A 56475-nucleotide genomic window follows, 5' to 3' on the forward strand; every position below is an offset into this window, starting at 1 on the left:
ACTCCGCGTACGAGAAGGCGGCCGCCGCGCTCGCGATGCCCGCGATGAGGAACGACAGCAGGACGGCGGGGCCGGCCTTCTCGTTCGCGACGGTGCCGGCCAGCGTGAAGATGCCGGCGCCGATGATGCCGCCGACACCGATGGCCGTCAGCTGCCAGAGGCCGAGCGTGCGGGTGAGCTGTTCGCCCTTGCCGCCCTCGGTCTCCTGGATCATTTCGATCGGTTTGCGGCGTAGTACGCCCTGTCCCGCGCGCAGGCCCATGTGATGTCCTCTCGTCGGTCCGACGGCGGATCATCATCGTCCTTATCGGACGCTTACGGAAGGCGACTCCCCATACTGCGGGCGGCGACCCGGAATCGGGCGCTGGGATCAGTCGGAGTCCTCCAGCCGGAAGCCGACCTTCAGGCCGACCTGGTAGTGCTCGATCTCGCCGTTCACGATGTGGCCGCGCACCTGCGTGACTTCGAACCAGTCCAGGTTGCGCAGCGTCTGGGACGCGCGCCGCACACCGTTGCGGATGGCGGCGTCCACGTTTTCGTGGGACGTTCCCACGATCTCGGTCACACGGTAGGTCCGGTCGGTCACGGCAGACTCCCTCGTCGGCGTGTCGGTTCGGCGTGTCGCTTTGGCGCGGCGGGCCCTCTCACACAGTGCACCGGACCGCCGCGCCCCGCCTCCCGAGCGCGGTTACGGGACGACCGTCACCGGCCAGCGGCCCGCCTTGACCAGCCGTACCGCGACCGAGCCCATGATCCGGTGTCCGGCGGACTCCGACGCGCCGACCACCACCGCGTCGGCCTTCAGTTCGTCCGCCATCTGGAGCATCGCGCTGTACGGATCACCGCGCACCGTGTGGAACTCCCACCGCAGGTCGTAGATCCCCTGATGGCGCTCCGTCGCGGAGCGGATCTCGGCCATCAGCTCTTCCGCTATCTCGTCCGTGGTGTACGTGACGGGGGCGCCCAGCGCGGCGCCGGCGGGCAGCACCGGCTGGACGTACACCAGGACCAGCTTGGAGCCCTGGCGGCGGGCCAGACCGGCGGCGTACGAGGCGGCCCGCCACGACGACTGCGTGCCGTCGATACCGACCACGATGATCTTGGGCCCGTCCGTGCCGCGCTCGAAGGGCGCGGGAGTCTTCTCCTCCACAGGGAGGAGGTTAGAGCATGTGTCTGAACCCCGGCCGGGCGCCCGCCGCCTGGCACGCACGCTCGCGGTGTTGCCGAAACGCCCTGGTAGCTCCGCTACCAGAGCGCTCCGGCGCCTTGCGATCGCACGCACCGGACGACGTGCGCTGATCCGACCAGGGCCCAGACACATGCTCTTGACTCCCGCGCCCCGGAGCGACCCCGTGGGGCTTCACAAGATCGCTCAGCCCGCGTGCGCGGTCCGGCGGCGGTCCCTCACGACTCCGCGCCGGTGCTGCGCACCGGGAGCACCGGACGCCAGGGCGCGAAGGCACCGGCGTCGCGGGGCAGCATCGCCGCCAGCTCCGGGCAGTGCCGCAGGATGACGGAGTTCATCCCGTTGCGCGCCACCCAGTCCATGCCCAGCGGCGTGTAGATCTCGGGGCGGAAGTCGACGGTCAGGAACCGGTCGGACTGGATGCGGCGGCTCGCCATCAGGATGAAGATCCGGAAGGCGGTGTCGCTGAACCCGAAGCCCTGCGGCGGAGTCTCCGCGAACAGGCCGACCATGGTGTCGATCTCGTCGACGTCCCGGTACACCTCCTTCAGGAGCCGGGCCGTGTCCGGGTCGCCGGTGACCTCCTCGAAGCGGGTCAGCCGCGGCTTGTGCAGCCCGGCCCGGAAGTCGTTGTACCGCGGTACGCCGCGCCGCCGCGTCCGTACCAGGTCCACCACCGACAGGTCGATGATCTCGCCGTCCCGCTCGAAGTGGGTCAGCGCGCGCGGGTAGTTGTGCAGGGTGATCGCGCCCGGGTGCGCGATGCCCAGCGAGTACAGCGAGTCCGTCAGGCCCGTCTTGCGGGCCAGCCCCTCCGCCGCGCCGCCCTGCAGGTCGTTGAAGGACAGGGCCTCCAGGCGCTGCCCGAAGTGGTGCTCGCGCAGCTCGTAGTCGTCCGGGAGCAGCGGGTGCATCCGGTAGACGGTGACGAAGTCCTCGGTCAGCGAGAACGGCACGTTGTGGTGGTCGGGCAGGGTCTTCGGGATGCCGTGCAGCGAGTGCGACTCGACCAGCCACAGGCCCAGCTTGTGCAGCCAGTTGTCCGGCGGGCCGTCCCAGTTGGTGTGCAGGCTGATGTCGATGGCCTTGGTCGCCAGGATCGACGGGGTCCACTCCACCGTGTGGATCTTCGCGATCAGCGCGGAGACGATGAGCCGGGCGGTCTGGTAGACCTGCTCCTCGGTCATCTTCGGGTATTCCCTGTGCAGCGCGTCGCAGACCGCGTTGTGCTCGCGGGCGAAGAGGGTGTGGATGACCGACAGGCCCAGCCACCAGCTGTCGTTGAAGCCGGTCAACGGCATGCCGTTGGAACCCATCGGCAGATGGCCGTCCTCCAGGCGCAGCTTGGCGCCGTCCGGCTCGCGCAGGTTGCGCGCGGTGCTCTCGTCGCCGCCGTACACCTCCGAGCCGTCCCACCAGGGCGAGGTGGTGTTGGTGAAGAGGATGGGCGGCTTGCCCGGGCGCTCCAGGCCACGGTTGTCGGCGATCCGCATGACGTTCTCGGCCGGGCCGCCGGGGGTGTTGTACCAGGTGCTGCCGGGCGGCAGCGGCACCTCGACCGACCGCTCGGCGAGGGAGTACCGCTGGTGGTTGACCCAGTCGTGGACCTGGAACTGGATCCAGGCGGCGGCCAGGATGTTCAGCGAGGTCGCGGGCTGGAAGGCGCGGCGGTGCAGCAGCTCGCGGGCCACGGTGACGGCGTTCGGGGTGTCGAAGAGGTCCGGGCGGTAGACCGGCTTGAGGTTGCGCCCGAAGGTCGCCTGGCCGGCCGCGCCCATCCGCGGCGCCGACAGGTCGGTGTGCGAGCCGTCGTACGAGCGGGCCGTGCGGGCGCGCTCGTCCACCGTCTCCGGCACGGGTACCGCCTTCGGCGGCGCCTCGGGCAGCTCGGTGTCGATGAGGTTGCGGCGGCGCAGTACCTGCCGCAGGACGACCAGGTTGAGCAGGCCCGCCTCCAGGGGCAGCCGGTGCCAGGGGAGGAAACGGTTGAGCGTGGTGAACACCGCCCGCAGCGGCACCCCGAGCACCGTGTTGTGCAGCGGTTCCGCGGTCTCGAAGCGGATGCCGAGGCGGTGTGCCGCGCTCGCCTGGTACGCGGCCTTCCTGGCCCGGTTCAGGTTGCCCAGCGGGCGGAAGTCCTCCGTGGTGTGCCACGGGTTGAACGAGAGCTGTTCGATGCGGCGGGCCGCGGAGCCGGCCTCGGCGGTGGTGATGTCCTGGCGCGGGATCGTCAGCCGCGCCACCGGGATCACGGGTGCGTCCGTCTCCCGCCAGTCCGAGGCGCCGTTCTCGACCGGCGTGCGCTTCTCGTCCACGAACCGCTGTACGCACAGGTCGAATTCGACGTCCGCGGCGGCCAGCCGCTCGGTCAGCTCGTGCCGCAGATGGTCGGGGTCGTGCCGGTCCGGGCGGGGCGCGGGCGCGCCGCCGGGCGTGGGCCGCAGCTGGTAACGCACCGGCCCGGCGTCGCCCCACAGGCACGCGCCCCGGCTCCAGTACGTCTCGCGTGCCAGCGAGCCGACCGTGTGCCGCGCCGCGGCCTGCACGTTGCGCCGCATCCGCGTCGCGGTGCCCCAGCCGACGGCCAGCGGCAGCTTCACCAGCAGTCCGAACGCCTTCTGCAGGGGCGTTTTGGCGCCCGCCATCGCCTTGGCGAACGCCACGAACTCGCGGGCGTTGCGTGCGTGGCTCACCGGGAAGTTGGTCGCCAGCAGATCGTGGGTCTCCTCCGCCGACACCTCCACCCGCACGGCGACGCCGCGCAGGTCGGGCGAGACGTCGGAGCCCGGGATGCCACTGGCGTTGGACAGCCGCACCAGCGCCGGGTACTCGGCCCCCGGCTGGGCGTAGCCCTGGGTCAGCGCGGGCGGCAGATCGTCGTTGAAGCGCAGCCTGGCGTTCTCCACGCCGAGGATGCCCTTCGCATGGACGGCGCGCTGGGCACCTGGCGCGCCGCTGCTCCTTTTGTTCCGCGACTGCACGCGCATCAACTCGCGCGCCAGCTTCTCGAAGAGCAGCCGTTCCGCCTCTGGACTGCCGCCTTCGTACGTCTCGTACTGCACGTAACTCACGGTGTCGGCCATGGGTCCGCACCCTCCGAAAGGGAAGAAGAGCGGCCGACGCTACTCGCCCGGGCAGGGCCCTGGCACGGTCCGATTCGCGCCGATTCCGCCCGGCTGCTGGCGGCCTCCCGAGGTCGGTCACCGGCGTCCAGTCCGGCATCCGGCATCGGTACCGGATGCGGAGGCCGTGCCGACGTACAGGCGCTCAGGCGTCCCGGTCCTCGGCCGGTGCCGGGGGCCAGGCCGTGGGGGAGAGGAGGCCGAGGGTGTAGGCGCGGGCGACCAGGGCGGTGCGGTTGGGGACGCGGAAGCGGCGGGTCAGGCGGGTGAGGTGGTAGTTGACGCCGTCGACGGTGAGGCCGAGGTCCTTGCCGATGGCGGCCGTGGTGGCGCCGCCGGCGGCGAGGGCGAGGATGCGGGACTCCACGGGGCTGACCTCGGCGGCGGGCGGCGGCGCCGGGCGGTCCTCGTGGACGCGGAGGATGGCGAGCAGGGCCGGCGGCTCGGCGGAGGGGTCGCCGACCGGATCCAGGGTCAGCATCCCCTCGTACTCGGGTCCGTCCGCGCCCTCGCGCCAGCGGACCTCGACGGGGTAGCGGGAGCGGCGGCCCGTCCGTACGGCCTCGACGAGCCGGCCGACCTGCGAGATCGCGCGGGGGCTGAAGTGGTCCAGGAGGTTGCGGCCGCGCAGCTGGCCGCGAGTGGTGCCCCACACCGCGGCCATCGCCGGATTCGCGATCAGTATCTCGCCGTCGGCGCGGCACACCGCGACCGGCAGGGGCATCCGGTCCAGCAGGATCAGGAAGTAGTTGTGCCAGGGCGTGGCGGCCGGGCCGGGCACGCCCGGATGCGCGAAGAGGTCGTCACCCATCGGCCGGGGGCACCCGTCCTTCCGTCTCGTACGTCCCTGTGCGTCCATCGGTTCCGCTCCGTCCGGCGGACCGCGCGGGCCGCCGTACCGCGAAGATCATCTTTCCGCCGGTCCGCAAGACCCGCGCGCAAGAAATCACTGCACAATCATGCAGTTACCGCGGGGAGCGCGGCACACCGGGCCGGTCACTGTGGAGTCATGAGCGATACGCAGCTGCAGAGCGCCGACACGGTCACCCTCGGCGACGACGGCATCCCCGTGGTGGACATCACGGCCGCCGGCCTCTCCCGTACCCCTCTCCAGCGGGCCATGGGCCTGGCGCGCGAGCACGGCCCGATCTTCCGGCGCCGGCTGCACGGCCGGGACGCCACCTTCGTCACCTCCCTGGAGCTGGTGACCGAGCTCGCCGACGAGACCCGCTTCGAGAAGGCCGTCGGCCCGGCCCTGGAGAACGTACGGGAGTTCGCCGCCGACGGGCTCTTCACCGCCTACAACGACGAGCCGAACTGGGCCAAGGCGCACGACATCCTCATGCCCGCCTTCGCGCTGGGCTCGATGCGCACCTACCACCCGGCCATGCTCGCGGTCGCCCGCCGGCTGATGGGGAGCTGGGACCGCCGGATCGCCGACGGCGCGCCCGTGGACGTGCCGGACGACATGACCCGGATGACCCTGGACACCATCGGACTCGCCGGATTCGGCTTCGACTTCGAGTCCTTCGGGCGCGAGACGCCGCACCCCTTCGTGGACGCGATGGTGCGCTGCCTGGAGTGGAGCATGACGCGGCTGGCCCGTAAGCCGGGCGTGGACTACACCGAGCGCGACGAGGCGTTCCGCGCCGACGCCGACTACCTCGCGTCGGTGGTGGACGACGTCATCAGCGCGCGTACGGCCTCCGGTGACACCTCCGCCGACGACCTGCTGGGCCTGATGCTCGGCGCGCCGCACCCGGAGGACGGCACGACCCTGGACCCGGCCAACATCCGCAACCAGGTCATCACCTTCCTGATCGCCGGTCACGAGACCACTTCGGGCGCGCTCTCCTTCGCCCTGTACCACCTGCTCAAGGACCCGGTCGCGCTGCGGCTCGCGCGCCGCGAGGCCGACGAGCTGTTCGGTGACGCGGCCGACCCCGACCCGTCCTTCGAGGACATCGGGAAGCTGGCCTTCACCCGCCAGGTGCTGAACGAGGCGCTGCGGCTGTGGCCCACCGCGGCCGCGTTCAGCCGGCAGGCGAAGGCGGACACGACGCTCGGCGGCCGGTACCCGGTCAAGGCCGGGCAGATCTTCACCGTCCTCACCCCGATGCTGCACCGCGACCCGGTCTGGGGCGACAACCCTGAGCTGTTCGACCCGGCGCGCTTCGCACCCGAGGCGGAGGCGGCCCGCTCCCCGCACGCGTACAAGCCCTTCGGTACCGGTGAACGTGCCTGCATCGGGCGGCAGTTCGCGCTGCACGAGGCGACGATGCTGCTGGCACTCCTCGTGCACCGCTACCGCTTCGAGGACCACGGCGACTACGCGCTGACCGTCAAGGAGACGCTGACGCTGAAGCCGGACGGGTTCACCGTGCGGCTCGCCGAGCGCACCGCCGCCCACCGCGCGGCCGACCGGGCGGCGCTCGCCGTGCTCCCCGGCACCGGTACCGCGGACGAGGCGCCCGCCGCCGACGACGGGCTGCCCTCCCGGGTGACGCAGGGCACCGGGCTGCTGCTCCTGCACGGCACCAACTACGGCACCTGCAAGGACTTCGCCGAGCGGCTGGCCGACGAGGCGACCGGGCTCGGCTGCGCCGCCGAGGTCGCGCCGCTGGACGCGTACACGGGCGGACTGCCCACGGACCGCCCCACGGTCCTCGTCGCGGCCTCCTACAACGGCCGCCCGACCGACGACGCGGCGGCCTTCATGGCCTGGCTGGAGGACGCGCCCGAGGGTGCCGCCGCAGGCGTCCCGTACGCCGTCCTCGGTGTCGGCGACCGCAACTGGGCCGCCACCTACCAGCGCGTCCCCACCCTCCTCGACGACCGGCTGGCGGAGCTCGGCGGCGACCGGCTGCTGCCGCGCGCCGCGGCCGACGCCTCCGGTGACATGGCAGGCACGGTCAAGGACTTCACCGCCGCCCTCCGTACGGAGCTGCTGACCCGGTACGGCGACCCCGCCAGCATCGGCGCCACCGCGTCGCCCGATGCGGGCGTGTGCACCGTCACCGAGATCACCGGCGGCCCCCTGGACGCGCTCGCCGCCCGCCACGGCCTCACCGAGATGACCGTGACCGAGGCGTACGACCTCACCGCCGAGGACTACCCCCGCAAGAAGCGGTTCCTGCGGCTCGCCCTCCCCGAGGGCGTCACCTACCGCACCGCCGACCACCTGAGCGTGCTGCCCGCCAACAGCCCCGAGCGGGTCACCCGCGCCGCGCAGGCGCTCGGCGTGGACCCGGCGACGGTGCTCAGCATCCGCCAGCCGGGCGCGGGCCGCGACGCGCTCCCCGTCGACCGCCCGCTGACCGTCCACGCGCTGCTCACCCACCACTTGGAGCTGAACGCCCGGCCGACCGCGGAACAGCGCGCGCTGCTCGCCGCGCACAACCCGTGCCCGCCCGAGCGCGCGGCCCTCGAAGCGCCCGGCGAGGACGACACCCGTACGACGCTGGAGCTGATCGAGGCGTACCCGGCGCTGCGCGGCGCGCTGCCCTGGCCGGTCGTCCTGGAGCTGCTGCCCCCGATGCGGACCCGGCACTACTCCGTCTCGTCCTCCCCGGCTCTGGACGGTCGGCACGCGGACCTGATGGTCTCGCTGCTGCCCGGCGGCACCGGTTCGAGCCATCTGCACACCCTGAAGGCCGGTGACACGGTGCTCGCCCGCGTCCAGCCCTGCCGGGACGCCTTCCGCATCGATCCGGCCGACGACACCCCGGTGATCATGGTGGCGGCCGGCACCGGCCTGGCGCCCTTCCGCGGCGCCGTCGCCGACCGCACGGCGGTCGCCGGACCGCTCGCCCCGGCGCTGCTCTTCTTCGGCTGCGACGCGCCCGACGCGGACTTCCTGCACGCCGACGAGCTGCGCGCGGCGGAGGCGGCCGGCGCCGTCGGCGTACGCCCCGCCTTCAGCGAACAGTCCGAGGACGGCCGCCGGTTCGTCCAGCACCGCATCGCCGCCGACGGCGAAGAGGTCTGGCGGCTGCTGGAGTCGGGCGCCCGGGTGTACGTCTGCGGCGACGGCAGCCGGATGGCACCGGGCGTCCGCGAGGCATTCCGGGAGCTGTACGTACGCCACGGCGGCGGCACGCCCGAGGACGCCGAGACCTGGCTCACCGGGCTGACCACCGAGGGCCGCTACATCGAGGATGTGTACGCGGCGAGTTGACCCGCCCCGGGGGCGCGGGGGCGGCCGACGACGGCGGGGACCGGCATCCGTACGACGACAAGTACGATCGTGCGGACGACATGCCGGTTCCCGCTCTGGCCCCGGCGCTCCCGGCGCGCCAAGGTGGACCCGTGCGACGGGTGCTGCTCCCTCGGACACAGGCGCCGAGGGAGCAGCACCCGCTGCCGGGGCGCGGTCACGCGCCCCTGGAGACCGGCCGTCCGACCTTGGAGCGTCATGACCAACGCCCTGATCATCGGCGGTGGCATCGCGGGAGCGGTGACCGCGATGGCCCTGCAGAAAGCCGGCATCGAATCGGAGGTCTACGAGGCGTACGCGAGCGGCGCCGACGACGTCGGGGCCTTCCTCGTCCTCTTCGAGAACGGAGTGTCGGCGCTGCGCGTCATCGACGCAGACCGGCCCGTCATCGAGAACTCCTTCCCCGCCGGTCGGGTGGAGTTCCTCAGCAACACCGGGAAGCGGCTGGGCGAGCGCCCGATGGCCGGAACAGGGGAGCAGGACGCCGAGGCGCCGGACGGCCCCGGTCCCCGCACGATGCGCCGGGCCACGCTCTACCGGGTCCTGCACGACGAGGCGACCCGCCGCGGCATCGCCGTCCAGCACGGGAAGCGGCTGGTGGCCGCCGAGACCGTGGAGAACGGCCGGATCGTCGCCACCTTCTCCGACGGCACCCGCGCCGAGGGCGACCTGCTGATCGGCGCCGACGGCATCCACTCCGTCACCCGCAAGCTCATCGACCCGGCCGCGGCCCGGCCCCGGTACACCGGCCAGAACACCGTCTGCGGCTACACCCGGGACGCCAAGAACCCGCCCGAACACGGCACGTACAGCATGATCTTCGGCAAGAAGGCGTTCTTCGGGTGCACCCGCGCCCCCGACGGCGAGACCTGGTGGTTCGCCAACGCGCCAGGCCCCGAGCTCTCCCGCGACGATCTGGCCGCCTCCACGGCCGACCAGTGGCGGCACCGGCTCGGCGCGCTCTTCGAGGAGGACAACTCCCCGGCCGCCGACATCATCCGGTCCACCGGCGAGACCATCGTGGGCTCCAACTCCTATGACATCGCCGCCACTCCGCGCTGGTACACCGACACCATGGTGATCATCGGGGACGCCGCGCACGCCGCGGCACCGAATGCCGCCCAGGGCGCCTCGATGGCCATCGAGGACGCCATCGTGCTGGCCAAGTCGCTGCGCGACCAGTCCGACAACCGCCGCGCCTTTCGCGCATACGAGGAACTCCGCCGCGCGCGCGTGGAGAAGGTCGTCGAGGCCAGCGCCAACATGGCCCGCCGCACGGCGCTGGGCCCCGTCCGCCGCGTCTTCCGCGACACCGTGCTCCCGCACCGCGTCGCCCGTAGCGAGGCCGGCGCCGCCAACTGGCTGACGTCGTACCGGATCGAGTGGTGACGCGGCCGGTCCGTCAGTCCGTGGCGGACCGGCCCGCCGGGGACAGTTGGACGACGAGCAGGGCGATCCCCGCGAGCAGGACGTTGCGGGTGGCGGCGTCCAGGCCGTTCCAGTCCTCGGACTGCCACATCGCGAACCACTCGCCGCCGATCGCGAGGAAGCCGGCCCCGAAGAGCAGCAGGACCATCAGGAGGCCGAGGGTGGCGAGCCGGCGGGCCCGGTCCCGGCGCAGGGTCCACAGCACGGTGGCCACGACGAGTACGGCAGCGGCGGCCGTCTCCCAGGCGATGATCGCGATGTAGGCGGCGTCCTGGAGCGGGCGCGAGGTGATGGCCCGCCACATCAGGTCGGGGTCCTTGAAGGTGGTGTCCATCGCCAGGACGTGCTGGACGAACGCGCGATTGGTGTCGAAGTCGGTGATGTTGCCGAAGGCGACGAGCGCCATGTACAGCGCGACCGTGGCCGTGAGGAGCCCCGGAGCGAGATGCGATACCGCCACTGCCCGTCTGCCGCCGACCATGTCAGCCTCCACCCCGAGTGTCTGCTGTTTTGTCGTGCCCAGGACGACATCGTAGGGGTACCGGGACGGTCTGTCCGCCCCTCAAGTCCCGTACGCTGCCCGCTGATCGACTGACCAACGAGAAAGCAGGGGCACATGGGCAGGCAGCGGCGTGCGGGGGCCATGGCGGCGGGTGTGGCGGGAGTGGCATTGGCGGTGGGGGTGGTGGCCTGGCCGGCGGGCGCCGGGACACCGGCCGCGGCGGGCACGACGTACGACACGACCACGGCGGTGGGCGTGCACAACGCGTACGAGAAGGCGAAGTTCCCCTACTTCGCCGACGCGCTGGACTCCGGCGCCGGCCTGCTGGAGCTGGACGTGTGGACCAACGGGCTGGGGAAGTCCTGGCGGGTCTCGCACGGCAATCCGCTCGGCAACGACAACAACTGCGAGAACGCCGCCACCCCCGCCGAGCTGCGCACCAAGCCCCGCAACCAGGACCTCGGCGGGTGCCTGGCCGACCTGCGGGCCTGGCACGAGGCGCACCCGGGCCACCGGCCCGTGCTGCTGAAGATGGAGCTGAAGGACGGCTTCAACGACAAGGGGGGCCGCGGCCCGGACGAGTTCGACGCGCTGGTGCGCGACAGGCTGGGGGATGCGGTCTTCGGGCCCGGCGACCTGATCGGGGACCACGCGACGCTGGACGAGGCGGTACGCGCCGACGGCTGGCCGGAGCGGTCGGCGCTGGCCGGCAAGTTCCTGATCGAGCTGATACCGGGCACGGTCGAGGAGGGGAACCCGGCCGACAAGCTGTGGACCGACCGCGAGTACGCCACCCATCTGCGCACCCTCGCGGGCGCATCCGGCCAGGGGCGGCTGGACACCGCCACCGCCTTCCCCGCCGTGCACGGCGCCGAGCCCGGCGACCCCCGCTCCCGCTACACCGATCCGGCGCTGCGCCCCTGGTTCGTGGTCTTCGACGGCGATGCCACCGCGTACGCGGGCGGCATCGACACCGGCTGGTACGACACCCGGCACTACCTCGTGATCATGACCGACGCGCACAAGGTGGCCCCGGCCATCGACGGTACGAAGCCGACGGAGCAGGAGGCCCGGGACCGGGTGGCGCTGCTGGCCAAGAAGCACGCCAGCGTGCTCACCGCCGACTGGTACCCGCTGCCGCAGGTGCTGGGCGAGGTGGTGCCACGCGGCTGACACGCGGCGCCGGGGGTGGTTGTACAGGTTTCAAGCACTGTGTAGGGTGAGATCCGAGACTTGAACTTTCAAGTACTCCTCATAGGTCCCGTCCGACACAGGAGAGAGCAGTCGCATGACCACCCCCACCGGCACGATCGCCCCCTCCCGCGACGTGGCGCCGGCGCGCGCCGAGTCGCCCACCGCCCGCCACCTGGGCCTGCTGCTCCTGCGGCTCGCCGTCGGCCTCACCATGGCGGCGCACGGCTCGCAGAAGCTCTTCGGCTGGTTCGGCGGCCCCGGCCTGGACGGCACCGGTCAGTTCTTCACCATGAGCGGCTACCCCTCCGGGAAGGCCATGGCCGTGGTCGCGGGTCTCACCGAGACCTTCGGCGGCCTCGGCCTCGCGCTCGGCCTGCTCACCCCGCTCGCCGGCGCCGCCGTGCTCGGCACGATGGTCAACGCGCTCGCCGTGAAGTGGGGCGGCGGCTTCTTCGCACCGAAGGGCATCGAGTACGAGCTGCTGCTCACCGTGGCCGCCGCCGCGCTCACCCTCACCGGCCCCGGCCGCTGGGCCGTCGACCGCCTGCTGCCCGGCCTGCGCCGCGAGCGCGCGGCCTACGGCGTCGCCGCCGTCGCCCTCGGTGTGATCGTGGCCTTCGTCGTCCTGCTGCTCCGCAAGTGACCTCGTAGGGAGGCACCCATGTCCGTACGCCGCCTCAACCACGCGGTCCTCTACGTACGCGAGCTGTCGCGCTCCGTCGCGTTCTACACCGACGTCCTCGGCTTCTCCGTGGACACCGAGATCCCCGGCCGGGCCGCGTTCCTGCGCGCCGAGGCCACTCAGAACGACCACGACCTCGGCCTTTTCGCCCTCGGCGACCAGGCCCCGGGCCCCGAGCACGGGCGGGCGGGCCTCTACCACCTCGCCTGGGAGGTCGGCACCCTCGGCGAGCTGGCCGAGACCGCCGGACGGCTGCGGGCCGCCGGCGCGCTTGTCGGCGCCAGCGACCACCTCGTCTCCAAGTCCCTGTACGCCAAGGACCCGGACGGCATCGAGTTCGAGGTGATGTGGCGGGTGCCGCGCGAGGACTGGCCGGGCCCCGAGGAGGGCGGCGCCCAGGTCCTCCCGCTCGACCTGGAGGACGCGCTGCGCCGCTGGGGCCCCGACCTGGCGACCGGAGCCGCCGCGGGCTCCGCCACCTGAGGGGTCAGCTCCGCCCCGGGGGCAGCAGATCCTTCAAGGGCTGGATCGCGTCAGTACTGCGCAGCCACGGATCGTCGAAGTCCCACACCAGGAAGAGCAGGAAGGCGATCAGGGCGGTGAAGACCCCCGCCATCAGCAGTTCCCGTCCTGACCGCCGGATCTGCAGCGTGAACATCAGGCCGACCGTGACCACGGCCCCCGCGAGCAGGCCGAACCACACCACCGGCGGCATGGTCGGCCCGGCGCTCAGTCCGCGGGCCGACCGGGCGCCGTCCGCCACCGCGACCTGGTCCACCAGCGGCTGGTAGCTCTGGTTCTGGAAGTCGTTGCGCGGGTGGTAGTCGGACACGTCGGCGCGCACCTTCAGTAGCAGCGCGTCCCCGCGCGGCGTCAGCTCGCCCTTCTCGGTCATCACCGGCCACTCCTTGTGCACGACGTGCGTGACGTAGGCGTCCACGTCGGCCCGGATCCGGTCGCGCACCGGCTCCGGATACGCCCGCGCCCGCGCGCTCACCTCGTGCAGCGCCTGCGCCTCCGTACGGACCGTGTCCTCCGCCGCGCTGCGTGCCTCCCACACGCCCGCGATGGCCAGGCCCAGCACGATCGCGTAGACCACCCCGACCATCATCGTCATGTACTCCATGACGTCCGGCGTCTCGCTCGGGTCGTCCTCCTCCTCGTCGATCCGCCGCTGGTTCAGCACGGTGACGAGCAGGACGACACCGCACGTCGCAGCCATGGCGATGGCCAGCACGAGCCAGTCCGGCATGAGAAACCTCCAGAGAGAAGTGGTGGGGGAGCGGGCCCGTGCTCAGGAGCGGCTGCCGCCGGATCCGGACGAGGGACGGGGGCGCAGCGCGGCGGCGGCCAGCACGGCCGGAGCGGTGAGCAGCAGCATGTTGGTGACCAGCGAGCGGCCGCCCTCCGGTGGCCGGCTGCTGATCGCGTACGACCGGGGTGTCAGGCGCGGCGACGGCTTCGGCTTCGGCGCTTCGGAGGTCGGAGGCGGTTCCGAAGGTGGCTTCGGCGCGGGCGGCGGCTTCGGCGCGGGCGGTGGTGGCGCGGGTGGGGGCGCGGGCGGTGTGGTGACCGGCGCGGGCTCCGGGGGTGCGGGCCGCGGCGGTGGTGGCGGGGCGGGCTCCGGAGGTGGCGGCTTCGGCGCGGGTGGTCGGGGCGTCGGCGACGTACAGGGCCAGCGCCAGTCGTCGGGCAGTCCCGGCATCCTGGTCGGGGTCGACACCGGCGGCTTCGTCCCGGCGTAGGAACAGTTGTCGCCGTGCGCGGCCGCCGACGGCGCCCAGCCCACCCCTGCCACGAACGCGGCGGCCGCCAGGGCCAGTCCAGCGCGATGCGATCGGTACACGCCGAGAGGCTGCGCAACCCCGCGCGCCATCAAGCGTCCCGTACGGGTGATTCCCCTGATAGTGGGGATTACCGTACGGTCGGGTGCGTGACGGCTGCCGAGGTGTTCACGCCCCAGACCTACGCCACCGGCGTCCCCTACGCGCTCTTCCGCGAACTGCGTCTGACCAGCCCCGTTTGCTGGATCGAGGAGCCGGCGGTGGCCGGCTGGCCGGCCGGCCCCGGGTACTGGGCGGTGCTGCGGCACGCGGATGTGAAGCATGTGCTGCGTAGCCCAGAGGTGTTCTCCTCGTACGCGGGTGCGACGCAGATCCGGGACCCCGACAGCGCACGGGACCTGGAGTTCGTCCGCGCGATGATGCTGAACCAGGACCCGCCGGACCATTCCCGCATCCGCAAGGTCGTCGCCGCGGCCTTCACCCCGCGCGCCGTACGGGAGTTGGAGGCGGTCATCGACGCCCGCGCCGCCGAGCTCGTGGGGCAGGTCGCCGAGGCGGGCGCGGCGGACTTCGTCGAGGTCGCAGCCGACCTGCCGGTCTGGACGCTGGCGCACGTCATGGGCGTACCGGACGAGGACCGGCGGCTGCTCTTCGACTGGTCGAGCCGCGTCATCGGCTACCAGGACAGCGAGTACGCGCAGTTGAGCACGGCCGACCCCGCGACGCTGAGCCCCATGGGGCGGGCCGCGCTGGACCGCCGTCCGCGTACCCTGGTCCGCCCGGACGGCCGCCCGGTGAACCCGCGCTCCCGTGAAGCGCTCGCCGACATGTTCGCGTACGCCCACGCGCTCGCCGAACAGCCGCGGCCCGGCACGGTGATGGCCCACATGCGGGAAGGCGGCCTGACGCGCGAGGAGTTCGAGAACATGTTCTTCCTCTTCGCGGTGGCCGGGAACGAAACGCTGCGCAACGGCATTCCGGGCGGGCTGTACTCGCTGCTGTGCCATCGGGAGCAGTTCGAACGGCTCCAGAGGGAGCGGGAGTTGATCCCCTCGGCCGTCGAGGAGATGCTGCGCTACTGGCCGCCGGTGATGGACTTCCGGCGCACCGCCGTACGCGACGTGGAGCTGGGCGGCCGGCGCATCCGTGCGGGCGAGAAGGTCGTGGTCTACCACGCCTCCGCCAACCGCGACGAGACGGTCTTCGCCGACCCCGACCGCTTCGACATCACGCGCAGCCCGAACGACCACGTCAGCTTCGGCTTCGGACCGCACTTCTGCCTCGGCTCGCACCTCGCCCGGGTACAGATGCGGGCCGTGCTGCGGCACGTGCTGGACCGGCTGCCCGGCCTCGAACTCGCCGGGGAGCCGGCCCGACTGGTCTCCAACTTTCAGAACGGGCTCAAGCACCTGCCTGTACGGGCCTGAGAGCGCCTGCGGGAGGCGCTACCGCCCGCGGGTGCCTGCGGCGGCGCTAGCGCCGTACGGCGAGCGACAGCGCGAAACGCGCCGTGCCGTCCGTCCACCAGTCGCGCAACTCCATCCCCGCGGCGTCCAGTTCCGCACGCACGCCCTCCTTGCGGAACTTCGCGGAGACCTCCGTGCGTACCTCCTCGCCCGCCCCGAAGTGCACCGCGAGGTCCAGCGCCGGGATCTTCACGGTCTGCTCCTTCAGGGACCGCAGCCGCATCTCGATCCACTCCCGCTCGGCGTCCCACACCGCGCGGTGCGCGAACTGCGCCGGGTCGAAGTCGGCGGCCAGCTCACGGTTGATGACGGCGAGCACGTTCTTGTTGAACTCCGCGGTGACGCCCTTGCTGTCGTCGTACGCGGCCAGCAGCGTCCGCTCGTCCTTGACCAGGTCCGTGCCGAGCAGCAGCGCGTCGCCGGGCTCCAGAAGGTCGCGTACGGAGTGCAGGAAGCCGGTCCGCTCGGCGGGGAGCAGGTTGCCGATCGTGCCCCCGAGGAAGGCCAGCAGCCGGGGCCCGGGCGTGTCGGGCAGTTGCAGGCCGCCCTGGAAGTCGGCGACCAGCGCGTGCACGGTGAGCCCCGGATGTTCGGCGAGCAGCGCCTCGCCCGCCGCGGCCAGCGCGCTCTCGCTGACGTCGACGGGCACGTAGGTGTGCAGCCGGCTGAGCGCGTCCAGCAGGTGCCGGGTCTTCTCCGAGGAGCCGGAGCCCAGCTCGACCAGGGTGCGGGCCCCGGTGGCGGTGGCGATCTGCCCGGCGCGGGCCAGCAGGATCTCCCGCTCGGCGCGGGTCGGGTAGTACTCGGGCAGCGCGGTGATGTCCTCGAAGAGGTCGCTGCCCCGGGCGTCGTAGAACCACTTCGGCGGCAGGGTCTTGGGGCTGCTGGTCAGGCCCTGGGCCACGTCGGTACGGAGGGCGGCGGCGGTGGCGTCGGGGGGCAGCGTACGAGTGATGGCGAGGGGACTCACGCGACGGGCTCCTTGAGCGGGGTGAGCAGGACATCGGTACGGGTGGCGGCCAGCAGCGTGCGGTCGGGGACCTCGGTCCAGTCGGCTTCGTCGTCGGAGGGTTCGGAGGCGACCAGCATGCCGGGCGCGCGGCCCGGCAGCGGGCGGTGGAAGAGCGTGTCGCCCCAGGTGGTGGCGGTGATCGTGGCGCCGTCGGTGAGCAGCAGGTTGAGCCGGGAGCCGGGGGCCGCGGCGGCCACCTCGGTCACCGTCTCGGACAGCGCCTCGGAGGCGTCGGCACCCTGCTCCAGGCGGTGCTTCACCAGCGCCCAGAGGAACGCGGCGTCGCAGCGCGCCTCCAGGCCGAGCAGCGCCTCGGAGGGCAGCCCGGCGGCCAGGGCGCCGAGCGAGCCGGGCCAGCCGCTGACCGCGCCGTTGTGGCTGAAGAGCCACCGGCCGCCGGCGAACGGCGCCGCCGCGGCCTCGCCGTCCGGGCAGGCGAGGGTGGCGTCCCGTACGGCGGCCAGCACGGCGCCGCTGCGGACGACCCGGGCGAGGTCGGGCAGGCAGGCGTCCGCCCAGATGGGCCCCGCGCGGCGGTAGCGGGCCGGCACAGGGTCGCCGGGCGCGTACCAGCCGACGCCGAAGCCGTCCGCGTTGACCGTGCCGTACTTCTGGCGGCGCGGCGCCCAGGACTGCCGGTACAGGCTGTGCTCGGGCGCGGTGAGGACGTCGCCGAGCGGGACGTCGGGGCCGAGGTAGGCGAGGTGACGGCACATCAGGCGGGCCTCCGAGCCCGGTGCGGGGCCCTCACACGTCCTCCGGGCCCGCGTCGCGGGCCGTGCGGAAGCCGGCGAAGATCTGCCGGCGGACCGGCAGGTCCCAGTTGCGGAACGTGCCGCGGCAGGCCACCGGGTCCACCGCGAACGACCCGCCGCGCAGCACCTTGTACGCGCTGCCGAAGAACACCTCGGAGTACTCGCGGTAGGGGAACGCCTGGAAGCCCGGATACGGCAGGAAGTCCCCGGAGGTCCACTCCCACACATCCCCGATGAGCTGCCGGACGCCCAGCGGCGACTGGCCCTCGGGGTAGCTGCCCACGGGCGCGGGACGCAGATGGCGCTGGCCCAGATTGGCGTGCTCGGGGCCGGGGTCCTCGTCGCCCCACGGATAGCGGCGGCTGCGCCCGGTACGCGGGTCCCAGCGGGCGGCCTTCTCCCACTCGGCCTCCGAGGGCAGCCGGCGCCCGGCCCAGCGCGCGTACGCGTCCGCCTCGTACCAGCTCACATGGAGAACCGGTTCTTCAGGAGCGACCGGCTCGGTGACACCGAAGCTGCGGCGGACCCATCCGCTGCCCTCCCGCCGCCAGAACAGCGGTGCTTCCAGGTTGTGCTCGCACACCATCCGCCAGCCCTCGGGGGCCCACCAGCGCGACTCCCGATAGCCGCCGTCCTCGATGAACCACTGATACGCGGCGTTGCTCACCGGCATCGTGTCGATCCGGAAGGCGGGCAGCAGCCGGTGGTGCGCGGGGCGTTCGTTGTCCAGCGCCCACGGCTCCCGGGAGGTGCCCATCGTGAAGTGGCCGCCCGGCACCAGCACCTCGGGGCCCACCGTCCCGTCCGCGGTGTCCGGAGGCGGGGGAGCGGTCAGCGCGGCCGGACCGCGCCGCAGCTGGTGGGTGATGAGCATCGTCTCGTCGTGCTGCTGCTCGTGCTGCGCGACCATGCCGAACGCGAACGCCTGCTCCACCAGCCGGTCGCCCCGCAGCGGGGCCTTCTCCAGGACGTCCAGCACCCGGCCGCGCACTTCGTCGACGTAGCTGTGCGCCTCGGCGGGGGCCAACAGAGGCAGCGAGGGCCGCTCGGCCCGGGGGTGCTCGAACGCGTCGTACACCGAGTCGATCTCCGGGCGCAGCGCCTCCAGCCCGCCGACCGCCCGCATCAGCCACTGCTCCTCCTGGTTGCCTATGTGGGCGAGGTCCCACACCAGGGGCGACATCAGGGGCGAGTGCTGGGCGGTCAGGTCGGGCTCGTCGACACACGTGGTCAGCGCCTGCGTACGGGTGCGGGCGGCGAGCAGCGCCGACGCCGCGCGGTCCCGGAGCTTTTCGGGATCGTGGATCACTGGCTGTCCTTCCCTGGGATGCGCTCGACGGTGCGGGCGTACTCCGCGGCGAGTGCCGCTTCCTGGGCATCGGCGGCGCGCCGGGCCGCCGGGCTCTCCGTGGGCGCGGAGGCGTACTCGGGCGCCGCGTACGCCGCGTCCAGGAGGTCGTCGGCCGGGCAGCGGCCCTGCGCCACATAACGCTCGGTGAACTCCTCGACGGCGGCGAGCACGTCGGGGCCTGCGCCGAGCCGGGGCAGCGCCGCACGGGCGGCCGCGAAGCAGGCCGTCGCGGCGGCGGCCAGCTCGGGGTCGGTCAGGCCGTGCCGGGCGGCGCGCCGCCACAAGGGGTTGCGCGGCGCGGGGCGGTCGCCCGCGGTCTCGGCGAGCGGCTTGACGGCGCGGTACGCGGTCTCGGCGGCCTCGGGGTCGTCGAACAGGGCCGCGGTCACGGCGAGCGGCACGATCCAGCCGTCGCCCGGCTGTGCGTCGATCATGCGCAGTTCCAGGTGGCCGCGCGGCCGGACCGGCGGGAAGAGCGTGGTGACGTGGTAGTCGAAGTCCTCCGCAGTGGGCGCCCTCGGTGCTTTGGTGCGCGTCCAGTCGCGGAAGGACAGCCCTTCGGGCGCGTCCCAGGGCCCGTCCGCAGTGCGCAGGCACATCACGGGCGCGTCCAGCGCGTACGCCGCCCAGGCCGTGCGCGGATCGGGGCCGTCGGCGGGGGCGAGGGTGCGGGCCGGGTCGAGCTGGGTCCAGATGGCCTGGCGGGTGGAGCGGTAGCCCGTCGGGCACCCTTCGCTGGTGGGGGAGTTGGCGAAGGCCGCGGCGAGCACGGCCCCGAGGAGGTGGGCCAGCAGCCAGCGCCGGCCGTGCCCGAGCGGCCCCGGCTCCTCGTAACCGGCGTCCAGGCAGACCTGTACGGAGGCGGTGCCGCACATCATGGACCGCCCGGCCTGCCCCCAGCGGTCGAAGTACGCCTCCATCGCGTCGTAGCGGGGCTCGTCGAGGATGCGGTGCGGTGGGTGCCAGGGGTTGTGGCCGTGGCCCGCCAGGCTCAGGTCCATGGCACGCAGCGCGGTGCGTACCAGTGCCAGGTCCGCCGAGACGGCCGTGACGCAGTCCGTGAGGGAGGCGGCGGGGAGCGAGCTGAGCTCCAGCTGCCCGCCCGGCTCGAAGGTCAGGAGGGACCGCAGGGGGAGCGCGCGCAGGGCGGTCATCGCGCTGCGGGCGCGCTCGCGCGGCAGGGGACATCGGGGGTTGCGCGCGTCGTGGACGAGATACTCGATCTCGACCCCGATGCGCCGCGGGGGCCCGGTCTTGAAGCAGATGCCGTGCAGGTGGGCTGCCAGCTCCTCTTCCGTGACCGCGCGCTGTACGGGCATGGACTTCCACTCCCTCCGTGTCCTGCCGGACGGCCGGACGCAGGCTCCCACCTAAGCGGGTGCGAGCGGCGCACTCAAGGGCGCATCAGCGCCCGGCAGAGCACGCGCCGCGCACGGTCCGCGGGGCGACGCGCCGGAGCACGACGGCGCGCCCGCACGCGGAGTCTCTCACTGCCGATACCCCGCCAGGAAGCGTCCGATGCGGCTGATGGCGGCGTCGAGGTCGTCGGCGTACGGGAGTGTCAGGATACGGAAGTGATCAGGGCGCGGCCAGTTGAAGCCGGTGCCCTGCACCACCTGGATCTTCTCCCGCAGCAGGAGGTCCAGCACGAACTTCTCGTCGTCGTGGATCTTGTGCACCGCCGGGTCCAGGCGCGGGAAGGCGTAGATCGCGCCCTTGGGCTTCACGCACGACACGCCCGGGATCTCGTTCAGGCGTTCCCATGCCCGGTCGCGCTGCTCGCGCAGCCGACCGCCCGGGAGCACCAGGTCGTTGATCGACTGGCGGCCGCCGAGCGCCGCCTGAATGGCGTACTGCGCCGGGGCGTTCGGGCACAGCCGCATGGAGGCCAGCGTGCCGAGCCCCTCCAGGTAGTCGGCCGCGTGCTGCGTGGGCCCGGAGACCACCAGCCAGCCGGACCGGAAGCCGGCCACGCGGTACGCCTTGGAGAGCCCGCTGAAGGTGAGGCAGACCAGGTCGGGGGCGAGCACCGCGGCGTTGTGGTGCACCTCGCCGTCGTACAGGATCCGGTCGTAGATCTCGTCCGCGAAGACCATCAGGCCGTGCCGCCGTGCCAGGTCGAGCATGCCTTCCAGCAGCTCGCGCGGGTAGACGGCGCCCGTCGGGTTGTTGGGGTTGATGATGACCATCGCCCGCGTCCGGTCGGTGATCTTCGCGGCCATGTCGTCCAGGTCCGGCAGCCAGTCGGCGGCCTCGTCGCACACGTAGTGCACCGCCTTGCCGCCCGCCAGCGTCGTCACCGCGGTCCACAGCGGGAAGTCCGGGGCGGGGATCAGCACCTCGTCGCCGTCGTCCAGCAGTGCCTGGACCGCCATCGAGACCAGCTCCGAGACGCCGTTGCCCAGGTAGACGTCGTCCACGCCGACCTCGGTGAGGCCGAGCGACTGGTAGTGCTGCGCGACGGCCCGGCGCGCCGAGAGGATGCCGCGGGACTCGGTGTACCCGTGCGCCCGCGACAGGTTGCGCACCATGTCCTGCAGGATCTCCTCGGGCGCCTCGAAGCCGAAGAGCGCGGGATTCCCGGTGTTCAGCCGCAGCACGCTGTGCCCGGCCTCCTCCAGCGCGTCGGCGTGCTCGATCACCGGCCCGCGGATCTCGTAACAGACGTCGGCCATCTTGCTCGACTGCTTGAACTCCATGCGGCGGCCTCCCGGTTACCTCGCTCGCCGCGGCGCGGCGCATCCGTGGTTCTCCTTGGTTTTACCAAGCGCGAACTTGGAAAGTCCAACCTCTTGTCTATGCTGGGATCATGCCGCGCCGAAGTTATGACCAGTACTGCGCCGTCGCCCGCGCCCTCGACTCCGTGGGCGACCGCTGGACCCTGCTGATCGTCCGGGAGCTGCTGGCCGGGGCCCGGCGCTACACGGACCTGCACGCCGACCTGCCGGGCGTCAGCACGGACATGCTCGCGGGCCGCCTGAAGGACATGGAGCGCGACGGCCTGGCCGCCCGACGCAGACTCGACCCGCCCGCCGCCGCGTTCGTCTACGAACTGACCCCGCGCGGCCGCGCCCTGCTCCCCGTCCTCACCGCACTGGCCGAGTGGGGCGCGGCGGACCTCGGCGCGCCGCGGCCGACCGACGCGGTCCGGGCCCACTGGTTCGCCGTGCCGCTCATGCCCCGGCTCGCCCGGTACTTCACGACGCAACGGCCGCAGGGCGCCCCTGTGCGGGTCGTGGAGATCCGCCTGGACGAGGGGACGTTCCACGTCACGCTGGGCGCGGAGACGGGCGCTCAGGCGGATTGCGGCTACGCGGACGGCCCCGCCCCGGCGCCGGACGCCGTACTGGAGCTGGACGCGGCGGCCTGTACCGAGGTGATCTACGATCGGCTCTCACTCGCCCACGGCATCGGCACCGGCCGCATCCGGGTGACGGCCGGCGACGGGCCGGCCGGCGTCCCGGCGGCGACCGCACGCACAGCGACGGGATGACACATGGCTAAGGCACCGCTGGCGGTCTTCGACCTGGACAACACCCTGGCGGGCACGGCGCACCGGCAGCACTTCCTGGAGCAGCGGCCGCGCGACTGGGACGGTTTCTTCGCCGCGGCCCCCGACGACCCGCCGCTCCCCGAAGGCATCGCGCTGGCCCTGGAGAGCGCGGCGGAGTGCGAGATCGTGTACCTGACCGGGCGGCCCGAGCGGTGCCGCGCCGACACCCTGGAGTGGCTGGCCCGGCACGGCCTCCCCGAGGGCCGCGTCTGGATGCGCCCCTCCGGTGACCGCCGCCCGGCCCGCCACACCAAGCTCGAACTGCTGCGCAAACTGGCCCGCGGCCGCGAGGTCCGCGTCGTCGTGGACGACGACGAGCTGGTCTGCGACGCGGTCCAAGCTGCCGGCTTCCCCGTCGTGCGGGCCGGCTGGGCCGCCCACTCCGCCGCCCTGAAGGACGCCCAGGAGCGCGAGGGCCGCACCTGAAGGAGCGCGCCGGTCAGGCGTGACCCGTGGGCCGCGCCCGTACGTGCACGCGCTCGCCCTGAGGGCCGAACAGACAGAGGTACTCCACCGGTTCGGGACCCGCGCTCGCGAAGCTGTGCGGCGTACGCGTGTCGAACTCGGCGGCCTCGCCCGCGCCGAGCACGAGGTCGTGCTCGCCCAGCGCCAGCCGCAGCCGGCCGGAGAGCACGTAGAGCCATTCGTAGCCCTCGTGGGTGCGCTGTTCGGGGAGCGGGGCGTCGGGCCGCCCCGGGGGCAGGATCAGCTTGTAGGCGTGCAGACCGCCGAGGTGGCGGGTGAGCGGCACGAAGGTGTGGCCGTTCCGGACGACCGGGCGCGGGTGGATACGGGGGTCGCCGGTGGGCGGCGCGCCGACCAGCTCGTCCAGCGGGACGCCGTACGCCTTGGCCAGCGGCAGCAGCAGCTCAAGGGTGGGCCTGCGCTGCCCGGACTCCAGCCGGGAGAGCGTGCTGACGGAGATGCCGGTGGTCTCGCTCAGCGCGGTCAGGGTCGTGCCGCGGTCCCGGCGCAGCGCGCGGAGCCGGGGGCCGACGGCGGTGAGCACGCCGGCGAGATCGTCGTCTGCCATGTCTGCCATGTCTTCATTTGCCGTTTCGGCAATAAAGTTTGTCAAGCGGGCGGCGCGGTCCGACCATCGGCGGACAAGCAGCGAGCAGCCGCAACGAAGGAGCGTGTGTCCCGATGACCGATACGCAGATCTCTGACGAGGAGTTCTGGAACGCCCGGTACGCCGAGAGCGACCGGATCTGGAGCGGCAAGCCCAATGCGGCACTGGTCCGGGAGGTCGCGGACCTGACCCCGGGCCGGGCCCTGGACCTGGGCTGCGGGGAAGGCGGCGACGCGATCTGGCTGGCCGGGCAGGGCTGGCGGGTCACCGCCGTCGACGTCTCCCAGGTGGCGCTGGACCGGGCCGCCGGGCACGCGGTGACGGAAGGCGTCGCGGACCGCATCGACTGGCAGCGCCACACCCTGGGCGAGACCTTCCCCGAGGGCACCTTCGACCTGGTCTCCTCCCACTTCCTGCACACCCTCGGCGAGCTGCCGCGGGAAGAGGTCCTGCGGACCGCCGCCGGCGCGGTGGCGCCGGGCGGGGTGCTCCTCGTGGTCGGCCACTCCGGGCCGCCCCCGTGGGAGCCCGACGCGCACCCCGATGTCCACCTCCCCGTAGCGCGCGAGGTCCTGGCGGACCTGCGGCTGACCGAGGGGGAGTGGGAGGTGCTCGTCTGCGAGGAGCACGAGCGCACCCAGACCGCCCCGGACGGGCGGCAGATGATCCGGACCGACAACACGGTGAAGGTCCGCCGCCTCACCGGCTGACCGCCGCACACGATTGCCTCTCCGGTACCTGTTCCCTCACGGATACCGACCGCTTAGTATGCCGATGGCATCGAGGTCACCCACGTCGTGAGGGGAAGCTCAGTGAAGGCATGGCGGGTACACGCGAACGGCGAGCCACGCGAGGTGATGCGGCTGGACGAGGTCCCGGACCCACAGCCGGGCCCGGGACAGCTGCTCCTCCGGGTGAAGGCCGCGAACGTCAACTTCCCCGACGCGCTGCTCTGCCGCGGCCAGTACCAGGTACGCCCGCCGCTGCCGTTCACGCCGGGCGTGGAGATCTGCGGCGAGGTGCTCGCCGCCGGTGAGGGTGCCGACGTCGCCGTCGGCACCCGTGTACTGGCGCAGCCGCCGCTGCCGAACGGCGGGTTCGCCGAACTGGCCGTGGTGGACGCCAAGTCCGTCCTCCCGGCACCGGATGCGCTGGACGACGCCGAGGCCGCCGCGCTGCACATCGGCTACCAGACCGGCTGGTTCGCGCTGCACCGCCGCGCACACCTCCAGGCCGGCGAGACGCTGCTGGTGCACGCGGCGGCGGGCGGCGTCGGCAGCGCCGCCGTCCAGCTCGGCCGGGCCGCCGGCGCCCGCGTCATCGGGGTCGTCGGCGGCCCCGAGAAGGCCGCGGTCGCCCGGGAACTCGGCTGCGACGTGGTCATCGACCGGCGCGCCGAGGACGTCATCAAGGCCGTGAAGGACGCCACCGGCGGCCGCGGCGCCGACGTGATCTACGACCCGGTGGGCGGCGACGCGTACGCCCAGTCCGCCAAGTGCGTGGCCTTCGAGGGCCGCATCGTCGTCATCGGCTTCGCCAGCGGCACGATCCCCAGCCCCGCGCTCAACCACGCGCTGGTGAAGAACTACGCGATCCTCGGCCTCCATTGGGGCCTGTACGCCACCAAGGAGCCGGCCGCCATCGGCGCCTGCCACGAGGAGCTGACCAAGCTCGCCGCGCAGGGCGTCATCAAGCCGCTGATCGGCGACCGGGTACCGCTGGACGGCGCCGCCGACGCGGTGCAGCGGGTCGCCGACGGCGTCACCACCGGACGCCTGGCCGTCCTCCCCGGAGAGGCGGGTGCCCGATGACCACGGAAGCCACCGCACGCCCTGTCGACGCCGAGGAGCTGCGTCGGCGCACCGCCGAGCTGCTCGCCGCTCATCCGCCGGCCACGACGGAGCGCCTGGACTTCCTGCGTGCCCGCTTCGCCGCAGGGCTCGCCTGGGTGCACTTCCCCGAGGGTCTCGGCGGCCTGGGCGCGCCCCGCGCCCTGCAGGCCGTCGTCGACGAGGAGCTGGCGGCCGCCGGGGCGCCCGACAACGACCCGGGACGGATCGGCATCGGCCTGGGCATGGCGGCGCCCACCATCCTGCGCTACGGCACCGAGGAGCAGCGGCAGCGCTTCCTGCCGCCCCTGTGGACCGGCGAGGAGGTGTGGTGCCAGCTCTTCAGCGAGCCCGGCGCCGGGTCCGACCTCGCGGGGCTCGCCACCCGTGCCGTGCGCGATGGTGACAGCTGGGTCGTGGACGGCCAGAAGGTGTGGACCTCCGGCGCGCACAAGGCCCGCTGGGCGATTCTCATCGCCCGTACGGACCCGGACGCACCCAAGCACCGCGGCATCACGTACTTCCTCTGCGACATGACCGACCCCGGTGTCGAGGTGCGGCCGCTGCGCCAGATCACCGGCGAGGCGGAGTTCAACGAGGTCTTCCTGACCGGCGTGCGGATTCCGGACAGCCGCCGCCTCGGCGAGGTCGGCGAGGGCTGGAAGGTCGCGCAGACCACCCTCATGAACGAACGCGTCGCCATCGGGGGCAACCGCATCCCCCGTGAAGGCGGCATGATCGGCGTCGCCGCCGCCGACTGGCGCGAGCGCCCCGAACTGCGCACCCACGACCTGCATCAACGGCTGCTGCGCCTCTGGGTGGAGGCCGAGGTGGCCCGCCTCACCGGTGAACGGCTGCGCCAGCAGCTCATCCAGGGCCAGCCCGGCCCCGAAGGCAGCGGCATGAAGTTGTCGTTCGCGCGGCTCGCCCAGGAGATCAGCGGCTGGGAGGTGGAGTTCCTCGCCGAGGACGGCCTCACCTACGACAGCTGGACGCACACCGGCTCCGACGTACTGAGCTTCATCGGGCGCGAGGCGGGCTACCGCTATCTGCGCGCCAAGGGCAACAGCATCGAGGGCGGCACCTCCGAAGTGCTCCTCAACATCGTCGCCGAACGCGTGCTCGGCCTGCCGTCCGAGCCGCGCACCGACAAGGACGTCGCGTGGAAGGACCTGCCCCGATGACCGACCAGCAGACTCTGGCGGACGCCACGGCGTCCGAGCTGCCCGAGGGCCCGGACCTGCTCTACTCCGAGCCCGAGGACGACCTGCGCGCCGCAGTACGGTCCCTGCTGACCGACCGCGGCGGTCCGGCCGCGGTCCTCGCCGAGCTGGAGTCGGGCCGCACGCACGACGCCGCCCTCTGGCGCTCGCTCGCCGCCGACATCGGGGCGGCCGGGCTGCTGGTCCCCGAGAAGCTCGGCGGGCAGGGTGCGGGCCCCCGGGAGGCGGCCGTCGTCCTGGAGGAGCTGGGCCGGGCCGTGACGCCCGTGCCGTACCTGACGAGCGCCGTGCTGGCGGTCACCGCCCTGATGGGCTGCGACACCGGCCAGGACGACGTGGCACGGCTGCTCGCCGCGCTGGCCGCCGGCGAGCGGATCGGCGTACTCACGCTCCCGCTGCCGACCGCGCCCGCAGGGCCGCTGGAGCCGCCCGTACGGGCCGGCGCCGACGGCGCGCTGCTCGGCACGGTCGCCTCGGTCGCCGACGCGGCAGCCGCCGACGTGCTGCTCGTACCGGTGCGCGCGGCGGACGGCATCGAGCTGTACGCCGTGGACACCGATGCGCCGGGGCTGCACATCGAGACGGTCACCCCGCTGGACCTCACCCGGCCGCTCGCCCGCGTCACCTTCGACGGCGCGGCGGGCCGCCGGCTGGCCGGCCCCGACCGGGCCGGCGCGGCCGTACGGAAGGCCCTGCTCATGGGTGCCGGGCTGCTCGCCTCCGAACAGCTCGGCATCGCCGAGTGGTGCCTGACCGAGCTCGTCGAGTACACCAAGCAGCGCCACCAGTTCGGCCGCCCGGTCGGCTCCTTCCAGGCGCTCAAGCACCGGATGGCCGCGCTCTGGCTGGAGGTGGTGTCGGCGCGGGCGGCGGCGCGCAACGCGGCGGACGCGCTGGCCACCGACAGCGCGGACGCCCCGGTGGCGGTGGCCGTCGCCCAGGCGTACTGCGCCCCGGTCGCGGTCCGCGCGGCACAGGAATGCCTCCAGCTGCACGGTGGCATCGGCATGACGTGGGAACACCCGGTCCACGTCTTCCTGAAGCGCGCCAAGAGCGACGAGATCGCCCTCGGCGCTCCCGGCCGCCACCGCGCGTCCCTCGCCGAGCTGGTGGACCTCACGGCCCCGTAGGCGCGGCGCGCACACTGGATGCCGGCCGACGGCTGTGGGAGCCGTCGGCCGGCATCCGTACGTCAGCGAAGGCGGGGCGCGACCAGGCCGTCGAGCAGGGCCTGGAGGCCGCTCTCGAAGAGCGCGTCGAGGTCCAGGTCGTAACCGTCGGCGCCGAAGGACTCCAGGAGCCGGGCGAACGTCGGGTACCGCCCCGAAGCGGCGATCGCCCCGAAGGCCGCTTCCTGTTCCCCCATCCACTGCTCCTGGGAGAGGCCCGTCACGCTTTCCGCGTGCGCCTCCCGTTCGAGGTGGACGGCGAGCCCCTGGACGTGGCTGTACAGCAGCACATTGATGTCCAGCATGGCGTTCCCGTCGAGCCCGAGGTCGTCGAGGCCCGCGAGCATCCACTCCGAGTAGGCCATCAGGTTCGGCAGCGCCAGCGGGCGCGTGAGCGGGGCGAGCTGCGCCAGCCAGGGATGGGCGCGGTGCACCGCCCAGAGGGCCCTGGCGCCCGTCTCCAGCCGCGTCCGACGGCACGCGGGCGGCTCCGCCGGGTACGCGATCTCACCGAGAACGCTGTCCGCCATCAGCAGGACCAGCTCGTCCTTGCCGTTCACGTACCGGTAGGGAGACATCGCCGCGGCCCCCAGACGGGCCGCGACGCCGCGCATCGACAGGGCCGCCAGCCCTTCCACGTCGGCCATCTCGACGGCCGTGCGCACGATGCGGGCGCGGGTCAGTTCATGGTCGGACGGGGTCGCGGCACGGGAGCCGTGAGCCGTGCCCGGGGGACGCCGGGACGGCGCCACCACCGTGCCGACCCGCGGCCGGGCCTCCACCAGGCCGTCCTGCCGCAGCGCGGTCAGCGCCTTCGTGGCCGTCGCCAGGGCGACGTGCCACTCCTCCGCGATCCGCCGGGTCGACGGCACCCGGTCACCGGCGACCAGCTCGCCGTCCTCGATACGCCGCCGGATCTCGGAGGCGATGCGCAGATACGGCGGAACATTTTCCGCAGCCATTCCGCCCCCTTTCTCAGCTGTACTAGTACAGAGGTTAGCAGGAAGGACGGTTCTTCAGTGCCTCTCTGTCCTAGAGCAAGCGGGTAAATCAGTCGCTGTGAGCCGCTTCCCCAGCTGGCGCGTACGGCGTACATTCAGCGCGTACACCGTACGTACTGCATCAGGGGGACTCAATGAGGAGCAGGACCGTGCTCGTCTCAGGGGCGGGCATCGCCGGCCTCGCCACCGCCTACTGGCTGCGCCACCAGGGCTACGAACCGACCGTGGTCGAGCGTGCTCCGGGGCTGCGTCCGGGAGGGCAGGCGATCGACGTCCGTGGTGTCGCGCTGGACGTCCTCGACCGGATGGGCGTGCTCCCGGACGCGCGCCGGCTGCGCACCCGGATGCGGGGCATGTCGATGCTGGACGCCACGGGGGAGGAGGTGTGGCGCTCCACCGAGCAGACCTTCAGCAGCGGCCGGCTCGACAGCGACGACATCGAACTGCTCCGCGACGACCTCACCGCGCTGCTGTACGAGCAGGCGCGCGACGGCATCGAGTACCTCTTCGGCGACTCGATCGCCACCCTTCAGGAGGCGGCCGACGGCGTACGCGTCGGTTTCGAGCGTGCCCCGGCCCGCAGCTTCGACCTCGTCGTGGGCGCGGACGGCCTGCACTCCACGGTGCGCCGGCTGGCCTTCGGTGCCGAGCCGGAATTCCTCCGGCACCTCGGGGCCTACGTGGGTGTGTTCAGTACCGGCAACTTCCTGGAGCTCGACGACTGGCAGGTGTGGCTCCAGGACGGCGGCGCGAGTTACGTCGTCTACCCGGCGCGCGGCAACAGCGAGCTCAGGGCCACGCTCGGCTTCTCGTCCGAGCCCTTCACGTACGACCACCGGGACACCGAGCACCAGAAGGCGCTGCTCCAGGAACGGCTGGGTCACCTGGGCTGGGAGACGCCGAAACTGCTGGCGGCGATGCGGGAGGCGCCCGACTTCTACTTCGACGCGATGGCGCAGATCCACCTGGACCGCTGGACCGCCGGCCGGGTGGCGCTCGTCGGGGACGCCGGCTACTGCCCCTCCCCGCTGTCCGGGCAGGGCACGAGCCTGGCCCTGGTGGGTGCCTACGTGCTTGCCGCCGAGCTGGGCCGCACGCCCGAGGACCACCGGGCCGCGTTCGGCCGCTACGACGCGCGGCTGCGCCCCTTTGTCGCCCGTAATCAGGCGCTCGCCACGGAGAACCCGTCCGGGCCCGCCCCCGAGGAGTCGATCGAGGCGGCAAAGAACGGCCTCGCGCTCGATGGCTGAACCGTTCCACTGGGCATGTCGGAAAAGTGAAGTTCGGGTAGCGTCGTACGTATGAAGGTCGCACCCCGACGACCCGCGTTCCCGTCGGTGCCGGCCCTGCCGGCCGCCGGTGCGGCGCTGCTGCTTGCGGTGGCGCCCGTCGCGGCTTCCGGGGCGGCCGCGTACGGGGCACCGACGGGGTCCGTCGTCGCCTCCGCGGCGCGCGCCGACGGGGGACTGGACGCGGCGGCCGACGCGCTCTCCAAGGGGCCCGTGTACGTCGACCCACGGGCTGCGGGACAGCTGCCGGACGGGCAGGCGGACGCGCTGGCGAGCGACATCGAGCAGGCCGGGAAGCCGGTCTTCGTGGCCGTGCTCCCCGCGAACTCCGACTACCCGCGCGCGACGCTCTTCGAGGACCTGCGCACCCGGGTCGGCGTCCAGGGTGTGTACGCGGTGCAGCTCGGCGACCGCTTCGACGCCCGGGCCGACGGGAACGTGATGTCCCGCGAGTCGGTGCGCCACCTTGTGGGTGCCGCCCAGCGTGCGCACCCAGGGGACGCGACCGCGCAGCTGAAGGACTTTGTCGCGCAGGCCGAGAAGCAGGTCGGGAAGGGCACACCGGACTCCTGGCAGGGCACGGGCGGGGACGGGGTCAGCAGCGGCGCGCTGGTCGGGCTCGGGGCGCTCGTGGTCCTCGGGGCGGGTGGCGCGTACACCGTCCACCGGCGCACCAAGCGCCGCCGTGAGGCCGAGGAGCAGGCCGCGCTGGACGCGCTGCGGGTGGTGGTCGACGAGGACATCACCGCTTACGGCGAGGAGCTGGACCGGCTGGATTTCCGGCCCGGCGAGCCGGGCGCCGATGACGCGATGCGCGCCGACTACGCGCACGCCCTGGACGCGTACGAGAACGCCAAACAGACAATGGGGCAGGCGCGGCACCCCCAGGACGTGCGGAAGGTGACGGAGACGCTGGAGGACGGCCGGTTCGCGCTGGCCACGCTCGCGGCCCGGCGGGAGGGCCGCCCGCTTCCGGAGCGCCGCCCGCCGTGCTTCTTCGACCCGCGGCACGGCCCGTCCGTGGCCGACGCGCAGTGGGCGCCACCCGGAGGCGCGGAGCGCACCGTCCCGGTGTGCGCGGCCGATCAGGCGCGGCTGGCGGACGGCCAGGAACCGATGGCCCGCACGGTGCGCACCCCGTACGGCGAGGACCGCCCGTACTGGGACGCGGGCCCCGTATACGGGCCCTGGGCCGGTGGCTACTACGGGATGCTCGGCGGCGGGCTGCTCCCGGGCCTGTTCCTCGGCACGATGCTCGGCTCCTCGATGATGGGCCCGGCCGCCTACGGGTGGGGCGACGGCGCGTACCACGGGGACGGCGGTGGCGGGGACTACTCGGGCGGCGACTTCAGCAGCGGCGACTTCGGTGGCGGCTTCGGTGGTGGCGGGGGCTTCGGGGGCGGCGACGGCGGGGGATTCGGCGGCGGCTTCGGCGACTGACCGCCCGCCCCGCAACCGGTAAGGGTCGCGTCCGAGTAAGGACCGCGTCTGTCCGCACTCTCTTACATGTTGTTTAATTGCAAGCCGTTCGCAAAAGCTTTGCCTCGGCATGAGGCGGCGTGAGACGGCTGAAGCAAGGAGAGTGGTGCATGTCCGCCCGGTCGATACGAGGAGCGGCCGCGACGGCCCTGGCGACGACGCTGGCCCTCGGTGCCGCGGCCTGCTCCACGCCGTCCGACGGCAAGGGCGCCGCGGGCGCGCAGGACTCCGCCGTGGTCGGCATCGCCTACGAGCCGGACAGCCTCAGCCCGCTGCTGGGCTACGGCAAGGACGGCAACTCCAAGATCTTCGACGGGCTGCTCACCCACGACGCCCGGATGCGGCTCAAGCCCGCGCTCGCCGAGAAGCTCCCCGAGGTTTCGGACGACGGCCGGACGTATACCTACACGCTGCGCAAGGGCGTGGAGTTCAGCGACGGCAAACCCTTCACGGCCGATGACGTGGTCTTCACCTATCGGACCATCCTCGACGAGAAGACCAACAACGCCTCCAAGGCCGAGCTCGACGCGATCGACAGCGTCGAGAAGAAGGACGACCGCACGGTCGTCTTCCACCTCAAGTACCCGTATGCGCCGTTCGCCGAGCGCACCGTCCTGCCGATCGCCCCGCAGCACGTCGCCGGCAAGCAGAACGTGAACAACGGTTCCTTCACCACCCACCCGGTCGGCACGGGCCCGTACGTCCTCACCCACTGGTCCAAGGGCGAGAAGCTCACCTTCAAGGCCAACCCGCACTACTGGGGCGGCGCGCCGAAGGTGAAGAAGTTCACCATGGCGATCATCAAGGACGACGACGTGCGCGCCACCCGGCTGCGCTCCGGTGACCTCGACGGCGCGATCCTGCCGCCCAACCTCGCCGCCACCTTCAAGTCCGCGCAGGACAAGAAGACATACACGGCGAAGACCTTCGACTACCGCAACGTCACGCTGCCCACCGCGAATCCGGTCACCGGCGCCAAGGCCGTGCGCCGCGCCCTGGACCTCGCAGTCGACCGTGAGGCGATGGTCAAGGGCATCCTGAACGGCGCGGGCAAGCCCGCCTACGGGCCCGTGCCCACCGACAGCCCGTGGTTCGCCAAGGGGACCGAGCGCGCGCACGACCTGAAGAAGGCCGAGCGCATCCTCGAGGACGCGGGCTGGAAGAAGGGCGCCGACGGCATCCGCACGAAGGGGAAGCAGCGCGCCTCGTTCACCCTCTGGTACCTCTCCGGTGACAAGCTCCGCCAGGAGCACGCCCTCGCCTTCGCCTCCGACGCCAAGAAGGCCGGCATCGAGGCCAAGGTCGAGTCCGGTACGTGGGAGGTCATCGAACCGCGGATGAAGCACGACGCGGTGCTCGCGGGCGGCGGCAGCCCCGCCGACCCCGACTTCGACCAGTACCTGCTGCTGCACTCCTCGCTCGCGGGCGACGGCTTCAACAACATGTCCCGGTACCGGAACGACAAGATCGACCGGGCGCTCGTCGACGCGCGCCGCACCGACGACCACGACCGCCGCAAGGCCGGGTACGACACCGTCCAGCGCGAGCTGCAGAAGGACCCCGCGTACATCTTCCTGACCCACATCGACCACCTGTACGTGGTGAACGACGCGTGGCAGGTCCCGGGGGAGCAGGGCCTGACCACTCAGGTCGAGCCGCACGACCACGGCCTGGCCTCCGGCCCCTGGTGGAACGTCGAGGACTGGCAGCCCAAGAAGTGAGCATCCTGAAGTCCCTGCCCTGGGGGCCGATGGCGCGGATGACCGGACGGCGGGCCCTGCTCGCCGTCCCGGTCCTCCTCGCCGTCACCTTCGGGGTGTTCGCCATCGCGGCGGCCTCGCCCTTCGACCCGGTCAAGGCGTACGCGGGGACCGCCGGCCTGACCGCGTCGCAGGAGAACCTCGACCAGATCCGCCACAACCTCGGCGTCGACCAGCCCCTGATCACCCGTTGGTGGGACTGGCTGACCGGCGCCCTCACCGGCGACCTCGGCGACTCCGCCTCGTTGCGCGCCCCGGTCTCCCAGGTCATCGGCGAACGCATCGGCTGGTCCGTCCTGTTGTGCGCGCTCGCCTTCGTGCTCGCCGTGTTGCTCGGCACCGTGCTGGGCGTCCTCGCCGCCCGTAGGCGCGGCGGTCTGCTCGACCGTACGGTGACGGGCGCCGCGTACGCACTGGAGGCCGCGCCGCCCTTCTGGCTCGGCCTGCTCGCCATCTGGCTGTGCGCGCTGAAGTTCGGGATGCTGCCGGCCGGCGGCCTCACCGACACCGGGAGCGGCACCGCCACCGCCGGTCAGGTCGCCCGCCATGTGGTCCTGCCTGCCCTCGTGCTGGCCGTCTCGCAGCTCCCGTGGTTCGTGCTGTACGTACGCCAGGGCGTCGGGGACGCGCTCGCCGAGGACCCGGTGCGCGGCGCGCGCTCCCGGGGCCTGCGCGAGCGCACCGTCCTGCTGCAGCACGCGCTGCGCAGCGGCCTGCTGCCGGTGCTCACCCTGATCGGCTCCCGGGTGCCCGAACTGATCACCGGCGCGCTGCTGGTGGAGACCGTCTTCAGCTGGCCCGGCATCGCGGCGGCCACCGTCCAGGCCGCCACCAGCGTCGACTTCCCGCTGCTGGCGGCGCTGACCGTACTGGCCACGGCCGCGGTGCTGGCCGGGAACCTGCTCTCCGACCTGCTGTACGGACTCGCCGACCCGAGGGTGGCGTTCGATGGCTGACCTCACCTGGCACCCCGCGCGGTCCCATGGGGGCCGGGACCACCGCTCCCTGAGGGTGGGCGCTTCGGCCGTCATCATGGCCGCCGTACTCCTCGCCGTCCTTCTTGTGCCGCCGCTCGTCCCGATGGACGCGCAGGCCGTCGACCTCGCCGCCAAGTTGCAAGCACCTTCCCTGGCACACCCCTTCGGGACCGACGAGGTCGGCCGGGACCTGTTGCTGCGCTGCGTCTACGGGCTGCGCGTCTCCCTCCTGGTCGGTGTGGTCGCCGCGCTCACCGCCACGGTCATCGGCACCGCGGTCGGCGCACTGGCGGGCGCGCTCGGCGGCTGGGCGGACCGGGCCGTGATGCGGGTCGTGGACCTCTTCTCGTCCGTGCCGCACCTGCTGCTGGGCATCTTCATCGTGGCGATGTTCCGGCCCGGCGTCTGGCCGGTGATCATCTCGGTGGGGCTCACCCACTGGCTGTCCACCGCGCGCATCGTGCGGGCCGAAGTGCTCTCGCTGCGCGGCCGCCCGTTCGTCGACGCCGCGGTCTCCGGGGGCGCCTCGCGGTGGCGGGTGGCCGTACGGCACCTGCTGCCCGGCGTGCTGCCACGGGCCGGCCTCGCCGCCGTCCTGATGGTGCCGCACGCCATCTGGCACGAGTCCGCGCTGTCCTTCCTGGGCCTCGGCCTGCCCGCCCACGAAGCGAGCCTGGGCATCATGGTCAACTCCGCGCGCAGCTCCCTGCTGGCGGGCGACTGGTGGCCCACGCTCTTCCCCGGCCTGTTCATCATCGTGCCCACCCTCGCCGTCGCCGGTCTCGCGGGCGCCTGGCGGGAACGGCTCGACCCGCGCCGCCGATCGGAGCTGATGCTGTGAGCACCGCAGAAGCGCCTCCCGTGCTGTCCGTGCAAGGACTCTCCGTACGCTTTCGGATGCGCGGTGGTCGGCACGTCGCCGCCGTCACCGACGCGTCCTTCGCCCTCGCGCCCGGCGAGTGCCTGGCTCTGGTCGGGGAGAGCGGCTGCGGCAAGTCCGTACTGGCCTCCGCGCTGCTCGGCCTGCTGCCCGGCAACGCGCGGACGGCCGGCTCGGCACGGCTCGCGGGAACGGCGCCCGATGGCGCGCCGCTGCCCTCCGTAGAGCTGCTCACCGCCACAGAGGGGGAGCTCGCGCGCAGTGTGCGCGGCCGGCGGGCCGGGCTGGTCCCGCAGAGCCCCGCCGCGCACCTCACACCCGTACGCACCGTACGGGCCCAACTGGAGGAGACCGTCCGCGAACTGACGGACGTCCCCCGCCACGAACTGCGCTCGGCTGCAGAGGGGGCAGCCGAGCGCGCGGCCTTCCCCGCCGACCACCTCGACCGGTACCCGCACCAGCTCTCCGGGGGCCTCGCCCAGCGCGCGGCGACCGCGCTCGCGCTGGTCGGCGAGGCGCCGCTGCTGATCGCCGACGAGCCGACCACCGGGCTGGACCGCGACCTGGTGGACCGTACGGTGGACGAGCTGCGGCGGCACGCGGACGACGGACGCGCGCTGCTGATGATCACGCACGACCTCGCGGCGGCCGAGCGGATCGCCGACCGGGTCGCCGTCATGTACGCGGGCCGCATCGTCGAACTAGCCGACGCGGCGGACTTCTTCGGTACGCCGGGCCCGCAGCACCCGTATGCGCGCGGTCTGCTCAACGCACTCCCCGAACGCGCCTTCACGCCCATCCCCGGCCAGCCTCCCGAGCTGGGCGCGCTCCCCGAAGGCTGCGCTTTCGCCGTCCGCTGTCCGCACGCGACGGCCGCGTGCGACGTCGTGCCCGAGCCGGTCGACGGGGTGGCCTGCCACCACGTACCGGTAGGCGCCCTGGCCACTGGAGAGGCCGCCGATGCTTGACCTCATGGACATCACCGCCGGATACGACCGCGCACGGCCCGTCGTGCGCGGCGTATCTCTGAGCGTCGCACCCGGTGAAGCGGTCGGGCTGCTCGGCCCCAGCGGCTGCGGCAAGTCCACGCTCGCCAAGGTGGCGGCCCTGCTGCACCGCCCCGACCGGGGGAGCGTCGTCGTGGACGGACGGGCCGCGCCCGGCTGGCGGCACCGCGCCCCGCGCGAGCTGCGCACCGCCTTCGGCGTCGTCTTCCAGCAGCCCCGGCTCGCCGCCGACCCCCGGCTGCGGCTCGCCGACCTGATCGCCGAGCCGCTGCGCGCGGCCGGCCGTCGCGGCGAGGCGGCGGAACGGCTCGCTGAGCTGGTGCCGCGCGTCGGCCTCGGCCCCGAACTGCTCGGCCGCCGCCCGCACGAGGTCAGCGACGGCCAGCTGCAGCGCGCCTGCCTCGCCCGCGCGCTGGTGCTGCGGCCGCGCTGGCTGATCTGCGACGAGATGACCGCGATGCTCGACGCCTCGACGACGGCCGCGCTGGTCGCGGTGGTGGAGGAGTACCGCGCGGAGTCCGGCGCCGGTCTGCTCGCCGTCGGCCACGACCGGGTACTGCTCGAACGATGGTGCGACCGTACGGTGCGGTGGGAGGCGCTGGCGCAGCACGCGTCCTCGCGGCCCCGGGCAGCCGTCCGGTGACCTGCAGTGATCACCCTTTCGGAGGACGCCTGACGGCCGGGTGAAGACCGCGAAATACGCCAAACTGGCGCCGTTGATGGCCCGTTCGGGCCACCGAGGGAGGTTCGCCATGGCTATTTCGATCTCAGTCGTCCTGCTGCTCGTCGTGCTGGCCGTCGTCTTTATGCGCAGCGGACAGCTGAAGCTCTCGCACGCCCTCGTGTGCGTGCTCCTCGGCTTCTTCCTCGCCGGCAGCAGCCTCGCCCCCGACATCAGCAACGGCCTCTCCGGCGCCGCCGACCTGGTCAGCAGCGTGCGGCCCTGAATGAGGTCCCCTCAGAGCCGCTGCGCGAAGACCCCGATCCCGTTCGGTACCGGTCGCTCCGCGCCGCCCGAAGGGTGGTTGCGCACGGTCGCCGCGCCGCTCCCCGGCTCGCGCAGGACCAGCGTCGAGGACCCGCCGCCGTCCAGGTTCACCGCGTCCCGGGCGCCGATCCGCGTCATCAGCCCGGCCAGTTCGCCGATCGTCAGCCCGGCGTTCCCCTTCTTGCCGTCCAGCGCGAGCAGGTACAGCACCCGGCCGTCCCCGCCGACGCCCGCCGCGGTACGGACCGCTGACGCGACGGTGTCCAGGCCCGGCAGCGGCGCCCCGTCCCGCAGGACCGGGAAGCCGCCCACCGCGAACCGCGCGGGGCCCGGCCGCTGCCCCACCAGCCGGTCCGTGACACGCACCCGCTCGCCCACCGACAGCTTGCGCAGCTGCCGCGCGCCCTCCTCGCGCCCGACCAGTACCGTCGAGCCCTCGGGCACGCCGCCGCGCCCCGGTACGTCCGCGATCTTCTCGACCCGGCCGCCGCGCACCGTGACCTCGGTGGTGTCCTTGCTGCACGGCGCCGCACGGTCGGTGTCCGTGCCACAGGTGGCGCGCACCCGTGAAGTGGTGCCCCACTCCGGGGTGTACGCGCCGATGCCGTCCACCGGCAGCGCGTACAGGTTCAGCCCCCGCAGCGGTAGCCGGCCGTCCGGCGTGGCCACCGAGCCGCGCAGCGACAGCCGGTCCAGCCGGGCCCGCCGGTCCGGGCCCACCGCGAGGACGTCCTCGGCCGTCGTGCCGGGCGGTAAGGCGGGCCCGAACCGCTGCCCGTCCGGCACCGCCGACTTCAGCGGCCGCCCGGCAGCGATCGCGGGCCCGCTGGACGCGCCCGTCGGCTCGACACCCGGGTGCTGACCCTCCGTTATGTTGAAGAAGTCGCCGTTGACGCCGGCCACCGCGTCCTGCGTGCCGGCCATCTCGGACACCGCCTTCCGGGCGCCGACCGCGCCCGCGTACAGCAGGTCGACCGAGACGTCCGGTCTCGCCAGGTCCACCGTCAGCAGATGACCGCGTGCGATGCCGCGCGCCACCGCCATCGAGAACTGGGTGTACGTCACCCCGGACGCCGCCGGGGCCGCCCGGCCCGTACGCAGCACGTCCGCCGAGACGGCGGCGCTTCCGCCGCCCGCCGCGCCTCCGCCGGCCAGTGCACCGGCCGCCAGCAGAACCGTCAGTGCCGCGCGGACACGACCGAATCGCTGCCTCACGATCACCCCAGCTGTCACGCCGACTGTTCCTTGGCCAATGAATCCTTGGGCCAACGAAGTACACCACTGGCGGGGCGCGCACCCGCGCAGAAGCGCCGTGGCACCGGGATGCGCCGCTCCGGTGGCGGCCGCCGTTCCGGGGAGGCATCGCCCGGGCGGTGGCCGCCAGAAACGTCAGGACGTCAGGAGGCGGCCTTCACCAGCGACATGTAGCGCGGCCAGTCCCAGAAACGGCCCGGGTCCGTGTGGTCGGACCCGGGCACCTCAACGTGTCCGATGATGTGCTTACGGTCTCTCGGTATGCCGTACCGCGCGCAGATTGCGGCTGTGAGCTGCGCGGACTGCTCGTACATGACGTCCGTGAACCACTTGGGCTGGTCCACCCAGCCCTCGTGCTCGATGCCGATGCTGCGGGTGTTGTAGTTCCAGTTGCCCGCGTGCCAGGCGACGTCGTCCTCGCGGACGAACTGGCCGATGTACCCGTCGGCCGAGCGCACACAGTAGTGCGCGGAGACCTGCCTCTTCGGGTTCTGGAAGATCTTGACCGTGTCGGCGTACGTCTCCTGCGTGACATGGATGATCACCATGTCGATGCCGTACTGTGCCGGGCGGTTCGCCGCGGTGTAGTTGGCGGGAGCGGCCGGGGTCCAGTGGACGTCCGGGTAGGCGGCGGCGCGGGAGCGGTGGGGGGCGGCCTGCGCCAGGCCGGAGCCGAGGGGGATGAGGGCGGCGGCCGCCGCCGCGGCGCCGGTCAGCAGGCGGCGCCGGGACGGCTGGGGGATGTCGTGCTGCATGCGATCTCCTGCCGGTGTTCATGGGGGGAGGGGGACGCTCGCGAACCTGCCACGGCCCGCGGGCCGTGGCACGAGGACATACGCATGCGGTCCCTCATCGTCCGGAACCGCACGGCCTCTGCCCACGTTCTGCCCGGTCCGCTCACGGCTCGACCAAGAACGGCGGAAAATCTTCCGGCCGGTACTCCCGCCCCACTCACCGCAGTTGCCCCGTTCACCGCAGTTGTGCGGCCCGCTCCCGCACGGACACGGCGATGGCCGCCGCAGCAGCCATCGCCGTCACGCTCTGGACGCGGGGACCGGTCCCTGCGGCGAACCCCCTTCCGCAGGGACCGGCGGGCCCCTCAGTGCCCGATCTCGACGTCCTCCAGGACGCCCAGCGCGTCCGGCACCAGCACGGCGGCCGAGAAGTACGCGCTGACCAGGTACTTGATGATCGCCTGCTCATTGATGCCCATGAAGCGCACCGACAGGCCGGGCTGGTACTCGTCCGGGATGCCCGTCTGGTGCAGGCCCACCACGCCCTGGTTGTCCTGGCCCAGACGCATGGCGATGATCGAGCTGGTCTGGTCGGGGTTGATCGGGATCTTGTTGCAGGGCAGCAGCGGAATGCCGCGCCAGGCGCGGACCTCCTGGCCGCCGAACTCCACGCCCGTGGGGTAGATGCCACGGGCGTTCCACTCCCGGCCGATGGCCGCGATGGTGCGCGGGTGCGCCAGCAGGACCTGGGTCTTGCGGCGGCGCGAGATCAGCTCGTCCAGGTCGTCCGGGGTGGGCGGGCCGGAACGGGTGTGGATGCGCTGCTTGAGATCGGCGTTGTGCAGCAGGCCGAACTCCTTGTTGTTGACCATCTCGTGCTCTTGCCGCTCGCGCAGCGCCTCGACCGTCAGCCGCAGCTGCTGGTCCAGCTGGTTCATCGGGTCGTTGTAGAGGTCGGCGACCCGGCTGTGGATCTTCAGTACGGTCTGCGCGACGCTCAGTTCGTACTCCCGCGGCGCCAGCTCGTAGTCCACGTACGTGCCCGGCAGCTGCGGCTCGCCGACGTGGCCGGACGCCACCTCGATGGCGGCCTCGCCGTGCTTGTTCTGCGCGGGGACCAGCGCGGCACGGAACTGCTCGATGTGGCTGCGCAGCGCCTCGGACCGGCCGGCCACCTCTTCGTAGGCGGAGCGGGGCAGCACCAGCGCTGTGCCCCGGGTGACGGCGCGGACGGTGTGCTCCCAGGTGCCCTCCCCGGAGAGCAGCGCCGTGGCACCCGTGTGGTCGCCGTCGGCGAGCACCCCGAGGACGGTGTCGTCGCCGTACTTGCCCTCGCCCACGCGCTCCAGCTTGCCGTGCGCGATCAGCACCACCTGGTCCGTGGGCGTGCCGCGCTCGATGAGCACGTCACCGGGGGCGAAGTCGCGCTGCTCGAAACGGCCGGCCAGCCCCTCCAGCGCCGCCTGGTCGGTCAGCCCGCGCAGCGGCGCCAGTTCGCGCAGCTCGACGGGGATGACGCGGACCTCGCTGCCGGTGCTGGTGAACTCCACCCGGCCGTCGCCGAGGGTGTGGGTGAGCCGGCGGTTCACCCGGTACGTGCCGCCGGAGACCTCCGTCCAGGGCAGGACGCGCAGCAGCCAGCGGGAGGAGATCCCCTGCATCTGCGGCACGGTCTTCGTGGTGGTTGCCAGATTCCGTGCCGCCGCCGTGGCGAGGCTCGACCGGGCCTGGTCGTTCGCGGAGTCGCCGAGGCCGGACGTCGGGTCGAGCGAAGTGGTCATGGAGATGCTCACCTATTCCTGTGCCGGTGTGAAACGTGCGGCCGAAGGCCCGACCGACGGGGTCGGGCACTATTCGGCGCGGTCCCTTGGTGATGTGCGTCACGCCGCGGCTTGAATTGTCGCGGGCATGGCTTGAATTCGGGGTTCAGTGGCCGATTGCCACGTCGTCGAGAATTCCGAGTGCGTCCGGGACCAGGACGGCCGCGGAGTAGTAGGCGCTCACGAGGTAGTTCAGGACGGCCTTGTCGTCGACGCCCATGAATCGGACGGACAGGCCTGGCTGGTATTCATCGGGAATTCCGGTCTGGTGCAGCCCGACGACGCCCTGGCGTTCCTCGCCGGTGCGCATCACGAGGAACGAGCTGGTGCCCTCCTTGCTGACCGGGATCTTGCCGGAGGGGAAGATGGGCACGCCGCGCCAGGACGGCAGGGAGTGTCCGTTGAAGTCCACGGCCGTCGGATACAGGCCACGCTTGCTGCACTCCCGCCCGAAAGCCGCGATGGCCTTCGGATGGGCCAGCAGGAAGGACGGCTCCTTCCATACGGTGGAGAGCAGTGCGTCCATGTCGTCGGGGGTGGGCGGGCCGCTGCGGGTGGGGATGCGCTGGCGCGGGTCGGCGTTGTGCAGCAGGCCGAACTCGCGGTTGTTGATCATCTCGTGCTCTTGCCGCTCGCGCAGCGCCTCGATGGTCAGCCGCAGCTGCTCCTCGACCTGGTTCATCGGGTCGTTGTAAAGGTCGCCGACGCGGGTGTGGGTGCGCAGTACGGTCTGCGCGACGCTCAGTTCGTACTCCCGGGGCGTCAGCTCGTAGTCCACGAACGTGCTGCCGAGGGCCGGCTCGCCGTGGTGTCCGGAGGCGATCTCTATGGCCGCCTCGCCGCTCTCGTTGTGCGGTGCCGGGGTGCCGGACCGCGCCGCCTCCAGATGGGCACGCAACGCTTCCGAGCGGCCCGTGATCTCACCGATCGCGCTCACGGCGAGCGTCAGTACCGTGACCCGGGTCACGGCGCGGTAGGTGAACTCCCAGGTCGCGTCCGGCGTGGTCAGCGCCTTGTCGCCGAGGTGGTCGCCGCCGGCCAGCGCGCCGAGCGTGGTCTCGTCGCCGTACTTGCCCGTGCCGATCCGGTCCACCCTGCCGTGCCCGATCAGCACGACGCGGTCGGCCTGCGCGCCCGCCTCGGCGATCACCTCGCCCGCCGCGTACTCCTGGGTTTCGAAGCGCTCGGCGAGCGCGCTGAGGACCTCCGTGTCGGTGAAGTCCCGCAGCGCGGGCAGTTCGCGCAGCTCGTCGGGGATGACGCGCAGCTCGGCGCCGTCCGCGGCGAAGTCGATGTGACCGTCGCCGACGCTGTACGTCAGGCGGCGGTTCACCCGGTACGTGCCGCCGGACACCTGCACCCAGGGCAGCAGGCGCAGCAGCCACCGGGAGGTGATGTTCTGCATCTGCGGCTGCGTCTTGGTGGTGGTCGCAAGATTGCGCGCCGCAGTCGTGGCCAGACTGGTCAGGTTCGAATTTTGGCTTTCGCCTCCGGTGTCGGAGAGAGTTTCTTCCGGAACCGTCACAGCTGCCCCACCCATCTCTGGAAGAAGTTGAAATCGGCCTATCCGCCGAACAGAGAAGGTAGTCGCACTGATTTTATCCGCACAATCCCTCAAATGAGTGGCGTAGAAAGGGAATTGAGTGGATAGGCTCAGCGGAACAGCTATCTCTCGGGCGCAGGGAACGCACGGTCCGGATGAATGCCGCGCGGAGCGCACGACGGCGCGTCCGGCGCCCTCCAGGGGAGCCTCAAGCTCCGAAGAGCGGGCCCGCCGCCGTGAGCGTCCCGGTCAGCCGCTCCCACGCCGCAGCGTCCCGCTCCACCGCCTCGTAACGCTCGCCCCGGTCCGTACCCCAGCGCCGCGCCACCGCCGCCGGGTCCTCGCCCAGCAGCAGCCCCGCCGCCTGCGCCGCGGCGCCCAGCGCCACCAGTTCCCCTTCCCGCGGCACGATGACGGCCCGCCCGGACAGCCGCCGTACGGTGTCCCGCCAGGCCCGCCCGCGCGCCCCGCCGCCGATCAGCAGCAGCGGCTCGTCCGCCGCCGTCTCCGGCCCCGCCACGAGGTCCAGCGCCCGCAACAGCGCGAACACCGCGCCGTCATAGGCGGCCTGCAGCACCTGCCCGCCCGTGGTGTCGTGCCGCAGCCCGTGGAGCAGGCCCGTGGCACCGGGGAGGTTCGGCGTGCGCTCGCCGTCCAGGAACGGCAGCACCACCGCCGAGCCGCCCGGCTCCACCGCCTCCCGGTCCCGGCCGAGCAGCGCCGCCATCCGGTCCACCGCGAGCGTGCAGTTCAGGGTGCAGGCCAGCGGCAGCCAGTCGCCGCGCGCGTCCGCGAAACCCGCGACCGTGCCCGTGGGGTCGGCCGGGCGCCGGGTGGTCACCGCGTACACCGTCCCCGAGGTGCCGAGGCTGATGACCGGGCGCCCCGGGCGCAGACCCAGCCCCAGGGCCGCTGCCATGTTGTCCCCCGTACCGGCCGCGACCAGCGCCCCATGGGGCAGCGGCAGCCCTTCGGGGCGCACGGTCCCGGCCGCCTCTCCGGGGCGCGCCACCCGCGGCAGCATCTCCGTACGCAGCCCCACGTGCCCGAGGACCTCCGCGTCGTAGGACTCCGTGGCCGAGGACCACCAGCCCGTCCCCGAGGCGTCGCCCCGGTCGGTGACGGCCTCGCCCGTCAGCCGCTCGGTCACGTAGTCGTGCGGCAGCCGCACCGCTGCGGTCGCCCGTGCCGCCGCCGGCTCCTGGGCCCGCAGCCACGCCCACTTGGCCACCGTGAACGACGGCCCGGGCAGACTGCCCGCCCGCTCGGCCCACGCCTCGGGGCCGCCCAGCTCCTCGATGAGGCGGCGGCTCTGCGGTGCGGACCGTACGTCGTTCCACAGCAGCGCAGGGCGCACCGGACGCCCTGCCGCGTCCAGGGTGACCAGACCGTGCTGCTGGCCCGCCACGGAGACCGCGGACGCCTGCAGGACGGCGTCACCACAGGCCGCCAGCGCCCGCTCCAGCGCCTCCCACCACTCCTCGGGGTCGCTCTCCTTGCCGGGCCCGGCGGAGACGGTGTGCGGCGCCTGGCCGCGTGCCGCCACCTCTCCGGTTGCCGCGTCCACGACCAACACCTTCGTGGACTGCGTGGAACTGTCCACGCCGACCACGAGCGGCCCCGCTCCCCACGCGCCCATCACCACTCCTCACTCATGTGCCCGGCATTCAAGCAGGCGTCCGGCTGACACACCGTCACGCGAAAAGTTCACGCACGAACATGACCTCGTCCGCCTGATGGTGCACCCCGCCACCCTCGTGACCGTTGAACCGCCACACCCGTAGGTCCTTCGGTCCCGCGTAGTGGTGGTACGCGGCGAAGCCGGTGGAGGCCGGCGTGATGGTGTCCGCCAGGCCCGTACCGAAGAGGGCGGGGGCCTCGGCGCGGGCGGCGAAGGTCAGCCCGTCGAAGTGGTCCAGGGTGTCCAGCGCGGCATCGATGTGCAGCCGCTCCCCGGCGAAGTAGGCGGCGAGCTCGGTGTACGGGCCGGCCTCGGCCACCTCGACGGCGCGCCGGATGTGCGCCATGAACGGCACCCGGATGAGCGCGGCCGCGAGCCCCGGCACCAGTCCCGCCACCGCCAGCGCCTGCGCACCGCCCTGGCTGTTGCCCTCCACGACGATGCGGTCCGGGTCCACCCCGGCGTGCTCACGGGCGGCCTCCACGGCCCGTACGGCGTCCGTGTAGAGCCGGCGGAAGTAGAACTCGTCGGGGTCCAGGACGCCGCGCGTCATCATGCCGCCGACGGACGGGTTGGCGGAGCCGACCGGGTCGGGGGTGTCACCGGGCCTGTTGGGCCCGGTCTGGCCGCGCGGGTCCATCACGAATGTGGCGTACCCGGCGGCCGGCCAGAGCAGCCAGTCGTGCGGCAGGCTGCGCCCGCCCCCGTAGCCGAGGTACCGCACGACGCACGGCAGCGGCCGCCCCGCGCCGCGCGGCAGCAGGAACCAGCCGCGGATACGGTGCCCGCCGAAGCCGGAGAACTCCACGTCGTAGGTGTCCAGCAGGTCCAGGCCCACGTCCACCGGGGTGAAGCGGGCGTCGAGCGGGCAGGCACGCGCCTCTTTGAGGGTGCGCTGCCAGAAGGCGTCGAAGCCGGCCGGCTCGGGCCGTTCGGGACGGTAGGTGCGCAGGTCTTCGAGGGGCATGTCGACGAACACCGGCGGGCTCCTGAGGCTCGGGGAAAACCGATCACCGCTCACCATGCCCCGTTGCGGGCCCGACGTCACCGCCCGGCCCGCACCGCGTTCTCACCGGTCGACGCGTTTGCCGCTCGGCCCCGTGTCGGGGACCTCGCCCACCTCCGCCGCCGCTGGGTCCAGTACCCGCGCCAGGAAGGTCCGGGTGCGCTCGTGCTGCGGGTCACCCACGACCCGCTCCGGGGAGCCCTCTTCGACGATCACTCCGCCGTCCATGAAGACCACCCGGTCCGCGACCTCCCGTGCGAAGCTCATCTCATGGGTGACGACGAGCATCGTCATGCCCTCGTCCGCCAGCGAGCGCATCACCGCGAGCACATCGCCCACCAGTTCGGGGTCGAGTGCGGAAGTCGGCTCATCGAAGAGCATCAGTTCCGGCTCCATGGAGAGCGCGCGTGCGATGGCGACCCGCTGCTGCTGCCCTCCGGAGAGCTGCGCCGGGTACGAGTCCTCCTTGTCGCTCAGGCCCACCCGCGCCAGGTTCGCCCGGGCGACCTTGTCGGCTCCTGTCTTGTCCCTGCGGAGCACCCGTCGCTGGGCGATTGTCAGGTTCTCCAGCGCGGTCAGGTGCGGGAAGAGGTTGAAGGACTGGAACACCATGCCGATCCGGCGCCGTACCCGGTCGATGTCCACGTCCGGGTGGGTGACCTCCGTACCGGCCACGGTGACCTTCCCCGCGGTCGGCTCCTCCAGGAGGTTCACACAGCGCAGCAGCGTCGACTTCCCCGAGCCGGACGGCCCGATGACGCACACCACCTCGCCGCGGCCGACCGAGAAGTCGATGCCCTTGAGCACCTCGAGCGCTCCGAAGGACTTGTGGAGGCCGGAGACCTCGATGGCCCGGGAGTACGGGGCCGATACCTTGTCCGTTGCCATGCGGGTCACCTGGCCTTCGCCGTTCGGGCCTCGAGCCGCCGGACGAGGTGCCCGAGCGGGAGGGTGATCACGAGGTAGAGCAGGCCCGCGACCAGGATCGGTGTCAGGCTCTTGTACTCGTTGAGCGCGTCCCGGCCGAAGTTGGCCAGCTCGTACTGGCCGAGCGAGAGCCCCAGCAGGTACACCAGCGAGGAGTCCTTGGTCAGCAGGATCAGCTCGTTGGTCAGCGGCGGCAGGACGATGCGGAACGCCTGTGGGATGACGATGGAGACCATCGCCCGACCGTGCGACATGCCCAGCGAACGCGCCGCCTCCGTCTGCCCCTTGGGCACCGCCAGGATGCCCGCCCTGATGGTCTCCGCCATGTAGGCGGCGCCGACGAGGCCCAGGGAGAGCATCACGGTGACGTACTGGTCCAGCGCCACTTCGAAGGCGAGCGGCACACCGAAGCCGAGCGCGATGAAGACCAGAAGGGCGGGCACACCGCGGAAGAACTCGATGTACGTGACGGCGATCCAGCGGTACGGGGGCACGGACGAGAGCCGCATCAGCGCCAGGATCAGCCCGAGTACCAGCCCGAACCCGAAGCCGAGCAGCGTGTAGAGGACCGTGTTGACCAGTGCGGTGGCGAGGATGCCGGGGAACAGTTCGCGTGCGATGCCGACATCGAAGAACGCCCGCCGCAGCTGCCCCCAGTCGGCGACCAGCGCGACGACGGCCACGATGGCGGCCAGCAGGGCGTACTGCGACCCACGGATCACCCGGGTCCGTTGCCGTTTGGACAGCGACATACGTGCAGAGCTCCTCAGGGGTGGACGGCGCGGGTCAGCTCTGCGGCGTGGTGCCGAACCACTTCTTGTAGATCCTGTCGTAGCTGCCGTCGGCCTTGGCCTTCTTCAGAGAGGCGTTGATCTGCTTGCGCAGCGCGTCGTTGCCCTTGGCCACGCCGATGCCGTACTGCTCCCCCGTGTCGAACTCCGCGGTGACCTCGGTGTCGGGGTTGGACTTGACGTAGTCGAGCAGCACACCGTTGTCGTTGATGCCGGCGTCCACCTTGCCGGTCTTCACGGCGGTCAGCAGCAGACCGAGGTCCTCGTACTCCACGAGGTCGACGTCCTTGCCCGCGTGCTTCTTGGCGTGGATGCCGCCGGTGGTGGCCTTCTGGTAGCCGAGCTTGCGGCCCTTGAGGTCCTCGACCTTCTTGTAGGGCTTGCCCTTCTTCGTGATCAGCGCCTGAGTGGCGTTGAAGTACGGGTCGGAGAAGTCCATGACCTTCTTGCGCTCCGGCGTGATGGTCATGCCCGCGGCGGCCAGGTCGCACTTGCGAATATTGAAGTCCTGGCCCGTCTCGATGCCTTCGAAGGGCGTGTTGACGATCTCCTGCTGGACCTTCAGGTCCTTGGCGATCAGGTCGACGAGGTCCACGTCGAATCCAACGATTTTGTCGCCCTTCTTCACCTGGAAGGGCGGATACGGCAGGTGCGTGCAGGTCTTGAGCGTCCCCTTGGACACCAGCTGCAATCCGGAACCCTGCTTCCCCTCGGACTTCGTGCTGGTGCAGCCGGCCGCCAGGGCGACGGCCGCGACGACGGCTATGACAGGCAGCGACGAGCGAGCTGACACCGGTCCTCCAGGGGAATTTTGAAGATCAACAGTGACCTGCCGACGGCGAGTTGGGCTGAATCCTGCCACCGGCCGTGTCCGCTGTCTCCGCCGTGGGGGTTGCGTCTGCATAACGACCTTGATCCGTCACACGCACGAAACGGCCCCGCCACGTACGGGCGGGGCCGCAGCACATCAGAGGGGGCGTCAGGGCGAGACGAGACCGGCGAGGGCGGAGACGGAGTCGGGGCCCACGCGGCAGCAGCCACCGATGAGGCGTGCGCCGTGCGCCGTCCACGCCGTCACGCGCTCCGGAGTGAACGTCGCCCGCCCGCGCCATGCACGCGCCTGTGCGTCCCACTCCTCACCGCTGTTCGGATAGACCACCACCGGCTTGCCGGTCACCCGCGCCGCCAGCTCCACCGCCGCGTCCGCGTCCTCCGGTACACAGCAGTTGACCCCGACGGCCACGATCTCCTCCGCCTCGGCGGCGAGCGCGAACGCCTCCGCGAGCGGCTGCCCGGCCCGTGTCCGGCCGCCCTCGATGCTGTACGACAGCCACGCCGGCACTCCGAGGCCGCGCACCGCGCGCACCAGGGCCTGCCCCTCGTCGGCGTCCGGCACCGTCTCCAGCGCGAACACATCGGGTTCCGCCGCGGCCAGCACCTCCAGCCGCGGCCGGTGGAACCGCTCCAGCTCGGCGACGCTCAGGCCGTAGCGGCCGCGGTACTCGGAGCCGTCCGCGAGCATCGCGCCGTACGGGCCGGCGGAGGCAGCGACGTACAGCGGCCCCGGCACGCCGCCCTTCATGGCGAGCCCGGCGGCCTCACGGGCCAGCTCCACGCTGCGCCGCAGTAGCCCGGCCGCCTCCTCCCGGCCGACGCCGCGGTGCGCGAAGCCCTCGAAGGTGGCCTGGTAGCTGGACGTGATGGCGACCTGGGCGCCCGCTTCGTAGTACGCACGGTGCGCGGCGGTGATCGCGTCCGGCTGCTCGGCAAGCAGCCGGGCCGACCACAGCTCGTCGCTGAGGTCGTGCCCGGCCGACTCCAGCTGGTTGGACAGGCCGCCGTCGAGTACGACAGGGCCGCGGGCCAGGGCTTCCGCGAACGAGGGGGAAGAAGTGCTCATGCCCTGAAGCCTGTCATTCCAGCAGCCGGAAGGTGAAAGCGAACGCTGCGGGAGCGGCGTCGAGGCGGTACTGCGGGAGCACGCCCGGGCCGCACGACCCGCTGCCGATCCCATGCTGTGCGTGATCCAGGTTCAGCCACACCCGGCCACCGGCCACCAGGTCCGGCGTGTGCCGGGCGGCGTCCAGCTCCTCGGAGGTCCAGCGCCGCGCGGTGAAGAAGTAGTGCGGGTCTCCCTCGATACGCAGCCCCGTCCCGTCCGGACGGGTCAGCTCCGCCCACCTCACACCGATCCGCGCGCCGTTCTCCTGCGGCCGTACGTACGGGGTCTGGAGCGCGTCGACGGGCAGCGACCAGCGGCCCACGCGGGCCGCTGCGGACGTGTCCGGATACGCCTCACCCGGACCGCCACCGAACCATCGAACGGCGCTCAGATCGCCGTCCAGCCCCATCCGCACCCCCAACCGCGGCAGCGGCACCGGCCAGTCGCCCTCGGGCGTCACCGCCACCTCCAGCCGCAGCGCCGCCCCGTCCGAGGTCCAGCGGTGCACCACGGCGAAGCCCAGACTCGTGGCGGCCGGCGCCACCCTGGTGCGGACGACCAGCGCGTCCCCCTCCGTCGTCACCGCGTCCGTGCGGTGCCGCATCCGGTGCAGGCCGATGCGTCGCCACTCGGGCCCGCAGCGCTGCCCGGGCTGCCAGGGCGCGCCCTCGTCGTTGTCCGTGGGCGCCCGCCAGACGTCCAACCTGGGGCCGGTCACGGGGGAGTCGCCGAGGCGGCTCAGGACCCCGGTCGTGGCGTCGAAGAAACCCGGACCGAGAGCGAGGGTCCGGTCCGCGCCCCGCCGCGGAGCCGCGCTCGGCGTCCACGGTCGCGGCACCGGAAGCGGCGCGGCCGGCAGCTGTCCCCACGCGACCTCGTGCCCGGCCTCGGCCCATACGGCGTCCTCGGCCAGCACCGCCCGTACGGTCCACAGCGCCTCGCCGTCCCGTGGGGCGTCCTCGGGCGGCGCGGGCAGCTTCACCTCGGCGCTCTCACCGGGCAGCAGCGGCGGCACCGCGAGCGTCCCCTCCGCGACCGGCCGGCCCTCCACCTCGTAAGTCCAGGGGAAGGCGAGCGCGGACAGGTCGGCGAAGTCCTGCAGATTGGTGACACGCACCGCCCCGGGGGCGCCGTCCGGACCGGCCGCCTCGAAGCGGACCGGCTCGATGACCTTCTTGTACTCGATCAGCCCGGGGGAGGGCACGCGCTCCGGGAAGACCAGCCCGTCGCACACGAAGTTGCCGTCGTGCAGCTCCTCACCGAAGTCCCCGCCGTACGCGTGGTACCGGACGCCGTCCGCGGTGTACTGCCGCAGCCCGTGGTCGATCCACTCCCACACGAAGCCACCCTGGCAGCGCTCATAGGTCTCGAACAGCCGCTGGTAGTCGCTCAGCCCGCCGGGGCCGTTCCCCATGGCGTGCGCGTACTCGCAGAGCACGAAGGGCAGGCGGCGGCGCCGGGCATCCAGAGTGGCGTCGGGAAGCGGCTCCTCCGTACGCCGCCCGATCCGTTCGACCTCGGCGTGGTCCGCGTACATCCGGGAGTAGACATCGGTGTCGGCGCAGCTCGGGTCGCCCTCGTAGTGCAGCGGCCGGGAGGGGTCGCGCTCCCGCATCCACGCGGCCATCGCGGACAGCCCGCGCCCGGTGCCGCACTCGTTGCCGAGGGACCACATGATGACGGACGGGTGGTTCTTGTCGCGCTCGACCATCCGGCGGGCCCGGTCCAGCAGCGCCGGCGTCCAGCGCTCGTCGTCGACGGGATTGCCCCGCCAGCCCTGCTGTGCGAAGCCGTGCGTCTCCAGATCGCACTCGTCGACCACCCACAGCCCCAGCTCGTCGCAGAGCGCCAGGAAGGCCGGGTCGGGCGGATAGTGGCTGGTGCGCACGGCGTTGATGTTGTGCTGCTTCATCAGCAGCAGATCGCGCCGCATGAGGTCCGCCCCCACCGCGCGCCCGCGCGCCGGGTCGAACTCGTGCCGATTGACACCACGCAGCAGAATCGGCCGCCCGTTGACCTTCAGCAGCCCGTCCTCGACGACGACCGTGCGGAACCCGATGCGCAGCGGCACTCGCTCCCCGGAGGTGGCCAGCTCCGCGTCGTACAGTCGGGGCGTCTCCGCCGTCCACGGCTCGACCGGTACCGTCGCGCTCTCCCCGGTCGCCAGCTCCAGGCCCAGCTCCGGTACGGTCACCCGCCCCGCGGGGGCGCTGTCCACGCGCAGTGTGCCCTGCCCGGTGCGGTGGTCGTACTCGGCGTGCACGAAGGCGTCCCGCACGGCGCCCTCGGGGCGGTGCCGCAGCTCGACCTCGCGGAAGACGCCCGGCAGCCACCACTGGTCCTGGTCCTCCAGGTAGCTGCCGGACGACCACTGGTGGACGCGGACGGCCAGGACGTTGCGCCCGGGCCGCAGCAAGGGGCCCGCCTCGAACTCGTGCGGCAGCCTGCTGCCCTTGAAGTGACCCAGCTCGCTGCCGTTCAGCCACACCCGGGCGCAGGACTCGACGCCCCCGAAGTGGAGCACGGCGGAGCCCGCCGGCCAGTCGGCCGGGAGGTCGAACACGTACCGGTGGTCGCCGGTGGGATTCTCGTCCGGCACCCGGGGCGGGTCCACGGGGAACGGATACCCGGTGTTGGTGTACCCCGGGGCGCCGTGCCCCTGGAGGACCCAGTGGCCCGGCACCCGCAGCTCCTCCCACGCCGAGTCGTCGTACTCGGGGCGGGCGAACGCCTCGTCCTCGGTGGTAGCAGCCGGCGACAGCCGGAACCGCCAGGTCCCGCCGAGCGGCAGTCGCGCGGCGTCCGACCCGGGCAGCCAGGCGCCGGGCGGCAGACAGCCGCTGCCCGGCGTCACGTCTTCGTAGTACGGCACGTCTTCTTCGGAATGCGGCACGTCTTCCTCGTACGACACCATGCCGCCAGCGAAGCACGCACGCCTCCCGATTGCGACCACATCCGGCTGTTCACCGGGTGTGCCCCCGCTGTTCAGAGGAGGCCGTGGCGCGGCGGCCGGGTGCCGGTCAGGACGTACCGCCCCAGGTGCTGCACCTTCCAGCGCACGGGGTCGTGCAGCGTGTGAGTACGCGCGTCACGCCAGTGCCGGTGCAGGTTCAGGCCGTTCAGCGCCGCCCGGGTACCGGCCACTTCGAAGAGCGCACTGCCGGTCTCCACGGCGGCACGCGCAGCCTGCACCTTGGCGGCGGCCACCGCGATGGACGCCTCGGCCGCGCTGTCGTCGGTGAGGTCAGCGGCCGCGGCGTCGACCGTACGTGCCGCCTCGGCCAGCAGCGCGCCCGCAGCCCGTACGGTCAGTGCCAGCTCGCCGAACTGCTGGATCAGCAGCGGGTCCTCGGCCGCGGTCTCCAGCCCGCTCTCGAACCACGGCCGGCTCCTGGCCCGGACGAACTCCGCAGCCTCGGAGAGCGCGCCCTCGGCGATCCCGGTGTCGATGGCCGCGTGCAGCAACTGGGCGAGCGCGCCGTGCAGCTGCGGGCCCCGGAAGGTGAGGTGGTGCGGCACCACCCGGTCGCACGGGACAAGCACGGACTCCAGGCGCACCGTGCCGCTGGCCGTGGTGCGCTGCCCCATGCCGTCCCAGTCGTCCACGACCGTCACACCCGGTGCGTGGCGCGGTACGTAGGCGACGTGCAGCTCGTCGTCGGCGCCGCGGGCCAGTACCGGGATCCAGTCCGCGAACAGGGCGCCCGTGGAGTAGTGCTTGGTGCCCTCCAGGACGTACGAGCCGTCCGGCTGCGGTACGAGCCGGGTGCGGATGTCCTGGACGTGCCGGGTGCCCGCCTCCGACTGCGCGTTGCCCAGCCGCCGCCCGGCCAGCACCTCTTCGAAGAAGAACTTCTGCTGCTCCGCCGTCCCCTGGCGGCGCAGCACCGCCACGTACACGAAGTGGCTCTGCGGAATCTGCGCCAGGCTCGCGTCGGCGCTCGCCAGCAGCCGGAAGACCCCGGTGAGCGTTTCGGCCGTCACATCGGCGCCACCGTGTGCGCGCGGCACCGTGATGCCGAGCAGACCGCTGTCGGAGAGCTGGTCCAGCTCGGCGCGTGGCAGCCGGCGCTCGGCGTCCCGGTGCGCCGCGCCGGTACGGAACTCCGCCGCCAGTTCGGCCGCGACCGCCAGCGCCTCCGCGTCGTCGGCGATCACATGGGCGGCGGGGCCGGTCACGCCGCGACCCGCAGGGGCGCGCGGTCCAGCGCCGCCGCGAACTGGCCCAGCACACCGTCCAGCGCCTCGCGCGTCCCCGGTGCCACGTGGACGCCGCCGCCCTCCTGGACGGCGATGTCGCGGTCCAGGACGAACCAGCCCTGCACGATGTGCGAAGCGCCCATCGAGGACAGCACGGGCCGCAGCGCGTAGTCGATCGCGAGCACGTGCGCCGTGGACCCACCGGTGGCCAGTGGCAGCACGGTCTTCCCGGCCAGCGCGTACTGCGGCAACAGGTCGAGCAGGGACTTCAGCAGGCCGGAGTAGGCCGCCTTGTAGACGGGCGTGCCGATGACGATGCCGTCGGCCTGTTCGACGAGCCGGGTGGCCCGGACGATCGCCGGATGCCCGAAGTCGGCGCCCAACAGAGCCTCGGCAGGCAGCGTACGGACGTCCAGCGGGATCACTTCGTGTCCCTGCGCGGTGAGCGTGGCGTCCAGATGGCGCAGCAGCCGCGCCGTACGGGACGTGGGGGAGGGGCTTCCGGAGAGGGACAGCACGGTGGCCATGGAGGTTCACCTCGGGGTGTGTGGTGGTGCGAACACGTATGAGAGGAGCGGCGGGCCCGCCCGGTTCGGGCCCGCCGCGATGCGCCTACGAGTACCGGGCGGCAGGCGGCCTACGAGTACCAGGTCGGCTCCGGCAGCTCGCCCGTGAGCACGAAGCGGCCGACCTCGCGGCGCTTGTAGGCGACGGGGTCATGCAGGGTGTGGGTACGGATGTTGCGCCAGAAGCGGTCCAGGCCCTCGGCGGTCGCCGTGGACCGCGCGCCGGTCACCTCGAAGATCCGGTTCGCCACTTCCAGGGCCACGTCCGTGGCCCGCGCCTTCACGGCCGCCACCCGCACCTCGTGCTCACCGCGGTCCCGTTCGGTCACCGCATCGGGATCGGCGTGCAGCGTCCAGCCCTCCTCGGCCACCTGGTCGGCCAGCGCCTCGGCGGCCCACAGCTTCGCCGTCAGGTCCCCGTACGTGTCGATCACGTACGGCTCGTCGACGGCCCGCTCGTGGCCGCCGTGCAGCCACGAGCGGGCCTTGGTACGGGTGTAGGTCCCCGCCGTCTCCAGCGCGCCGGCCGCGATCCCCAGGTAGAAGTGCGCGAACACCAGCTGAATGGTGGGCACGTTGAGAGTGTTGTAGACACGCCGCTGGAATGTCTTGTCCACGTAGCCCGCCGCCGCGCTCCACGGGACGCGCACCCCGTCGATCGTCACACTGCCGCTCTCCGTGAGCCGCTGCCCGATGTTGTCCCAGTCGTCGTGGAAGGTCAGGCCCGCGCTGTCGGACGGCACGATGGCGAAGACATGGTCGCCCTCGGGGTTGTCGGGCCCCACGCTGCCCTCCAGGACGCCCTCCAGCACGGTGACGTCGGAGACCCGGCTCCCGGTGGAGAAGGACTTCCGCCCGGTGAACGTCAAGGTGTCGCCCTCGTCCCGTACGACGACGTCGTGGTCGCGCGGGTTGACGGCGCCCCCGAAGAACCAGCGGTTGCGGGCGGCCTCGGCCTCCACGTGCTCCCACTGCTCCCGGGTGCCGACCAGCCGGGCCGCCCAGTTCCACAGGTAGTGGTAGCCGAGCAGCTGGCCGATCGACCCGTCGGCCTTGGCGACCTCGCGCACCACCCGGTACGCGGTCGGCCAGTCCTGACCGCCCCCGCCGTGCTCGACCGGGCCCAGCAGGGTGACCAGTCCGGAGTCCTTGAGCAGTTGCACCTCGTCGTACGGGGTGGCGCCGGCCCGGTCCCGGGCGGCGGCGTCGGTCGCGAGGACGGCGGCGACCTCGGCGGCGCGGTCGACCCAGGCATCGGAGGTCGTGGGTGCGGGGCGGTGCTGCCAGTCGGTGTGCGCGGCGGTGCTCATACCAGTACTCCTTCGGAGAGGTTTTCGTCCTGGGATTCCAGTTCGCGTACGAGCGGCAGCACCCGCTCGCCGAAGTACTCGACCTCTTCCAGGTAGTGCAGGAAGCCGAGCAGGAAGAGGTCGACGCCGAGCCGCTTGTAGGCAACGATGCGCTCGGCGATCTGTTCCGGTGTCCCGATCAGCCCGGTACGGAACCCGTCGTTGTACTGCACCAGGTCCTCGAACGATGAGTCCTGCCACATGCCCTTGCCGTCGGCGGTGGAGTTGCCCGCCTGCTGGACCGCCTGGCCGAAGCCGCGAACCGCCTGAGCGTCCGCCTGAGCGACGATCTCGCGCAGCACCTCCCGGGCCTCCTTCTCGGTGTCCCGGGCGATCAGGAAGCCGTTGAGGCCGAATTTCGGCGCCGTACGGCCGGCGGCCGCGGCGGCCGCCCGGACGTCGGTGAGCTGTTCGGTGACTCCGTCGAAGTCCTTGCCGTTGCTGAAGTACCAGTCGGAGACCCGGCCGGCCATCGCGCGGGCCGCGGTGGAATTGCCGCCCTGGAAGATCTCCGGGTGCGGGCGCTCCTCGGTGTTCAGCGGCTTCGGCTTCAGCGAGAAGTCCCGGATCCGGTAGAAGTCGCCGGCCAGTTCGGCGTGGTCCTCGGTCCACACCGCCCGCAGGGCGCGGATGAACTCCTCGGCGCGCCGGTAGCGTTCGTCGTGCTCCAGCCACGGTTCGCCGAGCGCGGTGAACTCCTGCTTGAACCAGCCGCTCACCACGTTGACGGCGAACCGGCCACCGGAGAGGTGGTCGGCGGTGGCCGCGAACTTGGCGAGCACACCCGGGTGCCACAGCCCCGGATGGACGGCGGCGATGACCTTCAGGCGTTCGGTGGCGAGCAGCAGTGCCAGGCTGAACGAGGTCGACTCGTGCTGGTTCTCGGCGCCGTAACTGGCCATGTAGCGGACCTGGCTCAGCGCGTACTCGAAGCCGTTGTCCTCGGCGAGCCGGGCGAGTTTGCGGTTGTACTCGTAGCCCCAATCGGTGCGCTGCTCAATCGTGCTGGTAACCAGGCCACCACTGACATTGGGCACCCAGTAGGCGAACCGCGCCGGGCCGCCGGCGGGCTGTGGAACATGAGCGGATGCGGACATGGAAGAACTCCGGATCGCTGAAAAAGGGCAGGGGAAAATCCCGGTGGAGAGGTGCGCGAAAAATCCACGGAAAGGCTCACGGGAAATCTATGGAAAAAGAGGTCGCGGCATGCGCGAACAGGCGTGAACCGTGGGGAAGTACGGCACGCGTACGCGTGAATTACCGGACCGGTGAGTGTCCGTGGAAGGAGAAGGCGGCGCTCAGGCCGAGGGGCGACACAGGGCGCTGGAGACGCGAACGAGGTCGACGTGGCGCCGCTCCGTCAGGCGCTCCGTCAAGCGCTGGGGCAGACTCGGTCGCGGCTTCATCAACACGTCACCTCCCTGCAACATTTCTCCCGGAACAGGCTGTGAACAGCCTCCGGTTGGGCCTGCCGAGTAATTCTCGGCGACACTTCCGGTGAGTTTACCGGCAAGACGCCGCATCGGTCGATTCGGCATCCTTGAGGTGGTGACAGGTTCCCTCTTGGAGCGGCTATCCGTCAATATGCAACGGCAGATCGGCGCCGCGAGTCGGGCATACGGGAATAGCTTCCGGCTCACCCAGCGAATGGAAATCAGCCGTGCAGGTCTCCGTTACCGGGTGAGGAGGTCCGGGCCGAGCGGAGCGCGTTCACGCCACTGATCGACCATGGGGCCA

The 56475-nt window shown here is 72.3% G+C and carries 51 protein-coding genes (1 of these 51 cut by a window edge); 21 read left to right on the plus strand and 30 right to left on the minus strand.

Annotated elements, in window-relative coordinates; genetic code table 11:
• The 5 genes from IF04_RS0109735 to IF04_RS0109755 form a co-directional block, all read right to left on the minus strand.
• Positions 1-262, minus strand: the 5' end (the start) of a protein-coding gene (locus IF04_RS0109735) for an amino acid permease (protein ID WP_030253564.1). 1190 nt of this gene lie to the left of the window's left edge; 262 of the gene's 1452 nt are visible here — the first part of the coding sequence; it begins with the start codon at positions 260-262; the stop codon falls past the left edge of the window.
• Between the two features lie 108 nt (positions 263-370).
• Positions 371-586: a dodecin gene (locus tag IF04_RS0109740; protein ID WP_030253565.1), complete on the minus strand. Its 216-nt coding sequence runs from the start codon at positions 584-586 to the stop codon at positions 371-373.
• A 102-nt stretch (positions 587-688) separates the two neighbouring features.
• A complete protein-coding gene (locus IF04_RS0109745; protein ID WP_030253566.1) occupies positions 689-1150 on the minus strand; it encodes a universal stress protein in 462 nt (153 codons plus the stop codon).
• A gap of 254 nt (positions 1151-1404) precedes the next feature.
• Positions 1405-4269 (minus strand): peroxidase family protein, encoded by a 2865-nt coding sequence (locus IF04_RS0109750; protein ID WP_030253568.1) that lies wholly within the window; start codon positions 4267-4269, stop codon positions 1405-1407.
• A 184-nt stretch (positions 4270-4453) separates the two neighbouring features.
• A complete protein-coding gene (locus IF04_RS0109755; RefSeq protein WP_051830975.1) occupies positions 4454-5119 on the minus strand; it encodes a PAS domain-containing protein in 666 nt (221 codons plus the stop codon).
• A 198-nt stretch (positions 5120-5317) separates the two neighbouring features.
• On the opposite strand from IF04_RS0109755, the gene IF04_RS0109760 reads away from it, so the two are divergent.
• Positions 5318-8485 carry a cytochrome P450 gene (locus tag IF04_RS0109760; protein WP_030253572.1) on the plus strand — a complete coding sequence of 1056 codons (3168 nt, stop codon included), beginning with the start codon at positions 5318-5320 and terminating at the stop codon, positions 8483-8485.
• A gap of 237 nt (positions 8486-8722) precedes the next feature.
• Positions 8723-9913 carry an FAD-dependent monooxygenase gene (locus IF04_RS0109765; RefSeq protein ID WP_030253575.1) on the plus strand — a complete coding sequence of 397 codons (1191 nt, stop codon included), beginning with the start codon at positions 8723-8725 and terminating at the stop codon, positions 9911-9913.
• Between the two features lie 13 nt (positions 9914-9926).
• Here the strand turns inward: IF04_RS0109765 and IF04_RS0109770 are convergent, their stop codons facing one another.
• On the minus strand, positions 9927-10433 hold the full coding sequence (locus IF04_RS0109770) for a DUF2165 domain-containing protein (protein WP_030253577.1): 507 nt from the start codon (positions 10431-10433) through the stop codon (positions 9927-9929).
• Positions 10434-10568: 135 nt separating this feature from the next.
• Between IF04_RS0109770 and IF04_RS0109775 the strand changes: the two genes are divergently transcribed.
• The 3 genes from IF04_RS0109775 to IF04_RS0109785 all read left to right on the plus strand — a co-directional run bounded on the left by IF04_RS0109775 (position 10569) and on the right by IF04_RS0109785 (position 12813).
• Entirely contained in the window at positions 10569-11627 is a 1059-nt protein-coding gene (locus IF04_RS0109775; RefSeq protein ID WP_030253579.1) for a phosphatidylinositol-specific phospholipase C domain-containing protein, read from the plus strand.
• A 115-nt stretch (positions 11628-11742) separates the two neighbouring features.
• A complete protein-coding gene (locus IF04_RS0109780; protein ID WP_030253581.1) occupies positions 11743-12291 on the plus strand; it encodes a DoxX family protein in 549 nt (182 codons plus the stop codon).
• Positions 12292-12309: 18 nt separating this feature from the next.
• Positions 12310-12813 carry a VOC family protein gene (locus tag IF04_RS0109785; protein WP_030253583.1) on the plus strand — a complete coding sequence of 168 codons (504 nt, stop codon included), beginning with the start codon at positions 12310-12312 and terminating at the stop codon, positions 12811-12813.
• A gap of 4 nt (positions 12814-12817) precedes the next feature.
• Here the strand turns inward: IF04_RS0109785 and IF04_RS0109790 are convergent, their stop codons facing one another.
• Entirely contained in the window at positions 12818-13582 is a 765-nt protein-coding gene (locus IF04_RS0109790) for a bestrophin-like domain (protein WP_037958876.1), read from the minus strand.
• On the opposite strand from IF04_RS0109790, the gene IF04_RS38650 reads away from it, so the two are divergent.
• Positions 13581-14075 (plus strand): hypothetical protein, encoded by a 495-nt coding sequence (locus IF04_RS38650; RefSeq protein WP_157847633.1) that lies wholly within the window; start codon positions 13581-13583, stop codon positions 14073-14075. The two genes, IF04_RS0109790 and IF04_RS38650, sit on opposite strands and share 2 nt — an antisense overlap.
• Positions 14076-14263: 188 nt before the next feature.
• Positions 14264-15541: a cytochrome P450 gene (locus IF04_RS0109805; RefSeq protein ID WP_169746122.1), complete on the plus strand. Its 1278-nt coding sequence runs from the start codon at positions 14264-14266 to the stop codon at positions 15539-15541.
• Positions 15542-15587: 46 nt separating this feature from the next.
• On the opposite strand, the gene egtD is transcribed toward IF04_RS0109805, so the two are convergent.
• The 5 genes from egtD to IF04_RS0109830 form a co-directional block, all read right to left on the minus strand.
• Complete coding sequence (egtD, locus tag IF04_RS0109810) at positions 15588-16550, minus strand: L-histidine N(alpha)-methyltransferase (RefSeq protein WP_030253589.1); 963 nt, start codon at positions 16548-16550, stop codon at positions 15588-15590.
• Positions 16547-17308, minus strand: a complete 762-nt coding sequence (egtC, locus tag IF04_RS0109815) for an ergothioneine biosynthesis protein EgtC (RefSeq protein WP_030253591.1) — start codon at positions 17306-17308, stop codon at positions 16547-16549. Before egtC ends, egtD begins: the two co-directional genes overlap by 4 nt.
• 31 nt (positions 17309-17339) lie before the next feature.
• A complete protein-coding gene (gene egtB / locus IF04_RS0109820) occupies positions 17340-18656 on the minus strand; it encodes an ergothioneine biosynthesis protein EgtB (protein ID WP_030253597.1) in 1317 nt (438 codons plus the stop codon).
• Positions 18653-20017, minus strand: a complete 1365-nt coding sequence (egtA, locus tag IF04_RS0109825) for an ergothioneine biosynthesis glutamate--cysteine ligase EgtA (protein ID WP_078600078.1) — start codon at positions 20015-20017, stop codon at positions 18653-18655. Before egtA ends, egtB begins: the two co-directional genes overlap by 4 nt.
• A gap of 168 nt (positions 20018-20185) precedes the next feature.
• A complete protein-coding gene (locus IF04_RS0109830) occupies positions 20186-21397 on the minus strand; it encodes a pyridoxal phosphate-dependent aminotransferase (protein WP_030253601.1) in 1212 nt (403 codons plus the stop codon).
• A gap of 110 nt (positions 21398-21507) precedes the next feature.
• On the opposite strand from IF04_RS0109830, the gene IF04_RS0109835 reads away from it, so the two are divergent.
• Together IF04_RS0109835 and IF04_RS0109840 are read left to right on the plus strand one after the other, a co-directional pair.
• A complete protein-coding gene (locus IF04_RS0109835) occupies positions 21508-22191 on the plus strand; it encodes a winged helix-turn-helix transcriptional regulator (protein ID WP_211259782.1) in 684 nt (227 codons plus the stop codon).
• Positions 22192-22194: 3 nt separating this feature from the next.
• Entirely contained in the window at positions 22195-22677 is a 483-nt protein-coding gene (locus IF04_RS0109840; RefSeq protein ID WP_030253606.1) for a phosphatase domain-containing protein, read from the plus strand.
• A gap of 13 nt (positions 22678-22690) precedes the next feature.
• Here IF04_RS0109840 and IF04_RS0109845 read toward each other — a convergent pair whose 3' ends face one another.
• Positions 22691-23284, minus strand: coding sequence for a helix-turn-helix domain-containing protein (locus IF04_RS0109845; protein WP_030253608.1), 594 nt, complete (start codon positions 23282-23284; stop codon positions 22691-22693).
• 113 nt (positions 23285-23397) lie between these two features.
• On the opposite strand from IF04_RS0109845, the gene IF04_RS0109850 reads away from it, so the two are divergent.
• The 4 genes from IF04_RS0109850 to IF04_RS0109865 all read left to right on the plus strand — a co-directional run bounded on the left by IF04_RS0109850 (position 23398) and on the right by IF04_RS0109865 (position 27505).
• Entirely contained in the window at positions 23398-24033 is a 636-nt protein-coding gene (locus IF04_RS0109850) for an SAM-dependent methyltransferase (RefSeq protein ID WP_030253611.1), read from the plus strand.
• A gap of 102 nt (positions 24034-24135) precedes the next feature.
• A complete protein-coding gene (locus IF04_RS0109855) occupies positions 24136-25134 on the plus strand; it encodes an NADPH:quinone oxidoreductase family protein (RefSeq protein ID WP_030253613.1) in 999 nt (332 codons plus the stop codon).
• On the plus strand, positions 25131-26336 hold the full coding sequence (locus IF04_RS0109860) for an acyl-CoA dehydrogenase family protein (RefSeq protein WP_030253616.1): 1206 nt from the start codon (positions 25131-25133) through the stop codon (positions 26334-26336). The genes IF04_RS0109855 and IF04_RS0109860 overlap by 4 nt, the downstream gene beginning before the upstream one ends.
• A complete protein-coding gene (locus IF04_RS0109865; RefSeq protein WP_051830982.1) occupies positions 26333-27505 on the plus strand; it encodes an acyl-CoA dehydrogenase family protein in 1173 nt (390 codons plus the stop codon). Before IF04_RS0109860 ends, IF04_RS0109865 begins: the two co-directional genes overlap by 4 nt.
• Positions 27506-27567: 62 nt before the next feature.
• On the opposite strand, the gene IF04_RS0109870 is transcribed toward IF04_RS0109865, so the two are convergent.
• The gene (locus tag IF04_RS0109870; RefSeq protein ID WP_030253620.1) at positions 27568-28506 is read right to left on the minus strand and encodes a TetR/AcrR family transcriptional regulator C-terminal domain-containing protein; all 939 of its coding nucleotides are present in this window, start codon (positions 28504-28506) and stop codon (positions 27568-27570) included.
• A 173-nt stretch (positions 28507-28679) separates the two neighbouring features.
• On the opposite strand from IF04_RS0109870, the gene IF04_RS0109875 reads away from it, so the two are divergent.
• From IF04_RS0109875 to IF04_RS0109910, 8 genes are all read left to right on the plus strand, one after another.
• A complete protein-coding gene (locus IF04_RS0109875; RefSeq protein WP_030253623.1) occupies positions 28680-29795 on the plus strand; it encodes an FAD-dependent monooxygenase in 1116 nt (371 codons plus the stop codon).
• 51 nt (positions 29796-29846) lie between these two features.
• A complete protein-coding gene (locus IF04_RS0109880) occupies positions 29847-31274 on the plus strand; it encodes a hypothetical protein (RefSeq protein WP_051830984.1) in 1428 nt (475 codons plus the stop codon).
• A 149-nt stretch (positions 31275-31423) separates the two neighbouring features.
• Complete coding sequence (locus IF04_RS0109885; RefSeq protein ID WP_030253628.1) at positions 31424-33034, plus strand: ABC transporter substrate-binding protein; 1611 nt, start codon at positions 31424-31426, stop codon at positions 33032-33034.
• 38 nt (positions 33035-33072) lie between these two features.
• On the plus strand, positions 33073-34029 hold the full coding sequence (locus IF04_RS0109890) for an ABC transporter permease (RefSeq protein ID WP_245654363.1): 957 nt from the start codon (positions 33073-33075) through the stop codon (positions 34027-34029).
• On the plus strand, positions 34022-34891 hold the full coding sequence (locus IF04_RS0109895) for an ABC transporter permease (RefSeq protein ID WP_030253634.1): 870 nt from the start codon (positions 34022-34024) through the stop codon (positions 34889-34891). The genes IF04_RS0109890 and IF04_RS0109895 overlap by 8 nt, the downstream gene beginning before the upstream one ends.
• A 56-nt stretch (positions 34892-34947) precedes the next feature.
• On the plus strand, positions 34948-35898 hold the full coding sequence (locus tag IF04_RS0109900) for an ABC transporter ATP-binding protein (RefSeq protein ID WP_425428379.1): 951 nt from the start codon (positions 34948-34950) through the stop codon (positions 35896-35898).
• Positions 35891-36580 (plus strand): ABC transporter ATP-binding protein, encoded by a 690-nt coding sequence (locus IF04_RS0109905; RefSeq protein ID WP_051830986.1) that lies wholly within the window; start codon positions 35891-35893, stop codon positions 36578-36580. The genes IF04_RS0109900 and IF04_RS0109905 overlap by 8 nt, the downstream gene beginning before the upstream one ends.
• A gap of 109 nt (positions 36581-36689) precedes the next feature.
• On the plus strand, positions 36690-36884 hold the full coding sequence (locus tag IF04_RS0109910) for a hypothetical protein (protein ID WP_030253641.1): 195 nt from the start codon (positions 36690-36692) through the stop codon (positions 36882-36884).
• A gap of 11 nt (positions 36885-36895) precedes the next feature.
• On the opposite strand, the gene IF04_RS0109915 is transcribed toward IF04_RS0109910, so the two are convergent.
• From IF04_RS0109915 to IF04_RS40355, 16 genes are all read right to left on the minus strand, one after another.
• A complete protein-coding gene (locus IF04_RS0109915; RefSeq protein WP_425428377.1) occupies positions 36896-38158 on the minus strand; it encodes a phosphodiester glycosidase family protein in 1263 nt (420 codons plus the stop codon).
• Positions 38159-38322: 164 nt separating this feature from the next.
• Positions 38323-38934: an N-acetylmuramoyl-L-alanine amidase gene (locus IF04_RS0109920; protein ID WP_030253646.1), complete on the minus strand. Its 612-nt coding sequence runs from the start codon at positions 38932-38934 to the stop codon at positions 38323-38325.
• Between the two features lie 344 nt (positions 38935-39278).
• Positions 39279-40694 (minus strand): family 2B encapsulin nanocompartment shell protein, encoded by a 1416-nt coding sequence (locus tag IF04_RS0109925; RefSeq protein WP_030253649.1) that lies wholly within the window; start codon positions 40692-40694, stop codon positions 39279-39281.
• Between the two features lie 145 nt (positions 40695-40839).
• Positions 40840-42258, minus strand: a complete 1419-nt coding sequence (locus IF04_RS0109930; RefSeq protein WP_051830989.1) for a family 2B encapsulin nanocompartment shell protein — start codon at positions 42256-42258, stop codon at positions 40840-40842.
• A 226-nt stretch (positions 42259-42484) separates the two neighbouring features.
• Positions 42485-43915 (minus strand): xylulokinase, encoded by a 1431-nt coding sequence (xylB, locus tag IF04_RS0109935; protein ID WP_030253653.1) that lies wholly within the window; start codon positions 43913-43915, stop codon positions 42485-42487.
• Between the two features lie 55 nt (positions 43916-43970).
• Entirely contained in the window at positions 43971-44936 is a 966-nt protein-coding gene (locus IF04_RS0109940) for an acetylxylan esterase (RefSeq protein WP_030253656.1), read from the minus strand.
• A gap of 90 nt (positions 44937-45026) precedes the next feature.
• Positions 45027-45851, minus strand: coding sequence for an amino acid ABC transporter ATP-binding protein (locus tag IF04_RS0109945; RefSeq protein ID WP_030253658.1), 825 nt, complete (start codon positions 45849-45851; stop codon positions 45027-45029).
• A gap of 5 nt (positions 45852-45856) precedes the next feature.
• Positions 45857-46642 carry an amino acid ABC transporter permease gene (locus IF04_RS0109950; protein ID WP_030253660.1) on the minus strand — a complete coding sequence of 262 codons (786 nt, stop codon included), beginning with the start codon at positions 46640-46642 and terminating at the stop codon, positions 45857-45859.
• A 34-nt stretch (positions 46643-46676) separates the two neighbouring features.
• Positions 46677-47474 (minus strand): basic amino acid ABC transporter substrate-binding protein, encoded by a 798-nt coding sequence (locus IF04_RS0109955; protein ID WP_030253663.1) that lies wholly within the window; start codon positions 47472-47474, stop codon positions 46677-46679.
• Between the two features lie 186 nt (positions 47475-47660).
• A complete protein-coding gene (gene mmuM, locus IF04_RS0109960; protein WP_030253666.1) occupies positions 47661-48581 on the minus strand; it encodes a homocysteine S-methyltransferase in 921 nt (306 codons plus the stop codon).
• 13 nt (positions 48582-48594) lie between these two features.
• Complete coding sequence (locus tag IF04_RS0109965; RefSeq protein ID WP_245654349.1) at positions 48595-51516, minus strand: glycoside hydrolase family 2 TIM barrel-domain containing protein; 2922 nt, start codon at positions 51514-51516, stop codon at positions 48595-48597.
• Between the two features lie 92 nt (positions 51517-51608).
• Complete coding sequence (locus tag IF04_RS0109970; RefSeq protein WP_030253670.1) at positions 51609-52802, minus strand: SfnB family sulfur acquisition oxidoreductase; 1194 nt, start codon at positions 52800-52802, stop codon at positions 51609-51611.
• The gene (gene ssuE, locus IF04_RS0109975) at positions 52799-53350 is read right to left on the minus strand and encodes an NADPH-dependent FMN reductase (protein ID WP_030253673.1); all 552 of its coding nucleotides are present in this window, start codon (positions 53348-53350) and stop codon (positions 52799-52801) included. Before ssuE ends, IF04_RS0109970 begins: the two co-directional genes overlap by 4 nt.
• Before the next feature lie 110 nt (positions 53351-53460).
• Entirely contained in the window at positions 53461-54699 is a 1239-nt protein-coding gene (locus tag IF04_RS0109980) for an acyl-CoA dehydrogenase family protein (RefSeq protein ID WP_030253675.1), read from the minus strand.
• Positions 54696-55835 carry a dimethylsulfone monooxygenase SfnG gene (gene sfnG / locus IF04_RS0109985; RefSeq protein ID WP_030253677.1) on the minus strand — a complete coding sequence of 380 codons (1140 nt, stop codon included), beginning with the start codon at positions 55833-55835 and terminating at the stop codon, positions 54696-54698. Before sfnG ends, IF04_RS0109980 begins: the two co-directional genes overlap by 4 nt.
• Positions 55836-56036: 201 nt before the next feature.
• Entirely contained in the window at positions 56037-56276 is a 240-nt protein-coding gene (locus IF04_RS40355; protein ID WP_425428378.1) for a putative leader peptide, read from the minus strand.
• Positions 56277-56475 lie beyond the last annotated feature (199 nt).

Source organism: Streptomyces violens, assembly GCF_000717745.1.
GTDB classification, from domain to species: domain Bacteria; phylum Actinomycetota; class Actinomycetes; order Streptomycetales; family Streptomycetaceae; genus Streptomyces; species Streptomyces violens.

What these genes read in the sequence shown, in the direction of transcription:
- IF04_RS0109750 (WP_030253568.1), bottom strand. Translation starts at nt 4,269, where the DNA reads ATGGCCGACACCGTGAGTTACGTGCAGTACGAGACGTACGAAGGCGGC.
- IF04_RS0109755 (WP_051830975.1), bottom strand. Translation starts at nt 5,119, where the DNA reads ATGGGTGACGACCTCTTCGCGCATCCGGGCGTGCCCGGCCCGGCCGCC.
- IF04_RS0109760 (WP_030253572.1), top strand. Translation starts at nt 5,318, where the DNA reads ATGAGCGATACGCAGCTGCAGAGCGCCGACACGGTCACCCTCGGCGAC.
- IF04_RS0109765 (WP_030253575.1), top strand. Translation starts at nt 8,723, where the DNA reads ATGACCAACGCCCTGATCATCGGCGGTGGCATCGCGGGAGCGGTGACC.
- IF04_RS0109770 (WP_030253577.1), bottom strand. Translation starts at nt 10,433, where the DNA reads ATGGTCGGCGGCAGACGGGCAGTGGCGGTATCGCATCTCGCTCCGGGG.
- IF04_RS0109775 (WP_030253579.1), top strand. Translation starts at nt 10,569, where the DNA reads ATGGGCAGGCAGCGGCGTGCGGGGGCCATGGCGGCGGGTGTGGCGGGA.
- IF04_RS0109780 (WP_030253581.1), top strand. Translation starts at nt 11,743, where the DNA reads ATGACCACCCCCACCGGCACGATCGCCCCCTCCCGCGACGTGGCGCCG.
- IF04_RS0109785 (WP_030253583.1), top strand. Translation starts at nt 12,310, where the DNA reads ATGTCCGTACGCCGCCTCAACCACGCGGTCCTCTACGTACGCGAGCTG.
- IF04_RS38650 (WP_157847633.1), top strand. Translation starts at nt 13,581, where the DNA reads ATGAGAAACCTCCAGAGAGAAGTGGTGGGGGAGCGGGCCCGTGCTCAG.
- IF04_RS0109790 (WP_037958876.1), bottom strand. Translation starts at nt 13,582, where the DNA reads ATGCCGGACTGGCTCGTGCTGGCCATCGCCATGGCTGCGACGTGCGGT.
- egtC (WP_030253591.1), bottom strand. Translation starts at nt 17,308, where the DNA reads ATGTGCCGTCACCTCGCCTACCTCGGCCCCGACGTCCCGCTCGGCGAC.
- egtA (WP_078600078.1), bottom strand. Translation starts at nt 20,017, where the DNA reads ATGCCCGTACAGCGCGCGGTCACGGAAGAGGAGCTGGCAGCCCACCTG.
- IF04_RS0109830 (WP_030253601.1), bottom strand. Translation starts at nt 21,397, where the DNA reads ATGGAGTTCAAGCAGTCGAGCAAGATGGCCGACGTCTGTTACGAGATC.
- IF04_RS0109835 (WP_211259782.1), top strand. Translation starts at nt 21,508, where the DNA reads ATGCCGCGCCGAAGTTATGACCAGTACTGCGCCGTCGCCCGCGCCCTC.
- IF04_RS0109840 (WP_030253606.1), top strand. Translation starts at nt 22,195, where the DNA reads ATGGCTAAGGCACCGCTGGCGGTCTTCGACCTGGACAACACCCTGGCG.
- IF04_RS0109845 (WP_030253608.1), bottom strand. Translation starts at nt 23,284, where the DNA reads ATGGCAGACGACGATCTCGCCGGCGTGCTCACCGCCGTCGGCCCCCGG.
- IF04_RS0109850 (WP_030253611.1), top strand. Translation starts at nt 23,398, where the DNA reads ATGACCGATACGCAGATCTCTGACGAGGAGTTCTGGAACGCCCGGTAC.
- IF04_RS0109860 (WP_030253616.1), top strand. Translation starts at nt 25,131, where the DNA reads ATGACCACGGAAGCCACCGCACGCCCTGTCGACGCCGAGGAGCTGCGT.
- IF04_RS0109865 (WP_051830982.1), top strand. Translation starts at nt 26,333, where the DNA reads ATGACCGACCAGCAGACTCTGGCGGACGCCACGGCGTCCGAGCTGCCC.
- IF04_RS0109870 (WP_030253620.1), bottom strand. Translation starts at nt 28,506, where the DNA reads ATGGCTGCGGAAAATGTTCCGCCGTATCTGCGCATCGCCTCCGAGATC.
- IF04_RS0109875 (WP_030253623.1), top strand. Translation starts at nt 28,680, where the DNA reads ATGAGGAGCAGGACCGTGCTCGTCTCAGGGGCGGGCATCGCCGGCCTC.
- IF04_RS0109880 (WP_051830984.1), top strand. Translation starts at nt 29,847, where the DNA reads ATGAAGGTCGCACCCCGACGACCCGCGTTCCCGTCGGTGCCGGCCCTG.
- IF04_RS0109885 (WP_030253628.1), top strand. Translation starts at nt 31,424, where the DNA reads ATGTCCGCCCGGTCGATACGAGGAGCGGCCGCGACGGCCCTGGCGACG.
- IF04_RS0109890 (WP_245654363.1), top strand. Translation starts at nt 33,073, where the DNA reads ATGACCGGACGGCGGGCCCTGCTCGCCGTCCCGGTCCTCCTCGCCGTC.
- IF04_RS0109895 (WP_030253634.1), top strand. Translation starts at nt 34,022, where the DNA reads ATGGCTGACCTCACCTGGCACCCCGCGCGGTCCCATGGGGGCCGGGAC.
- IF04_RS0109900 (WP_425428379.1), top strand. Translation starts at nt 34,948, where the DNA reads ATGCGCGGTGGTCGGCACGTCGCCGCCGTCACCGACGCGTCCTTCGCC.
- IF04_RS0109905 (WP_051830986.1), top strand. Translation starts at nt 35,891, where the DNA reads ATGCTTGACCTCATGGACATCACCGCCGGATACGACCGCGCACGGCCC.
- IF04_RS0109910 (WP_030253641.1), top strand. Translation starts at nt 36,690, where the DNA reads ATGGCTATTTCGATCTCAGTCGTCCTGCTGCTCGTCGTGCTGGCCGTC.
- IF04_RS0109920 (WP_030253646.1), bottom strand. Translation starts at nt 38,934, where the DNA reads ATGCAGCACGACATCCCCCAGCCGTCCCGGCGCCGCCTGCTGACCGGC.
- IF04_RS0109925 (WP_030253649.1), bottom strand. Translation starts at nt 40,694, where the DNA reads ATGACCACTTCGCTCGACCCGACGTCCGGCCTCGGCGACTCCGCGAAC.
- xylB (WP_030253653.1), bottom strand. Translation starts at nt 43,915, where the DNA reads ATGGGCGCGTGGGGAGCGGGGCCGCTCGTGGTCGGCGTGGACAGTTCC.
- IF04_RS0109945 (WP_030253658.1), bottom strand. Translation starts at nt 45,851, where the DNA reads ATGGCAACGGACAAGGTATCGGCCCCGTACTCCCGGGCCATCGAGGTC.
- IF04_RS0109950 (WP_030253660.1), bottom strand. Translation starts at nt 46,642, where the DNA reads ATGTCGCTGTCCAAACGGCAACGGACCCGGGTGATCCGTGGGTCGCAG.
- mmuM (WP_030253666.1), bottom strand. Translation starts at nt 48,581, where the DNA reads ATGAGCACTTCTTCCCCCTCGTTCGCGGAAGCCCTGGCCCGCGGCCCT.
- ssuE (WP_030253673.1), bottom strand. Translation starts at nt 53,350, where the DNA reads ATGGCCACCGTGCTGTCCCTCTCCGGAAGCCCCTCCCCCACGTCCCGT.
- IF04_RS0109980 (WP_030253675.1), bottom strand. Translation starts at nt 54,699, where the DNA reads ATGAGCACCGCCGCGCACACCGACTGGCAGCACCGCCCCGCACCCACG.
- sfnG (WP_030253677.1), bottom strand. Translation starts at nt 55,835, where the DNA reads ATGTCCGCATCCGCTCATGTTCCACAGCCCGCCGGCGGCCCGGCGCGG.
- IF04_RS40355 (WP_425428378.1), bottom strand. Translation starts at nt 56,276, where the DNA reads ATGCCGAATCGACCGATGCGGCGTCTTGCCGGTAAACTCACCGGAAGT.